Below are 56,852 nucleotides of genomic sequence, written 5' to 3'. Positions count from 1 at the left end.
CTTGAGCGCCTGAATGCCCAGGCCGAAATAATTCCGATGGTGATGGGTGAAGTCCCTCTGAAAAAAATCCTCAATACCGGCCGTTTTGACTTCGAGCGGGCAGCCCAGGCACCGGGCTGGTTACAAGAGTTACGCGGCGCGCATGTGCCGGAAACTGCGGAATACGGCATCGCTTCCACGGCTTATCGCGCGCGCCGGCCGTTTCACCCCGAGCGTTTTTTTAATTTTATTGATCGGCCCTGGACCAACGGCAAACTGCTGCGTTCAAAGGGCTTTTTCTGGCTGGCCAGCAAGTACCAGGAAGCAGGCAGCTGGTCCCAGGCCGGGGGCCTGATGCGCTATGGATTCGCCGGACGCTGGTGGCGTTTCGTGCCCCGCGATCAATGGCCAGAAGATGCACAAACCAGGGCTGAAATCCTGCAAAAGTGGTTGCCGGACACTGCAGACTGCCGTCAGGAGCTGGTGTTTATCGGTCAGCACATAGACTTTTTGCTGCTGACGGCGGAACTCGATGCCTGTTTGCTCTCGGATGCAGAAATGAGCTTGGGGGTCGAGGTGTGGAAGCAGCTGAACGATCCGTTTGGGCAATGGCACGGAGAGGTGGCCGGATGATGCAAACGCTCGCTCAAATTGCCCGCCCGGCGGTCGGTGACGTGCGGGGAACAAGCCCGGATGTGATGGCGAAAATTCTTCAGGATGACGTCAATATGACCATTTGGCAGCGTCAGTTGCCGGTCCAGATCACCGATTTTTCAGCTTTGTTACTTTCGCTGGATGAGCCTCTGGCGGACGCATTGGTGCTTGAAATGGCCGATGAAAAGGCCCGGCCGAACCTCAGCGGCCTTGCTTCAAGGTTTAACGATCTGGAGGGCTATGAGAGCTTTATTGCCGACATTTCCTGGCTCGTCAGTGCCTATGCCTGTTTGTTGGGCGCAAAACGCATTGGGCTGCGTCTGAGGGCTCTGGATAAAGCGATGTGCCCAAGATTTCATGTGGATCACGTGCCTGTACGACTTATTACCACTTACGCGGGGATAGGCAGCCAGTGGTTGAAGGAGGGCGTGATGGAGCGCTGTCAGCTAGGACAACCCCAGACCGAACCACTGGACTGTTGGTTAATTGAGCAAATAAATACCGGCGAGGTGGCATTGCTCAAGGGCGAAAAATGGCAGGGCAATGAGGGGGCTGGCCTGATCCATCGTTCGCCGGCATTGGCTCCGGGAGAGCGGCGGCTGATTTTGACCCTCGATTGGCTGGCCTGAGGCATATTGTTTACTTCGATCAATACAGAAGCCGGCAAAAATGTTGCACAACATTCCCACCCACCTGATTGCCGGTCCCCTGGGGGCCGGCAAAACCAGTCTGCTCCAGCACCTGATGACGCAAAAGCCTGAACACGAACGCTGGGCTGTACTGGTCAATGAGTTCGGTCAAATTGGCCTGGACGCGGCTTTAATGAGCCAGCAGGACGGTGCTGTCGCCATTGCCGAAGTGGCGGGTGGCTGCGTGTGTTGCGTCAATGGCGCGCCGTTTCAGATCGGTTTGAGCCGTCTTTTACGCAAGGCTCGTCCCGATCGATTGTTTATTGAGCCTTCCGGTCTGGGGCATCCGGCCCAAATCATCAAGCAACTCAGCGAGGCTCCGTGGCTGGGGGTTTTGGCGTTGCAGCCCTGTGTCATGGTGCTGGATGCACAAGCACTGGCCCAGGGAAAACCCCTGCCTCAAACCCAGAAAACGGCCCTGGAAATCGCCGGTTTAGTGGTCATGAATAAATCTAATAGTGTGCAAAACGAGCAACGTGAGCGAATTGCATATGACCTGCCAAAGTGCCCGATTGTATGGACCGAACATGGCCGAATCCCTTTAAATACGCTGCCTGCAGCCAATATGAATGTTATTCATGCTGTGGATAACTCGTTGATTTATAAGGATATTAATCAAATTGGCAGGGTGTTTTCCAGTCCCGATACCCCGGTTGTAATGACCCGGCTTGACCCTGAAGGGTGGAGTGCGGGGTGGTGCTGGCATCCGTCCCGGCAATTTGATCTGGGGCGGTTGCAGCAGTGGCTGGAAAGTCTGGATTGGCGTCGCGCCAAACTGGTTATCCATGGCTCTACGGGCTGGTTTTCAACAAATTCTGTGGATAACTGTGTTGCAGACTGGAAACCGAGTGAGTGGCGCAAGGATTCACGCATTGAACTCATTTTCGATCAGCCACAGGACGTGAATTCATTGCTGTACGGGCTGAAAAACTGCATCGAGTAGTCTTTTGCCCAGGCATGGTTGCCTGCTTGGGTCGATAACAGGGCGTTTCGGGCACATTTTGTGCTGGTAAAGTTGTCCTACAATCTTCGGCGCGAACATGAATTATTCCCGGCTAAAATCCGGATCAAGCGTCTATTTCGGGGGTTCAGGGCGGTTTCTTGAAAAGTTATCCACAGGCATTTTGCCTGCGATGTCTTGAAGGTATTGGCTAACCGCAGGAGCAGTTTTCGGCAGCTCTTGCGGGCGCTTCGTCAGCCATCCGGGGTCAGTGACGGGTCTTGCTGTGGTCCTGGCGCCATTGGCTGAGTTCAATCACCTGGGCGCTGGGGATTTCGCTCGGTTCAGGTTCAGTTTTGAAAGGGTAGGGCGGCAGTTCGATTTTTGCGCTATGGGCACCGAATTGCGTGATGGTCCCGGTGTGGCGTTGCTCGCCGGTTACCGTGAATTCAAAGTTATACACGCGCGCCAGGCGCTTGCGGCCGTTGGCATCGGCTACCAGACCGATTTTTTTAAGCGCGACGTTCTCATCCAGTAAATCGATATCAAGGTTTTTGCAGTGTTGTTTGACCCGCTCCAGCGCCCGTTCGCGCAGGCCGTGGTTGTGCCACAGCCAGGCAGCGCCAGTTGCCAGCAGCATCAGCACAAACATATTTCCAAGGGTCAGCATTAAGTGCGCTCCAACAGATTAGGTTCAGCTTAACTGCGTCTTCAGCCTGTCGTACAGGCTGCATTTAGCCGCATACTGCGTGGCTTGAATCCACCCGTAGTCTGGAATCCGGCATGAAACGTACACCTCATTTACTCGCCATCCAATCCCACGTGGTTTTCGGCCATGCCGGCAACAGCGCTGCTGTATTTCCCATGCAGCGCGTCGGGGTGAACGTATGGCCTTTGAACACGGTGCAGTTCTCCAATCACACCCAGTATGGTCAGTGGACGGGGGAAGTGCTGGCTCCTGAACAAATTCCTGCACTGGTCGAGGGTATTGCCGCAATCGGTGAGTTGGGCAATTGCGATGCGGTCCTGTCCGGCTATCTGGGCAGTGCCGCGCAAGGGAGGGCGATCCTCAGTGGTGTGGCGCGCATTAAAGCGGTTAACCCGAATGCGCTGTACCTCTGCGACCCGGTAATGGGGCACCCTGAAAAGGGCTGCATCGTGCCCGAGGAAGTCAGTAGCTTCCTGCTCGAAGAAGCTGCCGCGATGGCGGATTTTTTATGTCCGAACCAGTTGGAGCTCGACAGCTTCTGCGGTCGTCATCCGCAATCACTGCTCGACTGTCTGGCGATGGCGCGCAGTTTGCTGGCACGCGGCCCGAAGGCCGTGCTGGTCAAGCACTTGTCATATCCCGGCAAGCCGGCAGAGAGTTTCGAGATGCTGCTGGTGACCGCTGAGGGTAACTGGCACTTGCGCCGCCCGTTGCTGGCCTTCCCGCGTCAGCCTGTGGGGGTTGGCGACCTGACGTCCGGATTGTTCCTGGCGCGAGTGCTGCTGGGCGACAGCCTGGTGGCTGCGTTCGAGTTCACGGCAGCGGCAGTGCATGAGGTGTTGCTCGAAACCCAGGCGTGCACCAGCTATGAGCTGCAACTGGTCAGGGCCCAGGACCGCATAGCCCATCCGCGCGTGCGGTTTGAAGCTGTGCCGATCAATCTGTAGGCACATCACAGATAATTTGTGGGAGCTGGCAAGCCAGCCCCCACAGCGTCTGTAGCGCGTTATACCCCTTCGTGTTTCAACTCTCTGTAGCGCTGTTCCAGCTCCTGACGGATCTGGCGACGTTGCTTGCCCTGGATAAAACGGCGCCTGTCTTCGCTGTTCACCGGTTGCAAAGGCGGTACGGCCGCGGGTTTGCGGTCGTCGTCCACGGCTACCATGGTGAAGAAACAGCTGTTGGTATGGCGCACTGAGCGTTCACGGATATTTTCGGTGACCACCTTGATCCCGACTTCCATCGAGGTGTTGCCGGTGTAGTTGACCGATGCGAGGAAGGTGACCAACTCGCCGACGTGGATCGGCTCGCGAAAAATCACCTGATCCACCGACAGGGTGACTACATAACGACCCGCATAGCGGCTGGCGCACGCGTAAGCGACTTCATCGAGGTACTTGAGCAGGGTTCCGCCGTGAACATTGCCAGAAAAGTTGGCCATATCCGGGGTCATCAGGACCGTCATCGACAGTTGGGCGTTTCCGGGTTCCATAGCAGCAGGCTCGCGGTAGTGTTGCAGCAGTGAAATGGGTATCTCTGTGGATACTTGTCGATTTTTGAAACAGTAAATAACGGGACGCTACGGTTTTGGCTGCCGTCACGCTTATGTCCATCTGTTTCCATATATTGCACTGCCTTTCAGCTCGAAGTCGCAGTGTTAACCTGCAAAAACCCGTCAATCGGGAAATTCCTACATTTAAAACGGTGATTTGCACAGCTTAAGTAGCTGCGTCTGTCGTCTTGTTGCCTGGTGATAATTAAACAAGGAGCGTCAAGCCATGCATGCCATCAGTTTTATTCAGGATTTGGCAGTCATCATGCTGGTTGCAGGCGTGGTGACCATCCTTTTCCACCGCTTCAAGCAGCCCGTAGTTCTGGGGTACATCGTTGCAGGTTTTATTATCGGGCCGCACACCCCGCCATTTGGTTTGATCCACGACGAAGAGACGATCCGGATCCTGGCCGAACTGGGCGTGATTTTTTTGATGTTTTGTCTGGGGCTGGAATTTAGCCTGCGCAAACTGTTCAAGGTGGGGGCCACGGCTTTTATCGCAGCGTTTATGGAAATAACGCTGATGATCTGGATCGGTTACGAAATTGGTCGCTGGTTTGACTGGAGCACCATGGACTCGCTGTTTCTGGGGGCCATTCTGGCCATTTCCTCGACCACCATCATCGTTAAGGCGCTTAACGACCTGAAGATGAAAAATGAGCGCTTCGCGCAGCTTATTTTTGGCGTACTGATCGTTGAGGATATTTTAGGTATCGGGATTATCGCGCTGCTTTCCAGTATTGCGGTCAGCGGCAGCGTCAGCCCCGAAGAGGTGTTTTCGACCGTAGGCAAACTGTCGTTGTTTATGATCGTGGCCCTGGTCATCGGGATTTTGTTGGTGCCGCGAGTGCTGGCCTATGTCGCCAGGTTTGAAAGTAATGAGATGTTGCTGATCACTGTGCTCGGGCTGTGTTTTGGCTTCTGCCTGCTGGTGGTCAAGCTGGAATACAGCATGGTACTCGGGGCCTTCCTGATCGGCGCGATCATGGCCGAATCTCGTCAGTTGCTAAAAATCGAGCGCTTGATCGAACCCGTGCGTGATTTGTTCAGCGCCATCTTTTTCGTCGCCATAGGGCTGATGCTCGACCCGGCGATTCTTTTGGAATACGCACTGCCGATCGTGGTGATTACCATCGCGGTGGTACTGGGCAAGATGCTTTCTTGCGGCTTGGGCGCGTTTATCGCAGGTAACGACGGACGGACGTCATTGCGGGTCGGGATGGGGCTGTCGCAGATTGGGGAATTCTCTTTCATCATCGCGGCGCTGGGGATGACATTGCAGGTCACCAGCAGCTTCTTGTACCCCGTAGCGGTCGCTGTGTCGGTGCTCACTACCCTGATGACGCCTTACCTGATTCGCGCCGCAGATCCGCTCTCGCACAAGCTGGCGCAGGTCATGCCGAATCGCCTGTCCCGGGTTTTTGGGCTGTATGGCGAATGGCTGCGCAGTATTCAGCCACAGGGAGAGGGTGCGTTACTGGCGGCCATGATCCGGAAAATACTGCTTCAGGTGGGGGTGAATCTGGCTTTGGTCATTGCCATTTTCTTTGCTGGCGGATATTTCGCTCCGCGAATCGGGCGCTATCTACAGGGCTGGATCCTGGAGCCAAGCTGGCAAAAAGGCATGATCTGGGGGGCGGCCTTATTGCTCTCGCTGCCGTTTTTGATCGCGGCCTATCGCAAGCTTAAAGCGCTGTCGATGTTGCTGGCGGAGATGGGCGTCAAGCCTGAAATGGCCGGGCGGCACACCCAGCGCCTGCGTCGGGTGATCTCTGAAGTGATCCCGATTTTATCGTTGCTGGTGATTTTTCTGCTGCTGTCAGCACTGTCGGCGAGCATCTTGCCGACCAATGAATTGCTGATGGTGATTGCGGTAGTGGCGGCGGGGGTTGCAGCAGTATTGTGGCGCTGGTTTATCCGGATTCATACGCGCATGCAGGTGGCGCTGCTGGAAACTCTGGATAATCACAAGGAGGGGGGGCACTAGACAGTCGGTCTCTGCAGGAGCGAGCTTGCCTCGCGGTGCTGGCGACGCACTGAATTCAGTGCGGATGCCTTCGCGAGCAAGCCTGCTCCTGCAAAATAACCCGGGGCGGACAGCTATCAGCTTTCCAGCCAGACGTCCCGCGCCCAGTGCCAGACGGATTCCCACGTCTCTTCGGTAACCAGTTCTTCTTCGCCGGACCACAGCACCACGGTGCCGTCTTCCTCAACGCAGTAGTAGTCGTCACCGTCCTGACAAATCGGGATCAGGCTGCGATCTACACCGGCATCCCAAGCGGTCGCGGCTACATCAGGCAGATAGGTGTGGGACTGAGGATCGGTTACGGTGACCGGCTCCAGGCTGCCATACACCACGTCACTGACAGTCAGCAAAAACTCTCTGAATACGAACGGGATATCGATGAACAGTTGTTCTTCGATTTCCACCAATTGGTCTTCATCTGGCAGTTCCAGGGGCACTGGCACTGGCTCATTTTGTTCACGTAGTTGTTCGATGATCTCTTCCACGACCTCAATCCTCATGCTCTATGGCGCGGTTTATATGACGCGCTTTATACAGTAGCTCGTTATAAGTGCAATCGTGAAATGCAAAACCCCGGACAAGTCCGGGGTTTTGGTTACAGCGTGCAATGCCTGATGGATTAGCCGTTCTGGCGAATACCGGCAACCAGCCAAGGCTGGTTATCACCTTGCTGACGTTCCATGTTCCAGCTTTCGCTGAACGCTTCGCCCTGGTCAAAGCGCGAAGACTTCGACAGACCGCTGAAGGTCAGGGTCGCGATGGTTTTGTCAGCACGATCATCCAGGCCGTCCAGTTGAACGGTCAGGTTGTCGATGTAGGTCGACTGGAAGCCGTCACCCAGATCCGCACGTTCACGCTTGAGGAAGTCGAGCATTTGTGGGGTTACGAACTCGGCAATCTTGTCCATTTCGTTGGCATCCCAGTGCTGTTGCAGGGATTGGAAATGGTTGCGCGCAGCTTCCAGGAAGTTCTGTTCGTTGAACCAGGCCGGAGCGTTGATCACCGGACGTGCTGCAGGTGCAGCCGAGCCGCCACCGAAGATCGAGGCTGCAGGCTTGGCATCGAACGCTTCGCGTTGCATTGGCGCGTGGCCTGCCGGGGCCATCATTTCAGACTGTTGCTTGCGGCGACGGGCGGCAATAAAGCGGAAGATCAGGAAGGCGATGACCGCCATGATCAGAATGTCGAAGAATTGCATGCCCTGGAAGCCGCCGCCCATGAACATGGAGGCCAGCAGGCCGCCAGCAGCGAGGCCGGCCAGAGGGCCGAGCCAGCGCGAAGCACCGCCGGCTTTGGCAGCTGCGCCCGCAGCACCGGCAGCAGCAGGGGCTGCGGCGGCTGGAGCGGCCTGACGCGTTTGATGGCTAGGGGCCGAACCAAAGCTCTTGCCGCCGCCGAAGCGTTTGGCGTTTGCGTCGAGACTCATCGTCAAACCGATGCACAGCGCCATGGCGATGCTAAGAAAACGTTTCATAAGGGGTTCCCATTTGTGGATGACACGCGCGCCATGTTGCACAGGTGAGGTATGGCTGGCTAGCGGTGAAGTGTTTCGGGCTTTTGCCTGTTTGGATGTAAGAGTTGGATTTTTTCAAAGCAGGAAGGCGGGAAATATCTTGTGGGAGTTGGTTTGCCAGCGATTACATGAACGCGGTGCATCAGGTGACCGCATTCGTTGTATCGCTGGCAATTCAGCTCCCGCAAGCGTCCAGGGCCAACCTATCTTATTCCTGAATAGCTGTAGGCCAGCTGTCAGACGGCTTCAAGTTTGGCGTAGCCCATCATCAGCCACTTGCTGCCCTCGGAGAAGTTCACCTGCACCCGCGCCTGTGCGCCTGCGCCCTCGAAGTTGAGGATGACACCTTCGCCGAACACCGCATGCTTGACCAACTGGCCGAGTTTGAACTCGGTTTCCGGGATCTCCGAGCCACCGAACAGACTGCTGGCACTCTGCTTTTGACCGCCGCCGAAAGGACGACTGACACTGTTGGAAAGTCGAACTTCCTGAATCAGTCCTTTCGGCACCTCACGCACGAAACGTGAAACCTTGTTGTAGGTTTCGGCGCCGTACAGGCGACGGGTTTCGGCGTAGGTCATCACCAGGTTATGCATCGCCCGGGTGATGCCCACGTAGGCCAGACGACGTTCTTCTTCAAGGCGGCCGGGCTCCTCCAGGCTCATCTTGTGCGGGAACAGACCTTCTTCCATACCCACCAGGAAGACGTACGGGAACTCCAGGCCTTTGGCGCTGTGCAGCGTCATCAGCTGGATGCCGTCTTCGTGCTCTTCGGCCTGGGTGTCGCCCGCTTCCAGCGACGCGTGCCCGAGGAAGGCGGCCAATGGCGACAGTTCTTCATCTTCGTCATTGTTTTCGAAGTTGCGTGCCGCGCTCACCAGTTCCTCAAGGTTTTCTACCCGGGCCTGGCCTTTTTCGCCTTTCTCCGCCTGGTGGTAGGCAATCAGTCCGCTTTGCTCGATGACGGTCTGGGTCATCAGATGCAGCGGCATCTCCATGACTTTTGCCGAAAGATTTTCGATCAGCTCGATAAAGCCGGTGATGGCGCCAGAAGCGCGACCGGGCAAAGCCTTGTTGGCGATGAGCTGGCGCATGGCTTCCCACATCGACACATCGCTGTGGCGTGCGTGCTCACGAATGGCCTCGACGGTTTTTTCGCCAATGCCGCGAGCCGGGACGTTAATCACCCGCTCCAGCGCCGCATCATTGCCACGGCCTTCAAGCAGGCGCATGTAGGCCATGGCGTTTTTAATTTCGGCGCGTTCGAAGAAGCGCTGACCGCCATAAATACGGTAGGGAATACGCTCGCGCAGCAACGCTTCCTCAAGCACCCGGGACTGGGCGTTGGAGCGGTACAGAATGGCGATATCGCTGTGGGAAAGACCGGTTTTCAGGGCGCTTTCGATGGTTTCGACTACATACCGTGCTTCGTCGTGTTCATTGAAGGCTGCGTACAAATTGATCGCTTCGCCTTCGCCGCCATCGGTCCACAGTTCTTTGCCCATGCGCCCGGTGTTGTTGGCAATCAGGGCGTTGGCCGCTTTGAGGATGCCGGCACTGGAGCGATAGTTTTGTTCCAGACGAATGGTTTCGGCGTCCGGGAAGTCGGTTGAATACTGATAGATGTTTTCAATCTTGGCGCCGCGCCAGCCGTAAATCGACTGGTCGTCATCGCCCACCACCATCAAGCTGTCGCCGCCCTGGGCCAGGAGTCTGAGCCAGGCGTACTGAACGGCGTTGGTGTCCTGGAATTCGTCCACCAGAATGTGCCGGAAACGCTTCTGGTAATGCGCCAGCAGCCCCGGGTTGTCGCGCCACAGATCGAGGGCGCGCAACAGCAGCTCGGAGAAGTCGATCACACCGGCGCGCTGGCACGCGGCTTCATAGGCTTCGTAAATGTTGCGCATGGTGGCCAGGAACAAATCGCCGCTGGCCTGAATGTGTTTGGGGCGCAGGCCTTCATCTTTCTGGCCGTTGATAAACCATTGCGCCTGACGCACCGGCCAGCGCTGTTCATCGAGGCCCAGCTCGCGAATCACCCGTTTGACCAAGCGTTGCTGGTCATCGCTGTCGAGAATCTGGAAGGTCTGGCTCAGCCCGGCTTCTTGCCAGTGAGCACGCAACAGGCGGTGAGCCAGGCCGTGGAAGGTGCCTACCCACATGCCGGCCGGGTTGATACCCATCAACTGTTCGATGCGATGACGCATCTCGGCAGCGGCCTTGTTGGTGAACGTCACCGACAGTACGGAGTGGGGCGACGCATTTTCGACCTGGATCAACCAGGCGATACGGTGCACCAGCACACGGGTTTTGCCGGAACCTGCGCCGGCCAGAACCAACTGACGCCCGACACTGGCCGTGACGGCCTGACGTTGGGCATCGTTGAGAGAATTTAATAATAGAGAGAGATCATCGCGCATCGGGCCATTCTAGGGGGAGCAGGCAAACCGGGCAAACCCCAATCCGTGTCGGGCATTGCTTTGCCGGTTGTGATGAAAAGCAGGGCCGGCAGTGAACGGAGTGTGCGGATGAATTCGTGCCGCTGTTTTCGTCTATTTGGTAGCAGGCGTTGCTTGTGTATGCTCGGGAAACTTTTTGGCTCATCCACTAATTAAGAATTTTGCCAATGATTCAGGGTTTTAGCTCGCTGGGTGGTGTTATTGGCATAGGGTCCGGTATTTTTCTGGCGCTGGTGGGTGTGCTCGGCTGGAAAATCAATCAGGACCGACACATACGTCGTCGGCATCACCAGAAGGTGTTTGAAGACCTGCAGCAAGCCAACGTCCTGAGTAAACAGCTCAACATCGAACTGGCGCGTGAAGTGGAGCAGCGGCGATTGGCCGCAACCGTGTTTGAAGCGGCCGGCGAAGGTATCGTGATTCTCGACCCGGCTTACAAAATGCTGGCGGTCAATCAGGCGTTTAGTCATATCAGTGGCTATGCGGTTGCAGAGCTGACCGGGCGCCGGGTCGATGAGCTGGCCTGCAGCCGCGATGCCTGTCGTCATTTTCCAGCCATTCAGGCCTTGCTTGGCCTGCATGACAGCTGGCAAGGGGAGTTGGTTGAAACCCGCAAAAACGGCGAACTCTATCCTCAGTGGCTGCAACTCAAAGTGGTGCGCGACGGGGCCGGGAGTGTCAGTCATATCGTGGCCTTTATCAGCGACCTTTCAGCGCGCCGTATTTCTGAGGTGCGGGTGCGCCACCTGACCCATTTTGATGAGCTCACCGGTCTGGCCAATCGCCTTTTATTCAAGGAGCGTCTGGAGGAGGCCAGCCAGCGGGTGCGTCAAGGCTCGCGCAACCTGGCGCTGCTGCACATCGATCTCGACCGTTTCAAGCTGCTCAACGACAGTCTTGGGCATGAACTGGCAGACCAGGTGCTGCAGCAAGTGGCAGAGCGCCTCACCAAGGCCTTGCCCGAGGCCGACACCATTGCGCGCCTGTCGGGCGATGAGTTTGCTGTCCTGTTCGATACCTATGCCAGCCTGACCAGCCTGGCGCGGGTGGCCACCCGCTTGTTGAGCAAACTCAGCCGCCCGTTGCTGATTGATGGCCATGAACTGGTGATCAGTGCGTCGATGGGGATCAGCCTGTTGCCCGACAGCGCCCGAGACATTGCGACCCTGGTCAATCAGGCAAGCCAGGCCATGCAGCAAGCCAAGCACGTGGGCGGCGGTACTTTTCAGTTTTTTAGTCACAGTCTGCAACACAGTACCCTTGAGCGTTTTCAGCTGGAAAACCAACTGCGTAAAGCCATCGCCGAAGGCCAGCTCAACGTTTTCTATCAACCCAAGCTGTGCCTGCGTACGGGACGTCTGCATGCGGCCGAAGCGTTGGTGCGTTGGGACCATCCCCAGTTGGGCAGCGTGCCACCGAGCGACTTTATTGCCCTGGCTGAAGAGACCGGCCTGATCGGTGCCATCGGCGAGTTTGTGCTGCGCGAAGCCTGTCGTCAGGCCTGTGAGTGGCAACGTGCGGGGCTGGCTGCGATACGGGTTTCGGTCAACCTTTCGGGGCATCAGTTGCGCCAGGGCAAGCTGGTCAGCCTGGTGCGTCAGGTGCTCGAAGAAACCGGGCTGGCGCCGCACTGCCTGGAGCTCGAATTGACTGAAAGCCAGCTGCTGGACAATGTTGAACACGTCATCACGACCTTCCAGCTGCTCCATGAGTTGGGGGTGAAGCTGGCGATCGATGACTTCGGCACCGGTTATTCATCCCTCAGCTACCTCAAGCGGTTTGCCGTGGATTACGTGAAGATCGATCAAGTATTTATTCGCGGTGTCGGACGCTGCAGCGAAGACGATGCCATTACCATTGCGATTATTGCCATGGCCCACAGCCTGGAGCTCAAGGTGGTGGCTGAAGGTGTTGAAGATGAGGTGCAACTTGGGTTTCTCAGGAGCCAGGGATGCGACGAGGTTCAGGGTTACTTGATCAGTCGTCCGGTAAACGCCACGGCTTTAGGCGATTTGCTGCGCACCGGCGTCGTTGTTATGTAGTGCCAAAAAGAGCTACATGGCGGGAAGTACTGGAGCAGGACGATGTATTGGTTGGGCAGAAAGCGATTTCTTGTAGTATAACTACAAGATTGCTACATCCCCGGCGCCCGCCGCTTACAGACCGAGTCCTGCCCTTTGAACCTGCTGCAACATATCGCCCAGTCACGCCACCTGTTACGTAAATCGGAACTCAAGGTCGCCGATCACGTGCTGCTTGATCCTGCGGCTGTAATGCACAGTTCCATGGCTGATCTGGCTCACAGCGTCGGCATCAGTGAGCCCACGATCGTGCGTTTTTGCCGCGCGATTGGCTGCTCCGGGTTTCAGGACCTGAAACTCAAGCTGGCCCAAAGCCTGGCCGCTGGCGCCAGCTTTGGTCAGTTCGCGATTCATGAAGACGACTCGGTTGCCGATTACAGCCTGAAAATTTTCGACACCACACTGCACACCTTGATGGACGTGCGCGAAAAGCTCGACCCGGTAGCGTTGCAGCAAGCCGTGACGGCCATGTCCCAGGCCCAGCGGGTCGAGTTCTATGGTTTTGGTGCCTCTGGCGCTGTAGCGGCGGATGCCCAGCACAAGTTTTTCCGCCTGCTGCTGACCGCTGCTGCCTACTCTGACCCGCACATGCAGGCGATGTCGGCCGTAACCCTGAAGCCTACTGACGTGGCGATTTGCATCTCACAGTCCGGCCGCTCCAAAGACCTGCTGATCACTGCCAACCTGGTGCGCGAAAGTGGCGCCACCCTGATCACGTTGTGCCCAAGCCAAACGCCCCTGGCCGAGCTTTCGACCATCAACCTGGCGATCGATGTTCACGAAGACACCGAAATCTATACCCCGCTGACGTCGCGTATTGCCCACCTGGTGGTGATTGACGTGCTGGCGATGGGGGTTGCCATGGCCCGCGGTCCGAGCCTGGTCAACCACCTCAAAAGCGTTAAACGCAGCCTTCGCAGTCTGCGCCTGTCACCCAAGTCGCTGAAAAGCCACGACGACTAAGCGCCGCACAATCACTGCAGGAGCGAGCTTTTGATCTTTAAAAGATCGCGAGGCAAGCTCGCTCCTGCAGATAAGGCACTTTGTCAGCCTTCATTTTCCTGTCATCCCCCTTTCGCCAAGTCGTCATAAACAAAGTCCATCGTGAAACTCCCGTACACGCCTTGGGAGACTCGAAATGGCCCAGCCTTACGAAGAACGCAACAGCGCCGTCAAAACCCGTCGTCAGCAAGAAGACCAGCGGCGCATGGCCTTCCGTCGTGCGATTGAAGACCGTACGAATCAGCGTCAGTTGAGTATGGAAACTGCCGATTATCCCGACCTCAACTCGCTTAACTACTGGCAGGCTATTTCGGCAAGTGACCGTCGAAACGCTCAACCAGTGCGCTGATTTGCAGGCGTTCACTGCGAATAAAGTCCAGAAAAGCATGGGCCACCGGTGACAGGCGCTTGGCTTTGGCCTGCACCACGCACCAGCTGCGATACAGCGGCAACTCCTCGACCGGCAGCTCGCGCAGCAGTCCGGTCGCCAGCTCCAGGCTGACGGCGTGGCGCGTCAACAGCGCCACTCCCAGCCCGGCCACTGCGCATTCACGCTGGGATTCGTTCGATGCCACTTCCAGTGTGTGATTGAAGTGCACGCGCTTTTCCTTGAAATATTCTTCGCAGGCCATGCGCGTGCCCGATCCCTGCTCGCGCATCAGCAGGGTGTAAGGCTCCAGATCCTGTAAACGTAACGGGCCCAGAGCGCACAGCGGGTGATCCGCCGGGACCACGGCAACAATCGGATTATTCAAAAACGGTAAAAATTCCAGGCCCATGTCTTGCGGCACCATCGACATAATCACCAGGTCGTCGCGGTTGTCCGACAGCCTGCGCACGGCCTGTGCGCGATTGACCACGGTGAGCTGCAAATTGACTTCCGGATGCTGGCGCTTGAATGCGGCAAACAGGTGCGGGACGAAATACTTGGCGCTCGATTCGACCGCCAGTTTCAGCTGCCCCTGCAGTGACCCCAGCATGTCGGAAAGCTGCATATCGAGATTTTCCAGGCGCCCGAAAATATCTCGACTGGCCAGCTGAAGCGCTTCAGCGGCCTCGGTCATGTACAGCTTTTTACCGACGTAATCGAATAAAGGCTGCCCGATCAGCTCTTCCAGCTGCCGAATTTGCAGACTGACGGCGGGTTGAGTGAGAGACATTTCTTCAGCTGCACGGCTGTAAGAGCGCAGATCGCAGACTTCGTTAAAAACTTGAAGCTGCCTAAAAGTGATACGCATCAATGACTTACGCATTTTTTGTAAGTTATCCGGCTGAGCAAGTCATTCAACTATAAGTCTTTGCTTATGCATCACCCAAGAAATATTGATTTTTGTTTATCTCTGCGTGGGTCTAGTGTGAGCCCACAACGGTTCAGACACATTTGGACACGTGCCGACCTGGTCTAGCAGGTCGTTTGTTCCATAGGCTTTAGGAAAACTCCAAGTGATAAAAAAGATCCTGATCGCCAACCGCGGAGAAATTGCCGTCCGCATCGTGCGTGCCTGCGCCGAGATGGGTATCCGCTCTGTTGCGGTCTATTCCGAAGCTGACCGGCATGCCTTGCACGTCAAGCGCGCCGATGAAGCGCACAGCATTGGCGAAGACCCGCTGGCCGGCTATCTCAACCCGCGCAAGCTGGTGAACCTGGCCGTTGAAACCGGTTGTGATGCCTTGCATCCCGGTTACGGTTTTCTGTCAGAAAATGCCGAACTGGCTGACATTTGCGCCGAGCGCGGAATCAAGTTCATTGGTCCGTCCGCTGAAGTCATTCGCCGCATGGGCGACAAGACCGAAGCGCGCCGCAGCATGATCAAGGCCGGTGTGCCGGTTACTCCGGGCACTGAGGGCAACGTTGCCGATATCCACGAAGCGCTGATCGAAGGCGAGCGCATCGGTTACCCGGTGATGCTTAAAGCCACATCGGGTGGCGGCGGTCGCGGGATTCGTCGTTGCAACAGCCGCGAAGAGCTTGAACAGGCATTCCCCCGGGTTATTTCCGAAGCCACCAAAGCCTTTGGCTCGGCTGAAGTGTTTCTCGAAAAATGCATCGTTAACCCCAAGCACATCGAGGCGCAGATTCTCGGCGACAGTTTCGGCAACGTGGTGCATCTGTTCGAGCGTGATTGCTCGATCCAGCGCCGCAACCAGAAGCTGATCGAAATCGCCCCAAGCCCGCAGTTGACCCCGGAGCAGCGCGCCTACATCGGCGACCTGTCCGTGCGCGCAGCCAAGGCGGTGGGTTACGAGAACGCCGGTACCGTGGAGTTCCTGCTCGCCGAGGGCGAGGTGTACTTCATGGAGATGAATACCCGGGTGCAGGTCGAACACACCATCACCGAAGAAATCACCGGCATCGACATTGTTCGCGAACAAATTCGCATCGCCTCCGGCCTGGCCCTGTCGATCAAGCAGGAAGACATTCATCACCGCGGCTTTGCCCTGCAATTCCGGATCAATGCCGAAGATCCGAAAAACAATTTCCTGCCCAGCTTCGGCAAGATCACCCGTTACTACGCGCCCGGCGGGCCTGGCGTGCGTACTGACACGGCGATCTATACCGGTTACACCATTCCCCCGTATTACGACTCCATGTGTCTGAAACTGGTGGTGTGGGCGCTGACCTGGGAAGAAGCGATGGACCGTGGTTTGCGCGCCCTCGACGATATGCGTCTGCAGGGGGTCAAAACCACCGCCGCCTATTACCAGGAAATTCTGCGTAACCCGGAATTCCGTAGTGGCCAGTTCAATACCAGCTTCGTAGAAAGCCACCCTGAACTGACCAACTATTCGATCAAGCGCAAACCCGAAGAGCTGGCCCTGGCCATCGCCGCCGCCATTGCCGCCCACGCAGGCCTGTGAGGAATATTTTCATGTCCAATAAGATCTTTGTAACTGACACCATCCTGCGTGATGCTCACCAGTCGCTGCTGGCCACCCGCATGCGCACTGAAGACATGCTGCCGATTTGCGACAAGCTCGACAAAGTCGGCTACTGGTCGCTGGAAGTCTGGGGCGGCGCCACCTTTGATGCCTGCGTACGCTTCCTTAAAGAAGACCCGTGGGAGCGTCTGCGCCAGTTGCGCGCAGCCTTGCCTAACACGCGCCTGCAAATGCTGTTGCGTGGCCAGAACCTGCTCGGCTACCGCCACTACAGCGATGATGTGGTCAAAGCCTTCGTTGCCAAGGCGGCGGTTAACGGCATCGACGTATTCCGCATCTTTGACGCCATGAATGACGTGCGCAACCTGCGCGTCGCCATCGAGGCGGTCAAGGCGGCTGGCAAGCATGCCCAGGGCACCATCGCCTACACCACCAGCCCGGTGCACACCACCGAGGCCTTTGTGGCCCAGGCCAAACAGATGGAAGCCATGGGTTGCGACTCGGTGGCGATCAAGGACATGGCCGGCCTGCTGACCCCGTACGCCACGGGCGAGCTGGTTAAAGCGCTGAAGGCTGAAATCGGCCTGCCGATCTTTATCCACTCCCATGACACTGCCGGTCTGGCCGCCATGTGCCAGCTCAAGGCCATCGAAAACGGTGCCAGTCATATCGACACCGCGATCTCCAGCTTCGCATGGGGCACCAGCCACCCGGGTACCGAGTCGATGGTTGCCGCCCTTAAAGGCAGCGAATACGACACTGGCCTCGACCTGGCGCTGCTGCAGGAAATCGGTCTGTACTTCTACGCCGTGCGCAAAAAATACCACCAGTTTGAAAGCGAATTCACCGCGGTCGACACCCGGGTTCAGGTCAATCAGGTGCCGGGCGGGATGATCTCCAACCTCGCCAACCAGCTCAAAGAGCAGGGCGCGCTGAACCGCATGAGCGAAGTGCTGGCCGAAATCCCGCGTGTGCGTGAAGACCTGGGCTTCCCGCCGCTGGTCACCCCGACCTCGCAGATCGTCGGCACCCAGGCGTTTTTCAACGTACTGGCCGGCGAGCGCTACAAAACCATCACCAACGAAGTGAAGCTCTACCTGCAGGGCGGCTACGGCAAAGCGCCGGGCGTGGTCAACGAGCAGTTGCGTCGTCAGGCCATCGGCAACGAAGAGCTGATCGACGTGCGTCCAGCGGACCTGCTCAAGCCGGAAATGGTCAAGTTGCGTGGCGAAATCGGCGCGCTGGCCAAGTCCGAAGAGGACGTGCTGACCTACGCCATGTTCCCGGATATCGGTCGCAAGTTCCTCGAGGAGCGTGCTGCTGGCACCCTGGCGCCGGAAGTGCTGCTGCCTATTCCTGAGGCGGGCGGCGTGAGCAGCGCCGGTGGCGAAGGCGTACCGACCGAGTTCGTGATCGACGTCCACGGTGAAAGCTATCGCGTCGACATCACCGGTGTGGGCGTCAAGGCTGAGGGCAAGCGCCACTTCTACCTCTCCATCGACGGCATGCCCGAAGAAGTGGTGTTCGAGCCGCTCAACCAGTTCGTCGGCGGTGCATCCAGCAAACGCAAGCAGGCCAGCGAGCCGGGGCACGTCAGTACTGCCATGCCGGGCAATATTGTCGATGTACTGGTCAAGGTGGGCGACACCGTCAAGGCTGGCCAATCGGTACTGATTACCGAAGCGATGAAAATGGAGACCGAAGTACAGGCCGCCATCGCTGGCAAGATCCTCCTCATCCATGTGATCAAAGGCGATCGCGTCAACCCGGGCGAAATCCTGATCGAAATCGAAGCCTGATGCCGCCTTTGATCCAAACGCTTTAAACCTCGGGGGAGCATGTGCTCCCCTTTTTTTTGCCTGCAATTTGAGGTGTGTACAGACCTGCAGGGGCGAGATTGCTCGCGGGGTTTGTCAGCTCATCGCCCATAAGGGCTGAGTGACGGGTGCAGAAACGACCCGGTTAAACCCCCGTAAAGTTTTAACCCCTTCCAGACACAAAAACGCCCGACAGTCCTTGTCGGGCGCATTGATCAAATTTTATACAGTTGCTGCCCTGCATTCTTCCAGAGACTTGATCTGGCCACTTTCTGGTTGGTTATCCAGTGCCAGCCATTTTTCAAAGCCTGCCGCTATAGCGGGCCATTCCGTACCGATAATGCTGTACCACGTGGTATCACGATTTTTGCCTTTGACCACCATATGCTGGCGGAAAACGCCTTCGTATGTGTACCCAAGTCGTACTGCAGTACGTTTCGATCTGGCGTTGTCATTGTTGCACTTCCACTCCAGACGTCGATTGCCCAGGGCGAAAGCCTCCTTCGCCAGCAAGTAGACCGCCTCGGTACTTTTCGGCGAGCGCTGCATCGGCGCGCCGAACGTGACGTGGCCGATCTCTATGCGTCCGTGTTCGGCAACAATGCACATCAGGCTGATGGTGCCCTGGGCCTGGCCACTGGCCTGATCGACGACGGTATAGAAGTGCGGATCGCGGCTGGCCGCGTTGTTCTGCAGCCAGGCATCAAATGCCGGGCGTTCATTGAAAGGCCCGTACGGCAAGTAATCCCACAGCTTGGGATCGCCCTCGGGGCCTTGTAAGGCTAGCCATAATTCATCGCCATGACGGGCCGGGTCGAGCTTTTCCAGACGAATGAAGCGTCCTTCGAGTGTTCGCGTATCCGGGGTTCTGGCTGGCTGCCAATGTTGTAGATCTTCAGGCATTGCGCGTTCCTTTCATGACAAGGCTTTGCGAAATTGAATAAAGCCGGGGCGCTCGGCTATTCGCTCATAGAGCTGAATGGCGGTAGCGTTGGTCTCGTGGGTCAGCCAGTGCACCTTGGCGCACTGATTGTCTTTGGCGGTGGCGTATACATGCTCGATCAACAAGCGCCCGGCACCGGTGCCGCGCACCTGGGGGCTGACAAACAGGTCTTGAAGGTAGCAGGAGTTTCCAATGCTCCAGTTGGAGCGGTGATAAATGAACTGCACCATGCCTACAGCTTCGTTGCCCTTCCAGGCGAGCGCCAGGTGGGTCGGTTCGGCCGGGTCGAGAAAACGCTCCCAGGTCGACTGGCTGACTGCGGCGGGCAGTTCGGTTTTATAGAAACTCAAATACGCCTGCCAGAGCGGCAGCCATTGATCGTGATCGGCGGCGCTGGCGGGTTTGATCTGCAGTGGCTGAGCCATGTTGCTATTCCTTAGCAATTAATTGAGCGAGGGCGTGGTCTTGCGGGTTGTTGCTGGCCAGCAGTCCATTGCGCACACCGGTCTGGTCGGCGGCGCTGCGGTTCTGGCTGAGTTTGCGTTTACCGTTGAGGCGGGTGATCGGCAGGCTGAAACCCACAATCGCCTTGAGCATGCTGTCGATGTAATCCCGGGGGGCGTCGCTGACGGACCACGGCTCGGCGCGACCGGCTTCGTGCTTGTTGCTCAGGCGACTGACCAGGGCCAGCAGGCGCTCGGCATCATCGAACACCTGGGCCTGGCCGTAGGCGTGAACGGCAAGGTAGTTCCAGGTGGGTACGGATTTGCCGTCTTCAGCTTTGCTGGGGTAGAAGGACGGACTGACATAAGCCTGCTCCCCGGCAAAAATAACCAGCGCCTCGGCGCCTTGCGCAAGTGCCTGCCAATGCGGGTTGGCACGGGCAAGGTGGCCATACAGCGTGCCGTTGGGGCCTTCGTCCGGGTTCAGCAGCAGTGGTACATGGCTGGCGACCAGTCCCTGGCTGCCATGGGTCACAAGCACGGGCAACGGGGTGGCCTGCATCTGCTGATGCAAGAGGTGAATGTCACTTTCTGCGAAGGCGCGGGGCACGTACATAGAAATTTTCCTTGGCGAATGACTGCATCCTAGGCAGGCTATTGGCTCGTTGTAAGAGCCATTAATGGTCATTTTTATAGGTCCAATCCATGCCGGATTCAGCGCTGTCCATCGCCTTCAACCCTGCCGGTATCGAGCTTGATCCAAAAAAAGGCCTGACCCGCCAGCTCTATCAGGCATTGCGCCAGCGGGTACTGGATGGCCGCCTTGGCAGTGGCTCGCGGTTGCCGGCGAGTCGCGATCTGGCGCTGGCGCTCGGCATCTCCCGAAACAGCGTGGTGCGGGCCTATGACCAGTTGTATGCCGAGGGCTTTCTCGAGGGGCGAATCGGTGATGGCACTTATGTCGCGCAGTTGCCGGAAAAAGCCCTCCCGCGAAAAAAGTTGTCCACCAACTTGTCCACAGGGTTTTCAACAGGCTTATCCCCAGGGTTATCCACAAAAAAGACCGATTTACCTGTAATTACGTCCAGTAAAGTTATCCACAGCACTGCTTTGGACAGGGTTGGCCAGCACTCGCTTGACCTTCCTCCGAGCGGAGTTCCGCGGGCTTTCCGGGTGGGGGTGCCAGCCTTTGACTTATTCCCTTTCGAGGTCTGGAGCAAGCTGCAGGCGGCTTTTTGGCGTAAGCCGGACTTGCAGCAGCTGTGTTATGGCAATCCGGCAGGGGATGAGCGGCTGCGTGAATTAATTGCCGTCTATTTGCGCACTTCCCGTGGTTTATCGTGCTCGGCCGATCAAATTTTGATCACCAGTGGCGCGCAGCAAGGAATTAGCCTTTGTGCACAGCTGCTGGTTGAGCCTGGCGACGGGGTGGCGGTCGAGAATCCCGGCTACCGCGCAGCGGCCCATGCCTTTGCGATTGCAGGGGCAAAAATGCAGGGCATAGCGGTCGATCAGGAGGGTATGGATTGCTCGGCACTCAAGCAGTTGAATAACTGCCGGCTGGCCTATGTGACGCCATCCCACCAGTACCCGACGGGTGTCACCATGAGTCTGGCCAGGCGCCTTGAGTTGCTGGACTGGGCCGAGCGCAACCAGGGCTGGATCATCGAAGACGACTACGACGGCGAGTACCGTTACTGCGGGGCCCCGCTGGCCCCGTTGGCGGCACTGGACCGTCAGGGGCGGGTGATCTATGTCGGCACCTTCGGCAAAGTGGTGTTCCCGGCCTTGCGTCTGGGGTACCTGGTCTTGCCCAAGGGGTTGATTGAGCCTTTCGCCCGGCGGCGCTCCCTGGATATGCGGCATTCGGAGGTCAGTACCCAGGCCGTGATGGCCGAATTCATGGCTGCCGGGCACTTTCAGCGGCATATCCGGCGCATGCGGCGTGCGGCCTTGAGCCGGCGTAATGCATTGTTGGCAGATTGGCCCCAGGGAATAGCAGGGATGGGGCCGGTGCCGAGCATTGCAGCGGGGCTGCATGTGACGGTGCCGGTCATAAGTTTCGAGCGCGAACAGCAATTGCTGGCTCAGGCCAAAGCGGCCGAGGTGGAGATCAACGGTTTGAGTGGCTACTGGCTGCAAGACTCGAGCGTGCCTGTGGATAAACGTGCAGGGCTGGTGCTGGGTTTTGCCGCGGTGCCTGAGGCCGATATCAAGGCAGCGCTGGCCCGCCTGGGCAAGGTCTGGGTGTAGGAGCGAGCTGTTGGTTGCTGCGCGGTAAAGCTCGCTCCTGCAGGTTCGGGGGCTTATCGGGCGCTTTCGAACCCCTCGAGCACATTGACCGCATTGATCCCGATTTCTTCTACCGCGTAGCCACCCTCCATCACGAACAGCGTCGGTTTGCCCAGGCGTGCAATACGTTCGCCCATGCGCAGATAGTCCGGGCTATCGAGTTTGAACTGGGAGATAGGGTCGTTCTTGAAGGTGTCCACGCCCAGAGAAACCACCAGCACATCAGCGTCGTAACCTTCGATTTCGCCACAGGCCAGTTCCAGCGCCGCGCTCCAGCGCTCCCATGCCGACCCGGCCGCCAGCGGATAGTTGAAGTTGAAGCCTGCACCCGGACCTTCGCCCAGTTCGTCTTCATAGCCCAAAAAGAACGGGAATTCGGCTTCGGGATGGCCGTGGATCGAAGTGAACAGCACGTCGTTGCGTTCATAGAAAATCGACTGCGTACCGTTGCCGTGGTGATAGTCCACGTCGAGGATCGCCACTTTTTTACCACCCTGGTCCAGGAAGGCCTGAGCGGCAATCGCGGCATTGTTGAGGTAGCAATAACCGCCCATCAAATCGCCGGCGGCGTGGTGCCCCGGTGGACGGCACAGGGCGAAAGCACTGGGGGCGCCGTTCTGGATGGCGGCCTGGGCGGTGAGTGCAACCTGGGCTGCGCTATAGGCTGCGCGCCAGGTGCCCGCTGTAATCGGGGCGCCGCCATCGAAACTGTAATAGCCGAGTTGGCCGTGCAAGCTGGCAGGCACTATGGCGCGCAGGGTGCGGGCAGGCCAGGTGTAGGGCATCAAGTCGCCGTCAAGACCCTGCTCGGCCCAGCGCGCCCAGGCGCCCTCGAAAAAATCCAGATATGCCGCGCTGTGCACACGCAGGATCGGATCGCGTCCGAAGTCTTGCGGGGCTTGCACCGGCCCCAGCTCACGGGTTTGAACGCGCTGCAGAATATGGTCGGCGCGGGAGGGCATTTCAAAGCAGGGCATCAGTTGCCCGTCTATCAATTCACAACGGCCATGATGCAGATGGTGATCGTCCGAGTAGATAGTCAGCATTTTTCTTGTTCTCCGTAGGCTAGAGCGTTGGCCTACAGTCTTGCGGCAGCGGTGGTTTCAGAGAACGGCAGGAGCGGCCAAAAGGGGATAAATATGGCCGAAATCACTGACCGAAATTCGCCCCCTGAACCACTGAAACCTGTAGCAGCGAGCTCTTCCATGTCGCGATCAAGAGCTCGCGAGCAAGCTCGCCCCTACGGTTTTATTACGCGCGGAACTGGCTGGGTGCGACACCGCTCCAGCGTACAAACGCGTGGCGAAAACTCGCGGTTTCGCTAAAGCCCAGGGTTTCGGCAATCCGATAAATCGGCCATTCGGTTTCGTGGAGCAACAGCTTGGCGCGCTCGAAGCGCAATTCGTCGAGCAGCCCCTGATAGCTGCATCCGGCGTCACGCAGGTGCCGGCGCAAAGTACGTGGCGAGCAGGTCATCTGCTCGGCCAGGCCCTCCAGCCCCGGTGCCGCATGCAGTTGGCCGGCGAGCAGCTGGCGGATGCGTGACAGCCAGGTCTGACGGCCGGTGAACTCCAGGTTTTGTTTGCGGCAGCGCACGGCCATCGCCTGGTGGGTGATGGCATCGGCCAGCGGCAGAGGGTGATCGAGCCAGTGTCTGGCAAAGGCAAAGCCGTTGTCCTGAGCCTCGAACGTGCGTGTGCAGTCGAAGGTGCTGTCATAGCTTGCGTGATAGTCCGGCTTGCTATGGGCGAAGCGGGCGGCCAGCAGGGGTAACGGCTGCCCCAGCAGGTCCTGGCAAATAACGGTCAATGACACCAGGCAAAGTTGTGCATTGAACACGGCCAGCTGCGGATTTTCGTGATAGTGGTCAGCGCAGAACCACACGTGTTCGCCTTCGACCCTGAGGCTGAGCTCGAAAAGTGTTCCCAGTAGCGCCGGATAGCGCAAGGCCAGGCGTAAAGCGTCACCTAAGGTGGCACTGGTGAGCATGGCATAGCCGAGCATGCCGTAGGACGACACATGCATGCGTCGCCCCAGCTCAAGGCCTATTTCGCGGCGCAAGGCCACGGCGTTGGCGCACACCTGCATTTCCTGGCTGGCGGTAATGCGCGTGTCGGCGCGGCTCAGATCGGCGGCCCGAATGCCGCTGCCGGCCAGCAATGCTTCGCAGGACAGGCCTTCGGCCTCGAAGGTGCTGAGTACCAGCGATACAGCGTTGAGGGTAGTGAGGTGGGAGTGCAGCATGTTGGCTTCCTGCATGAGGGTGCAGGAAGCGAGCAAGTTGTGTGCCGGGGTGTGAAATAGATCCCGATGTAGCTCTGTACCCTGACGCTGTAGGAGCTAGCTTGTCTCGCGATCTTTTGATTTTTAAAAAGATCGCGAGGCAAGCTCGCTCCTACAGATGGAAGGGGAGCTGGTTACGCCAGCTCGCCGCACAGATCCAGCTCGACCAGCTGACGCACTTCTGCCAGGGGCAAATCGGCCCCCAGTAATGCGTGCAGTTTGCCGAACGCCGCTTCCCGGGTCATGCCGCCGCCCGAGAGCACGCCGGCTTCACGCAAGCGGCTGCCCGCTTCGTACACGTCCAGTTCCACGCCACCTTCATGGCATTGGGTAATGGCGACCACCACTATGCCGTTTTGCTGCGCCCGTTGCAGGCTGGCGAGGAAGGCCGGATTGTCGCTGGGGCCGGTGCCGCTGCCGAAGCACTCCAGCACCAGCGCCTCAATCCCGCTATTGAGCAGGGCATCCAGTTGCGCCGCGCCAATCCCCGGGACCAGTGGCAGTACGCCGACACTGGCTTCGTGCCGGGGCTGGCGATACATCAGCTCACCCGGCAAGGTATTGGCCTTGGGGGTACCGCCATTGCGCTTGAGCGCGACAAACGGGTTGCGTCCGAAGCTGCGCACTTTGGCGCAGCGTGTCGGTGCCAGCAACGCGCCGTGGAAGTACAGCTGCACGCCGTGGGGCTGGCCTTGCCCCAGTGCGCTCAATGCACCGCTGACGTTTTCCCAGGCATCGCTGTCGGGCACACCCGCAGGCAGCATGGAGCCGGTGAACACTACCGGCGCCGGCAACCCCAGCAGTTGAAAGCACATCGCCGCTGCGCTGTAGGCCAGGGTGTCGGTGCCATGCAGGACCAATACCGAATCGCAGTCATCCTGTTCAACGGCTTCGATGATCGCGGTGCGCAGGCGCAACCAGTAGGCGGGCGTCATGTTGGCGCTGTCGATCAGTGGGCTCATCTCGCGAAAGCGCCACTGCGGTACTTGCAGCTGTGGCTGGCTGGCGAGGTAATCAGCCATGCGCGCTTCAAAGCCCGATGCCGGGGCCAGGCCGTTGGCGCTGGCTTGCATGCCGATGGTGCCGCCGGTGTAGAGCACCATGACGCGCTGGGCTGGGTGATGGGTGGCTGCAGTCATTTATGAGTCTCCATAAGCAAAAACGCGGCGGTTCTGATTAGAACCGCCGCGTGAGTGTCAGCGTTTTGTTTCTTCGCTCGTGACGGCCGGTCGTGGCGGCCAGGCCTTGAGGTCCAGATCCAGATCCGGGAATTTACTGGAATCGAACACCGGTGTCTTGATCCCTGCGCGACGTTGGTCGTCGTAGTCCTTGAGCACGCGCATGCAGACCTTGAACAGCATCGCCAGGGCGACCAGGTTGACGAACGCCAGCATGGTCATGGCGATATCGGCGAAGGCGAAGACGGTTTGCAGGTTTTCAATCGAACCCCAAAAAATCAGCACCAGTACCAGCACGCGATAACCGATCAGTGCCTTGCGGCTCTCACCGACCAGGAAACGCAGGTTGTTTTCACCCAGATAGTAGTTGTAGAGCATCGAGGTGAAGACAAACAGCGCCAGGGCCACGCTGATAAACACACGGCCCCATTCGCCGACGACGGCCGCCAGGGAGTTCTGGGTCAGGGCGATGCCGTCCCCTTCGAAGCCCGGGGTGTAGAAGCCGGACAGCAGGATCAGCAGCGCGGTGCAGGTGCAGATCACAAAGGTGTCGAGGAATACGCTGAACGCCTGAACCACGCCCTGGGCGATAGGGTGCTCGACATCGGCCACGGCGGCTACGTTCGGAGCACTGCCCAGGCCGGCTTCGTTGGCAAATACGCCACGCTTGACGCCCATCACGATCGCGCTGCCGATCAGCCCGCCAAACACCGGATCGAGGCCGAAGGCGCTCTTGACGATGTGGCCCAGCATGGCCGGCACGTGGTCGAATTGCAGCACGATCACGTAGAGGGTGACTGCGATGTAGGCCAGGGTTTTGACCGGTACCAGCAGGTCGGCAACCGAAGCGATACGTTTGATGCCGCCGATAAACACCAGCCCCAGCAGGATGGCGATGGCCAGGCCGGAGTAATTGACCTCAAAGCCGAAGGCGTCTTGCAGCGAGTGGGTTACGGCGTGGGCTTGCAGGCCCATAAAGGCAAAACCGAAGGTGATCAGCAGCAGCACGGCCATCAGCTTGCCCATCCAGATTTTGCCCAGGCCGTACTTCATGTAGAAGGACGGGCCGCCGCGCAGTTGGCCTTCAGCGTCGCGACGCTTGTACAGCTGGCCCAGGGAACATTCGATCAGACTGCTGGACATGCCGACCAGTGCGGTCACCCACATCCAGAACACGGCACCGGGGCCGCCCAGGGTCACGGCAATGCCGACGCCGGCGATGTTGCCCGCACCCACACGGCCCGCCAGGCTCAGCATCAATGCCTGAAACGAGCTAAGTTCGCCGGCGCTGCTGCGCAGGCTGTCTTTGAAGACCGAAAACATGTGCAGGAAGTAGCGAAACTGTACGAAACGCGAGCGGATCGTGAAGTAGCCACCGAGCCCGACCATGAGCACGATTAGCACTTTCCCTGAGAGGAAGTCATTGATGACTTCAAGCATGGATTATTCCTCGCTGTTTTTATCTGATGGCAACACGGCCGAATCAGGATCGCTCATTACGCCCGGCAAGACAGGGCATAAAAGTAGGCGATCAAGGGAATCCCGGCCATGTTGCTGCTTGGTTTACGATGCTGTTTCCGCACTGTCGGTGGCCGCTGTTGCAGGGCCCACGCACGGGAAGAGGGCCGGCACTATACCTAGGAGTGTTGGAAGCGTCTGCATAAGTGATTGATTTTTCATGTGCGAGTCGTCTGAAAAGGCCTTGAATCCTGTCGTGTTTGCCCTCTTTGTTTGTCCTTTGTGGGAGCCGGTTCCCACAAAATTTGCGCAAAAAAAAGGGCCTGCAGACGTATCTGCAAGCCCTCAAAAGGTGAGAGGTGTCTAGTCCCTCGACCTGGTGAGCGTTGAGTTCTGTCGCAAAGTGCCTGGGCTTCGGTGATGCGGCGTTAAAAACACCCTCGGCAACTTTGCATTCAGAACTTTGTTACATGCATCAGGCCTTGAGAGGCACCAGACGCGGAGCAATCATGTTTTCCGGGCGCAGGATGTCGTCGAGCATGGCGTCGTCGAGCAAGCCTTCTTCGCGCACCAGTTCCAGCACGCCGCGGCCGCTTTCGAGGGCGATACGGGCGATGCGGGTGGCGTTTTCATAGCCGATGTAAGGGTTCAGCGCAGTCACCAGACCAATCGAATGTTCGACCAGTTCACGGCAACGTGCTTCGTTGGCGGTGATGCCAACGATGCAATGTTCGCGCAGCATGTCCATGGCGCGTTGCAGCAGGCGGATCGAGTCGAAGATCTTGAACGCGATCAGCGGCTCCATCACGTTCAGTTGCAGTTGGCCGCCTTCAGCCGCGATGGTCAGTGCCAGGTCGTTACCGATGATCTGGAATGCCACCTGGTTGACGGCTTCCGGGATTACCGGATTGACCTTGCCTGGCATGATCGAGCTGCCCGGCTGACGCGCTGGCAAGTTGATTTCGTTGATGCCGGTGCGTGGGCCGCTGGACAGCAGGCGCAGGTCGTTGCAAATCTTCGACAGTTTGACCGCGGTACGCTTGAGCATGCCGGAGAACAGGACGAAGGCGCCCATGTCTGAAGTGGCTTCGATCAAGTCGGCAGCAGGTACCAGCGGCTGGCCGCTGATGGTCGCCAGACGGGTCACGGCCAGGTGCTGGTAGCGCGGGTCGGCGTTGATGCCGGTACCAATCGCAGTACCGCCCAGGTTCACTTCGGTCAGCAACTCTGGCGCCAGAGTTTTCAGGCGGGCCAGATCTTCACCCAGAGTGGTGGCAAATGCGCGGAACTCTTGACCCAAAGTCATGGGTACCGCGTCTTGCAGCTGGGTCCGGCCCATCTTCAATACGTGGTTGAACTCGACGCCCTTGGCGGCGAATGCCTGAATCAGGCTATCGAGGCTGGCCAGCAGTGCATCGTGACCCAACAGCAGGCCCAGACGGATAGCCGTCGGGTAAGCGTCGTTGGTCGACTGAGCCATGTTCACGTCGTTGTTCGGGTGCAGGTACTGGTACTCGCCCTTCTGATGGCCCATGGCCTCCAGCGCGATGTTGGCGATGACTTCGTTGGCATTCATGTTGGTTGAAGTGCCAGCGCCGCCTTGAATCATGTCGACCACGAATTCATCGTGGAAATCACCGCGCACCAGACGTGCACAGGCTTCGCTGATGGCTGCGTGTTTGGCGTCGCTCAGATGGCCCAGCTCGCGGTTCGCGTCAGCTGCGGCTTGCTTGACCATGGCCAGGGCCACGACCAGCTTCGGGTAGTGCGAGATCGGAACGCCGGAGAGACGGAAGTTGTTCACCGCTCGCAGGGTCTGGATGCCGTAATACGCTTGAGCGGGTACTTCGAGTACGCCAAGCAGGTCTTTTTCAGTGCGGAAAGATGCAGCGGAGGACATGATAGAAATCATCTCGATAAGGACCCGGTCTGAGCCGGAACGCTGCGAATGCTAGGCCTGCAGACAAAATTGGGCCAATGCCTTTAAACACTATCCTATGCAGAAACGGCATAATGACGACGTGACGCGACGGCCGCGTCGAACGTGTGACCCAATTTGGTGCGCGTCCGGGAGGACTCGATGAATCTCGAAAGTAAATGGTTAGAGGACTTCAGTGCCCTGGCCGCTACTCGCAGTTTTTCCCAGGCGGCAGAGCGTCGCTTTGTGACTCAGCCGGCCTTCAGCCGACGTATTCGCAGCCTTGAAGCGGCGCTGGGGCTGACCCTGGTGAATCGTTCCCGCACCCCGGTGGAGTTGACCGCGGCCGGCCAGCTGTTTTTGGTCACGGCGCGCACCGTGGTCGAGCAGCTCGGCGAAGTCTTGCGTCACTTGCATCACCTGGAAGGCGGGCAGGGCGAGGTCATGCAAGTGGCTGCGGCACACTCCCTGGCGCTGGGTTTTTTCCCGCGCTGGATCGCTCAGTTGCGTAACGAAGGCCTGAACATCGCGACACGTCTTGTTGCGACTAACGTCGGAGACGCGGTGCATGCTTTGCGTGAGGGCGGCTGCGATTTGATGCTGGCCTTTTACGATCCGGATGCGGCATTGCAGATGGACCCGGAAATTTTCCCGTCCTTGCACCTGGGTAATACCGAAATGTTGCCGGTGTGTGCTGCCGACGCTGACGGCAATCCGCTGTTTGATCTGGAAGGCGATGCCAGTGTGCCGTTGCTGGCCTACAGCGCCGGGGCATTTTTGGGCCGTTCGGTGAATTTGTTGCTGCGCCAGCGCAGCCTGCGCTTCACCACTATTTATGAGACCGCCATGGCCGACAGCCTTAAAAGCATGGCGCTTGAAGGGCTGGGCATCGCCTGGGTGCCGCGGTTAAGCGTGCGGGCGGAGCTTGAGCGCGGTGAGTTGGTGATCTGTGGCGGGCCCCAATGGCACGTGCCGCTGGAAATTCGCTTGTACCGCTGCGCCCTGGTGCGCAAGGCCAACGTGCGCTTGCTGTGGCGCAAGCTGGAAAATCCTTCGGCACCAGCCCAGGCGCCTGTGTAGTCGCTGCCCGGAGGTTTTCTGGCCTGACCTTGAAGTCAATAAAACCGGGCGTCGAAGCAGATTTCAGGATCAAAGACAGATGGTCGGGGAATATGCGTTTTGTTTACCTTTTTGGGTATACTGCGCGGCCTTCGGCTGGCTTGACCGGCCTTAATTTCTATAACAAGCCACGTCGGTTTCCCCACGTGGCTTGTTGTTTTTTGACGCGCCTGCGGGCGCCCAAGAGAAGAGGCGCGACGATGAGTGCACTGGTAGGCGTGATCATGGGCTCCAAGTCCGATTGGTCCACCCTCAGCCACACCGCCGATATGCTGGAAAAACTCGGCATTCCTTACGAAGTTAAAGTGGTCTCTGCCCACCGCACTCCGGACTTGCTGTTCCAGTATGCCGAAGAGGCCGAAGGCCGCGGGATCGAGGTGATCATCGCAGGTGCCGGTGGCGCTGCTCACCTGCCAGGCATGTGTGCGGCCAAAACCCACTTGCCGGTACTGGGTGTACCGGTGCAGTCGGCGATGCTGTCGGGCGTTGATTCGCTGCTGTCGATCGTGCAAATGCCTGCAGGCATCCCGGTTGCCACCCTGGCCATCGGCAAGGCGGGTGCGATCAACGCAGCGCTATTGTCGGCCAGCATCCTGGGCGCCAAGCACCCGCAGTTCCATACCGTATTGAAAGCATTCCGTGCTGAGCAGACAGACAGCGTTCTGGACAATCCAGACCCGCGCGAAGCCTGAGGTTTTTGACGATGAAAATCGGTGTAATCGGTGGCGGCCAACTGGGCCGCATGCTGGCCCTGGCGGGCACTCCGCTGGGCATGAACTTCGCTTTCCTTGATCCGGCGCCTGATGCCTGCGCAGCTGCGCTGGGTGAACACCTGCGTGCGGACTACAGCGACCCGGATCATTTGCGCCAACTGGCCGATGAAGTCGATCTGGTGACGTTTGAGTTCGAAAGCGTTCCGGCTGAAACCGTGGCCTTCCTGTCGCAATTCGTACCGGTGTATCCGAGTGCCGAAGCGCTGCGTATCGCCCGTGATCGCTGGTTCGAAAAAAGCATGTTCAAGGACCTGGGGATTCCGACGCCGGACTTTGCCGACATCCAGTCCCAGGCGGATCTGGATGCAGCGGTAGCCAGCATCGGGTTGCCGGCCGTGCTCAAGACCCGCACCCTGGGTTATGACGGCAAGGGCCAGAAAGTGCTGCGCACTGCGGCCGATGTCGAAGGTACCTTTGCCGAGCTGGGTAGCGTCGCCTGCCTGCTGGAAGGTTTTGTACCCTTCACTGGTGAAGTGTCGCTGATCGCCGTGCGCGGTCGTGATGGCGAGACCCGATTCTACCCGCTGGTGCACAACACCCATGACCGCGGCATTCTCAAGCTGTCGGTTGCCAGCACCGATCACCCGTTGCAAGCGCTGGCCGAGGACTACTCGAGCCGTGTACTCAAGCAACTCGACTACGTCGGCGTGATGGCGTTCGAGTTCTTTGAAGTCGACGGTGGCCTCAAGGCCAATGAAATTGCCCCGCGTGTGCACAACTCCGGGCACTGGACCACTGAAGGCGCCGAGTGCAGCCAGTTCGAAAACCATTTGCGCGCCATTGCCGGTTTGCCGCTGGGTTCGACGGCCAAGGTCGGTGAGAGCGCAATGCTCAACTTCATTGGCAGCGTGCCGCCGGTAGAGCAGGTGATCGCGATTGCCGACTGCCATTTGCATCACTACGGCAAGGCCTTCAAGGTCGGCCGCAAAGTGGGTCATGCCAATCTGCGTTGTGCAGACCTGGCGACGCTCAAAGCGCAAATCCAGCGTGTTGAAGCGTTGATCGATCAAGCGTAAATCGTTAATTGGCGGGAACCATTCAGTGACCGCCACTCTCTGATGGCGTGATCCCAAAGTGCTGACTAGGCTTGGGTTTACGCCATCTACAGAGAGGAAGCGTCCATGGGCATCATCGGAACCATTTTTATCGGCTTGATCGTTGGCCTGCTGGCCCGTTTCCTGAAACCGGGCGACGACAGCATGGGCTGGATCATGACTATCCTGCTGGGTATCGGCGGTTCGCTGGCGGCAACATACGGCGGACAGGCACTGGGTATCTATAAGGCAGGCGAGGGTGCCGGCTTTATTGGTGCGGTGATCGGGGCGGTTATCCTGCTGGTGATCTACAACATGGTGTCGAAAAAGAGCTGATTGAATGGTCTGGCCCTCTCTGCGCTCGCCGCAGAGAAGGCTAGAATGCGCGGCGTCAGAAGCCCTCTTTGATTGAGACTGCCATGCGTCGTTTTGCTTTTATCTTTCTTTTACTGGGCTGTGGCCTGGTACACGCGGCGCAATTGCCCGAAACCGACTGGCTCGACCTGATGCCAAAGTCGGATCAAAAAGCCCTCGAACAAATGCCCGAAATCGACCATGACTCGCCCGAGGCCAATGGTACGTTTACTGCCAAGGGTGGTTTGAAGCAGAGCAAAGGCCTGCCGGCGGTCATGTATTCCAGTAAAACTGTGCCTGCCATGAACGGGAAAAATATCCGTTTGGGCGGCTATCCCGTGCCTTTGGAAACCGATGCCAAGGGGCGCAGTACCCTGTTTTTCCTGGTGCCGTACCCTGGCGCCTGCATCCACGTGCCGCCACCGCCGCCCAATCAATTGGTGCTGGTGCGCTACCCCAAAGGCTTGAAGCTGGACGACATCTACACGCCATTGTGGGTGGTGGGCACGCTGAAGGTTGAGACAGTCAGTAATGATCTGGCGGATGCGGCCTATGCGCTGGATGCGAGCAAGGTGCGGGTGGTGGTTGAGGCGGATTTGTAAGGGATACGCAACTTAACTACGCGCAATCTGACTGTAGGAGCGAGCTGTTTAAAAAGCTCGCTCCTACAGGTTCAGGGTTTCAGGCGTTTGCTCGCAATGCTCACACCCAGGGTATGGCTCGCACCCGGTTCCAGGGTGACCACGTCGTCCATCACGTTGGCGGTTTCGATGCAGAGCATGCGTTGCCAGCCATCATCGGCCATGTCGTCAAACTGTTCGGCCCGCTCGATCCACGGGTTCCAGATCACCGCCGTACGTGAGCCGCGGCTGGTGAGCTGAATGCTGCGGTGCCAGTCGTTATCGACAATGCTCAGCTGCTGCGGGGCGTCGAGGTAGATGCGGTCGGTTTCGCCGCTGAAGGTCAAATCGCCGGTCTGGTGGATCTGTTTCCAGTCTTGCAGCGTGTCGATATACGTCAGTGCGTCCAGCCCTTCGACATGCACCCTGCGTACATCGCTGACCGCAAAATAGCTGTGCAGCGCCTGGCTGATGGTGACCGGAATATCACTGCGGTTATGGCTGGTGAGACTGATGTGCAGCTGCGTGTCCAGGCGAATGCTCAGGGTCAGTGCGACATCGTGTGGCCACCCGGGCAGGCCGCCTTCGACGTGGGGCAGGCCCAGTTCGATGTGCAGTGCTTCACCGGCATCATCGAACTCAAGGAGCTCCCATTCGCGGGTGCGCACCAGCCCATGGGCCGTTGCCGGCTCGTCTGACTGACGCATGGCTTTTACGCTTTGCGGGTTGCGTTCAAAATTGCCAAACCACGGCCAGCAGACGGGGACGCCGGTGCGGATGCCTTTGCCTGCCTTGTACTGGGCCTTGTCGTTAAGCCAGATGATCGGCGGCTCATCGCCTACCTGATAACTGAGCACCTGGGCGCCCTGTTTGGCGACCAATAGTTGGGCCTGACCATGCTGGAAGTGCCAGCACTCCAGTTCGTCCAGGGTGACTGACTCAATGTGGTGCATGGCAGGCTCTCTATATCAGGGACTAGGACAGCAGTAGACAGGCAAAGCGCGGCGAGGTTTAACGGCGCGGCGGAACGGAGCGCGTGCGGCCGCTGCCATCGATGGCAACGAACACAAATACAGCTTCGGTGACTTTGCGCCATTCGCTGGACAGCGGGTCGTCGCTCCACACTTCGACCATCATCTGGATCGAGCTGCGGCCGATTTCCAGGGCCTGGGTGTAAAACGATAACTGGGCCCCGACTGCCACGGGCACCAGAAATGCCATGCGATCAATGGCAACCGTAGCCACACGGCCCCCGGCGACCTTGCTGGCCATTGCGGTGCCAGCGAGGTCCATTTGTGATACCAGCCAGCCGCCGAAAATATCGCCGAAACCGTTGGTTTCGCGCGGTAATGCGGTGATTTGCAAGGCCAGGTCACCTTGCGGGATTGGATCTTCTTGTTCGAGCTCTAGCATGCCTAAGGGCCTCTGACCCGTGATTCATCATGTGTATTGCGGGTGAATAAGCGTCATTAGAAAAACGATTCAGCCCGAACATACTACGTTCGTCACGTTCTTCATAAGCCGCACCAAGGGAAACTCTGCGGAATCAGCTGGTGAATGCCCTGCGAACGTTTCGCACAGCATTTTCAGAAGTCTCCAAATGTTTCTTACAGCCAACGAGTATATCGATCACTGGCTTGGCCGACGACCTTCGGATTCTGCTTTTTAAGCGAGGCGTGCGTCTAGCTCTGTGCTTTTGTAAACAATTTGTTATCTTTCAAAACCTGCCCAGCCCCTGCCGGCGTAGTTGCAGCTTTTTGCCGAGCCCAAATAAGAGAAGCAATACTCCATGATCACAGAGCCTTCCAGTGCTGCACCGCCGTCGCGGCCGTTAACCCGTAATGACTATAAAACCTTGTCGCTGTCTGCTTTGGGCGGTGCGCTGGAGTTTTACGATTTCATCATCTTTGTATTTTTTGCCACCGTGGTCGGCAAGCTGTTCTTCCCGGCGGACATGCCGGAGTGGCTGCGCCTGATGCAAACCTTCGGCATTTTTGCTGCGGGTTATCTGGCACGGCCGCTGGGTGGCATTGTCATGGCGCACTTCGGCGACCTGCTGGGGCGCAAGAAGATGTTCACTTTGAGCATCTTCATGATGGCGGTGCCGACCCTGATCATGGGCTTGCTGCCGACTTATGCACAGATCGGCATGTGGGCGCCGATTCTGTTGCTGCTGATGCGCGTGATTCAGGGCGCGGCGATTGGCGGTGAAGTGCCGGGCGCCTGGGTGTTTGTGGCCGAGCATGTTCCGCCGCGTCACGTGGGCTATGCCTGCGGCACCCTGACCTGCGGCCTGACGGCGGGCATTTTGCTCGGTTCGTTGATGGCCACTGCGATCAATACGATCTACACCCCGGCGGAAGTGGCCGATTACGCGTGGCGAATCCCTTTCCTCATGGGGGGTGTGTTCGGACTGTTTTCGGTGTATCTGCGGCGCTGGTTGCACGAAACCCCGGTGTTCGCCGAGTTGCAGCTGCGCAAGGCCCTGGCTGCAGAAGTGCCGCTCAAGACCGTGTTGCGTGATCATCGCGGCGCAATTGTGATTTCGATGCTGCTGACCTGGTTGCTGTCTGCCGGGATCATCGTGGTCATATTGATGACGCCGACCGTGCTGCAAACCGTGTACGGTTTTTCTGCCACCACCTCATTGCAAGCCAACAGTCTGGCCATCGTCTTTTTGAGCTTGGGCTGTATTGCTTCGGGGGCACTGGCTGACCGCTTTGGTGCCGGCAAAGTCTTCGTGCTGGGTTGCGCCGGACTGCTGATCACCTCGTGGACCTTCTACCACAGCCTGTTGCAGCACCCGGACTGGTTGTTTCCCCTGTACGCCTTGAGCGGATTGTTTGTAGGCACCATCGGCGCTGTGCCCTATGTGATGGTCAAAGCCTTTCCGGCGGTGGTGCGTTTCAGTGGCCTGTCTTTTTCCTACAACCTGGCCTACGCCATCTTTGGTGGTCTGACCCCGATGGCCGTAACCCTGCTGCTTAAAGAAAGCCCGATGGGCCCGGCGTACTACGTGGCAATCATCTGCACCATGGGCTTGCTGGTCGGTGCCTACTTGTGGAAAAAGGGCCGCTGATCGAGCCGGCCTCGTCGTCACACATAATTAGCCTCTCCAGAAAGGCCATCATTTGTAAACAATGATGGCCTTTCATCCAATTGTCACAATCGGTTCATAGAGTGGTCACATGGCCTGAAGATACTGGCCCCCGATTCATCTAACCCCGTTTGTTAGGAGTAAGGCATGAAACTGAAGCGTGTGATGGCGGCCCTGACTTTTGTTGCCGCTGGCGTTGCGACTGCCAATGCGGTTGCCGTTGGTGTTGACCCGGCTATTCAGCCCTACGTGAAGACCACCGGTGTGTCGGGGAATCTGTCCAGCGTTGGTTCCGATACCCTGGCGAACCTGATGACCCTGTGGGCTGAGGCTTACAAAAAAGAATACCCGAACGTGAACATCCAGATTCAGGCTGCCGGTTCTTCGACCGCGCCACCTGCGATTACTGAAGGCACCGCCAACCTGGGCCCGATGAGCCGCAAGATGAAGGACAACGAACTGGCTGCCTTCGAGCAGAAGTTCGGCTACAAGCCGACCGCCATCCCGGTGGCTGTTGATGCCCTGGCGGTATTTGTCCACAAGGACAACCCGATCAAGCACCTGACCATGGAGCAGGTTGACGCGATTTTCTCGTCGACCCGTTTGTGCGGCGCCAAAGCTGACGTTAAAACCTGGGGCGACCTGGGTGTGACCGGCGATCTGGCGAACAAGCCGGTTCAACTGTTTGGTCGTAACTCGGTATCCGGCACTTATGGCTACTTCAAGGAAGAAGCCCTGTGCAAAGGCGACTACAAGCCAAACGTGAACGAACAGCCGGGTTCCGCTTCGGTGGTTCAGTCCATCAGCAGCTCGCTGAACGGCGTGGGCTACTCGGGCATCGGTTACAAAACCGCCAGCGTGAAAACAGTGCCTCTGGCTAAAAAGGGCAGCACCGAGTTCATTGAAGACACCGAAGAAAACGCACTGAACGGCAAATACCCGTTGTCGCGTTTCCTCTACGTGTATGTGAACAAGGCACCGAACAAGCCGCTGAACCCGCTGGAAGCCGAGTTCATCAAGCTGGTGTTGTCCAAGCAGGGCCAGGAAGTGGTCGTGAAAGACGGCTATATCCCGCTGCCAGCCAAAGTCGCTGCCAAAGCACTGGCTGACCTGGGCTTGAAAGAAGGCGCATAAACGAGAGCTCTGTAGTCGCTGACGAAGGCTGCGGCAAGGTCCGAAGGACCTTCAAAAACGGGTCTGCTACGCAGCCCGTCGTAGCCTCCGGCAGCCGCTACAGGCGCTCCTGATTCACCTCATTTTTCGCTCCGCTGCCAGCACCACTGGGCGGCGGATTTTCTGCGTCACTGCTTTGTCATCTTTCTGTCATACAGGATCGCTAGGGTGTGCGCATGAATGATCTGGCCAATTCCCCAATGACTACGACATCCGCTCCCAAGCGCATTGATTTCAATACCCCTGAACTCAAGCGCAAGCGTCGCATCCGCGCGCTAAAAGACCACCTGACCCGCTGGTATGTATTTATCGGCGGTCTTGCCGTGCTCGGCGCGATCACCCTGATTTTCTTCTTCCTCGGCTATGTCGTGTTCCCGCTGTTTCAGGGCGCAGACCTCAATGCCAAGCAGGCGCTGACTCCGGTATGGATGCAGGATGCCGGCAAGCCGCTGATGATTTCCGTAGAGGAGCAGAATCAGGTCGGTATGCGTGTGTCCGACAAGGGCATGGTGCTGTTCTTTAACGCCAAAACGGGCGACGAGTTGTCGCGGGTCAACTTGCCGTTGCCTGCGGGCACACAAGTGACGTCGATCGGTGAAGACCAGCCGGGTAATCCGGTGGTGGTCCTGGGCCTGTCCAACGGTCAGGCCCTGGTGTTCCGTCACAGCTACCGTGTCAGCTACCCGGATAACAAAAAGACCATCACCCCGGCCATTGAATACCCCTATGGCGAAACGCCGATTGTGCTCGACCCCCAGGGCCGTGCGCTGGATCACGTGAACCTCAGCGTGAACGATTCGACGCTGGTGCTGGCGGGCTCGAGCGGTGCGCAGTTGAACGTGCTGTCGATGGTCAGCGAAGAAAACATGATGACCGGCGAGGTCACGAATTCCGAGACCCGCATCGACCTGCCGCAAATGACCGAACAGGTCAAAGCGCTCTACGTCGACCCGCGCCAGCAGTGGCTGTATGTGGTTAACGGGCGGGCGCAAGCCGATGTGTTCAGCCTGCGCGACAAGAGCCTCAACGGGCGCTACAAGCTGGCTGATGACGCCACGACCGAGATCACCGCCAGTACCCAGTTGGTGGGTGGTATCTCGCTGATTTTCGGCGACTCCAGGGGTGGTCTGAGCCAATGGTTCATGGCGCGCGATCCGGATGGCGAGCAACGCTTCAAGCACATCCGCAGTTTCCAGATGGGCAGCTCGCCGATTGTCGAGATCACCGCCGAACAACGTCGCAAAGGCTTCCTGGCCCTGGACGCTGCTGGTGAAATCGGTGTGTTCCACAGCACCGCGCATCGCACCCTGCTGGTCGAAAAAATTGCTGAAGGCCCCGGCATCATGGCGTTGTCGCCACGGGCCAACCGCATCATCGTGGAAGAGGGCGGCAAGCTGCTGCCACTGACCCTGAAAAACCCGCACCCGGAAGTGTCCTGGAGCGCGTTGTGGAGCAAGGTCTGGTACGAGAACTACGACGAACCTAAATACGTTTGGCAGTCGACGGCTGCCAACACCGACTTCGAACCGAAAATGAGCCTTGCGCCATTGACCTTCGGTACGTTGAAGGCGGCGTTCTACGCCATGTTGCTGGCCGCTCCGCTGGCTGTTGCTGCCGCGATCTACACCGCTTACTTCATGGCCCCGAGTCTGCGGCGCAAGGTCAAGCCGGTGATCGAGCTGATGGAAGCGATGCCCACGGTAATCCTGGGCTTCTTCGCCGGTCTGTTCCTGGCGCCTTATGTCGAGGGCCATCTCCCGGGGATTTTCAGCCTGCTGATGCTGATGCCCATCGGCATCCTGGTGGCGGGTTTCACCTGGAGCCGCCTGCCTGAGTCGATCCGCCTGCGGGTGCCGGACGGCTGGGAAAGCATGATCCTGATCCCGGTGATTCTGTTTGTGGGCTGGCTGTCGCTGTATATGAGCCCGTATATGGAAGCCTGGTTCTTCGGCGGCGACATGCGCCTGTGGATCTCCCACGACCTGGGCATCACTTACGACCAGCGCAATGCTCTGGTGGTGGGTCTGGCGATGGGCTTTGCGGTCATCCCGAACATCTACTCGATTGCCGAAGACGCCGTGTTCAGCGTGCCGCGTGGCCTGACCCTGGGCTCGCTGGCGCTGGGTGCCACACCGTGGCAGACCATGACCCGGGTGGTCATCCTGACCGCCAGCCCGGGGATTTTCTCGGCGCTGATGATCGGCATGGGCCGTGCGGTAGGCGAGACCATGATTGTGTTGATGGCCACCGGCAACACCCCGGTCATGGAAATGAACCTGTTCGAAGGCCTGCGCACATTGGCGGCGAACGTAGCGGTGGAAATGCCGGAGTCGGAAGTGGGCGGCAGTCATTACCGCGTGCTGTTCCTCTCGGCGCTGGTACTGCTGCTGTTCACCTTCGTCATGAACACCCTCGCCGAGCTGATTCGTCAGCGTCTGCGCAAGAAATATTCGTCGCTTTAAGGAAGGTAGAAGTCTGTGAAACAGAACTCCCTCAAAGGTTGGTTCAAGAGCGGCGCTCCCGGCGTCTGGATCAGCGGTGGTGCGGTTTCCATCGCGGTCATCATGACCATCGGTTTGCTGTCGGTCATCGCGGTGCGTGGTCTGGGTCACTTCTGGCCGGCAGACCTGGTGCACGCGCAGTACGACGTACCGGGTAATGCCAATCACGTGCTGATCGGCGAAGTGGTGCAAAAGGAAGAAGTACCGCGCGAGCGTCTGAAAAGCGCCGGCCTGCCGGTGCCCGATCAAGGCCCCGAGTTCATGACGCGGGAGCTGATCAAGGTCGGTAACCGTGACCTGAACGGCAACGACTTCACATGGGTGGTCGGCGAGTGGCTGACCAACCAGTCCACGCCGCCGGAGCTGATGGCCATCGAGCGCCGCGAATGGGGCAATTTTTACGGCTATCTGGTCAACGTTAAAGAAAACGGCAAAGTGATCGCCGAAGGTGCTGCGGCCTGGCCTGAACTGCAAGCCCGGGTCAAACGTATCAATGAGCTGGCGGCACAACTCAGCCAGCTGGAAAAGAAAGACATCGGTGCGATCAACTACGGGCTGGAGCGTATCCGCCTGCATGGACGCAAGCTGGAGCTGGACGGCAAGCTCACCCCGCAAGCGCAAGCTGACATGGAGTCGGAACGGGCCGAACTGAACGCCCGCTACAAAGCCATCGAAGAGCGTTTGGGGGACTTGCACGCGCAGTTCAATCGCGACAGCCTCACGGCCCGCGACGCCAACGGTAAAGAGCTGGAAATCAGCATCGGCAAGGTGGTCAAGGCCTACCAGCCGAACGCGATGAACAGCTGGCAGAAGCTGGGGATGTATTTCAGCAATATCTGGGAGTTCCTCACTCAGGACCCCCGTGAAGCCAACACTGAAGGCGGGATCTTCCCGGCGATTTTCGGCACCGTGATGATGACCCTGATCATGGCCGTGATCGTCACGCCGTTCGGGGTGCTGGCGGCGGTGTATCTGCGCGAATATGCCAAGCAAAACACCCTGACCCGGGTGATCCGCATTGCGGTCAACAACCTGGCCGGTGTCCCGGCCATTGTGTACGGCGTGTTTGGCCTGGGCTTCTTTGTGTATGTATTGGGCGGCTCGGTGGACCGGCTGTTCTTCGCCGAAGCACTGCCGGCGCCGACCTTTGGTACGCCGGGCCTGATGTGGGCCTCGCTGACCCTGGCGCTGCTGGCGGTGCCGGTGGTGATCGTGGCCACTGAAGAAGGGCTGGCGCGTATTCCGCGTACCGTTCGCGAAGGCTCGCTGGCGCTGGGTGCCACCAAATCCGAGACCTTGTGGAAGATCGTGCTGCCGATGGCCAGCCCGGCCATGATGACCGGCATGATCCTCGCGGTGGCCCGTGCGGCCGGTGAAGTGGCGCCGCTGATGCTGGTGGGCGTGGTCAAGCTGGCACCGTCGCTGCCGCTGGATGGCAACTACCCGTACCTGCACCTTGACCAGAAGATCATGCACCTGGGCTTCCATATTTATGACGTGGGCTTCCAGAGCCCCAACGTCGAAGCCGCACGCCCGCTGGTATACGCCACCGCGCTGCTGCTGGTACTGGTGATCGCAACGCTTAACTTGTCGGCGGTATGGATTCGTAACCACCTGCGCGAGAAGTACAAGGCGCTGGAAAGCTGATTGATACACGTAAGGGTCATGTGGGAGCTGGCTTGCCAGCGACGGTTCAGATGTACACCGCGTTGTCCGGATCGCCGGCAAGCCGGCTCCCACAATAATCATGTAAACCTCTGGCCCTGATAAGCGGCCAGAGGTAAGCGAAATGAATTTTTAGCGTATGGAGCAACCCATGCAGCATGAATCTCCCACCCACGGCATCAACATGTCAGCCCTGGGCCGCAGCAAACAGAGCCTGAGCCTGGCTGACGAAGCCGTCGCCATTGAAGTACCGGGCCTGAACCTTTACTACGGTGAAAAACAGGCGCTGTTCGACGTCAGTCTGAACATCCCCAAGCAACGGGTTACCGCGTTTATCGGCCCGTCGGGTTGCGGCAAGTCCACGTTGCTGCGCACCTTCAACCGGATGAACGATCTGGTGGACGGTTGCCGTGTCGAGGGCGAGATCAACCTGTACGGCAACAACATCTACCGCAAGGGCGAGGATGTGGCCGAGTTGCGTCGGCGCGTCGGCATGGTGTTCCAGAAACCCAACCCGTTCCCCAAGACCATCTACGAAAACGTGGTCTACGGTCTGCGGATCCAGGGCATCAACAAAAAGCGCGTGCTCGACGAAGCGGTAGAGTGGGCACTCAAGGGCGCGGCGCTGTGGGATGAGGTCAAGGACCGTCTGCACGAGTCGGCTCTGGGTCTGTCCGGCGGCCAGCAACAGCGTCTGGTGATTGCCCGTACCATCGCAGTTGAGCCTGAAGTACTGCTGCTCGATGAGCCGTGCTCGGCACTCGACCCGATCTCGACCCTGAAAGTCGAAGAGCTGATCTACGAGCTCAAGTCCAAGTTCACCATCGTGATCGTGACCCACAACATGCAGCAGGCAGCCCGGGTTTCGGACTACACCGCGTTCATGTACATGGGCAAGATGGTTGAGTACGGCGACACCGATACCTTGTTCACCAACCCGGCCAAGAAACAGACCGAAGACTACATCACCGGGCGCTATGGCTAGCAGCAGCTGCAGCCGTTGGCCTCAAGCGGCAAGTAAATGCAGTTTGGCGTAACGACACAATCAACTTGCAGCTTGAAGCTGGTCGCTTGAAGCTTTTGCGGAGCAAAACCATGATTTCAAAGGATGGCCTCACCCATCACATTTCCGCGCAGTTCAACGCGGAACTCGAAGACGTACGCAGTCACTTGCTGGCGATGGGCGGCCTGGTGGAGAAACAGGTCAACGATGCCGTCACGGCGTTGATCGAGGCCGACTCGGGCCTGGCGCAACAGGTGCGCGAGATAGACGATCAGATCAATCAGATGGAGCGCAACATCGACGAAGAATGCCTGCGCATTCTGGCCCGTCGCCAGCCGGCAGCCTCTGACCTGCGCCTGATCATCAGTATCTCCAAGTCAGTTATCGACCTGGAGCGCATCGGTGACGAAGCGACCAAGATCGCTCGCCGTGCCATTCAGCTGTGTGAAGAAGGCGAGGCGCCCCGGGGTTATGTCGAAGTGCGGCACATCGGCGATCAGGTACGCAATATGGTGCGTGATGCACTGGATGCGTTCGCCCGCTTCGATGCCGACCTCGCGCTGTCGGTAGCCCAGTACGACAAAATCATCGATCGCGAGTACAAGACCGCACTGCGCGAACTGGCCACTTACATGATGGAGGACCCGCGTTCGATCTCGCGTGTGTTGAGCATCATCTGGGTTCTGCGTTCGCTGGAGCGTATTGGCGACCATGCGCGCAATATCTCCGAGCTGGTGATTTATCTGGTGCGCGGCACGGACGTGCGGCACATGGGCCTCAAGCGCATGCGCGAAGAAGTTGAAGGCACAGGCGGTGATAAAGCTAATGTTGTGCAGTCTGCTGACGATAAATAAGACTGCCCGAGATAAAAAACGCCCGGCTCTAGCCGGGCGTTTTGGTTTTTGGCATTCATATTCAAGGCGCTCTGCGAACGTTAATGCCGTTGGGGTGCCTGTCGGTCTTGGCACATTGCTTTGAATGCGGGCAGGGTGGTCAGGATTTTAAAGGAGCAGTCGATGAGCAAGGTCAGTGTGCTGGTGGTGGATGACGCGTCGTTTATTCGCGATCTGGTTAAAAATTGCCTGCGTAACTATTTTCCGGGCATCAGGACCGAAGACGCAGTCAATGGCCGTAAAGCCCAGGCATTGCTGACCCGTGAGACTTTCGATCTGGTGCTGTGCGACTGGGAAATGCCGGAGATGTCCGGCCTTGAACTACTGACCTGGTGCCGTGAGCAGGATCATCTGAAAACCCTGCCGTTCATTATGGTGACCAGCCGCGGGGACAAGGAAAATGTGATTCAGGCGATTCAGGCCGGGGTCTCAGACTTTGTCAGCAAGCCCTTCACCAACGAGCAGTTGTTGACCAAGGTGAAGAAGGCTTTTGCCAAGGCGGGTTTGCTGGATGCCGTGATGAGCAGTGCACCTGCACGCTTGAGCAGCGCCTTCGGTAACGACTCGCTGAATGCACTGACCGGTGGCAAGGCCCAAGTAATCACCCCGGCTCCTGCTGCGGCTGCACGTCCGGTGGCGCCAGCCGCAAAACCAGTCGCTCAGGCGCCGGCTGGTCGGGGTCAAGGGCAGCTGCGCCTGGCCAGCGGCACCCAGGCGTGCGTGATCAAGGCTCTGAGCCTCAAGGAAGCGCTGCTGGTGGTGCGTCGCGGTGAAGTGCTGCCTCAGGTATTGGCCAGTGCGGTACTGGACCTTGAGCAGGGCGAGAACGCCGAGGTTGCGCGCCTCAATGGCTATCTGCATGCCATCGTGGCTTACGAGCCCAGGCCGGACAGTGACTGGTTGCAACTGACGTTCCGCTTTGTCGATCAGGATGCCGAGAAAATGAACTACCTCTCGCGGCTGATCGCCCACGGCACCGTGCAGAAGCACTTTGTGCCGGGAGCCTGAGATACGCCGGGCAAGTCCTGCAGGAGCGAGCTGTTTTCAGCCAGGCTAAAGAGCTCGATCCTGCAGGGGGGTTAGCAGAATCAGGGCAGTTGCAACCCGCCTGACGCTTTATGAATCGCCCGCAAGTGCTCGCCGATCTGTTTGACGTTGGCTTCGGTGGCAGCAATTTCCGCCGCCCGGGCCGGTTCAAGCAGGCCGCGCACTTCCTGGTCCAGGTCAGTGGTCAGGCGCAGCAGTTGCTGCTGGCGCTGGCTGCTTTCGGACTGGAGCACTTCCCACTCTTTGGCTTGCGGCAGGCCATAACCACTGCTGCCGAGCAACTCGGCCGGGCGGCTGAGAAAGCCGCTGGTGGCGAGAATCTGCTGCAGGGTTTTATTGGCTTTATCCATGCCGCCATCCTTGAGCCCGCGGGCGCCCAGGTACTTTTGCTTGACCTCGTCCTGGGCCAGCAGCAGTTGTCGACGAAAGCTGGCCTGCTCAAGCAATAACAGCGCAGCACTCGAGCGCAGGTCCGCCTTCTCGATCCACGGCCGGCGTTCGTCGGCATTCAGGGCCAGCCAGTCTTCAACCGTGGTCTGTTTGATTGGCAGGCGGGTTTTGAGCACGTCGAACATGGCTTGATAGCGGTCGCGGTAGGAGTCAAACCGGTAACCCAGGCGCAGGGCCTCTTTCGGATCCTCCAGCACGCTGGTGTCGGCCAGCCCGCGGCCCTCAAGCACTTCAAGCAGGCCATTGGGCACGATGCTGTCGAGCCCTTTGAGCTGGCTATTGTCGCTACCGCTGCGCAGCAGCTTCAGGGTTTCCACCGCGCAGTTGTTGGAGATGAAGTAATAGTTGCCGTCATAGCTCCAGTGCATCTCGGCAGCGTGCTCAACCACTTCTTCAATTTCGGGGCGGCTCAACTTGAGCGGCACCGAAGCCAGGCTGCGCAGTTCGGTCTTGGTGTATTCGTCGATAACCTGGGCCAGTGGCAACACAAACAAGCGTGACGGGTAAGCCCCGGTCAGGCCGTCCCAGCTTGAAAGCTGTACGTCATTGACGAATGCCCGGTAGGACAGAACCAGGTGTTCTTGCAGGTCGAGGCGACAGTCCGGGCCGCGCGGGCGTCCGGGGGCGCAGATCACCAGGCGCAGCATGCTGTGGCCCCAGCGGCTGGCCCACTCCTGGTTGGCCTCGGCCAGCAGGTAGTCGACGGCGTAGACCCGCTCCGGGTCGACGGTGCCCAGGGGCTGCAGGGCAAAGTCGTTACCGGCGTTGAGGAAGGCGAAGCCTTTGGGGCATTCGTCCCTGGCCGCCGGGGCCCAGCCGAAATGCGCCTTGTAGTAGCGGTAGAGGGCTGGGCGGCGACAGGCGTAGGCCGGGTCGAGGAGGAAGTACTCCATGTTGACCGCCACAAACTCTTTGGGGTTGGTGACTTCGTAAAGGTCCGGGCTGCGAACGATCTGGTGGTTGTCTTGCTCGCGCTCGCCACGGCGTCCGACATATTGCTGCCAGCCGGCCAGGTCGAGCAGCCGTGGATCATCGCTGAGGGTGAAGCGGCGTTCGGTCTGGCCGCGGCATTGATCGGGCAGGCCAATGATTCCGGAGCTGTTGCTTTGTCTGCTGCAGCGCAGGATCAGGCTGCGCTCTGCGGCGGGCCAGAGTCGGGCGCGGTCGTAGATGTGGGTCAGTTCGTGCAGCACAGTGGCGAGCATTTCCCGGCGCACGGTGCCGTGGGGACGGTTGGTCTGCAGGGTGGCGGCAGAACCGTCGGTCAGCCCGGCCAGCAGCTTGCGATTGAGGTCCAGCTCTGACACCAGCGACGCCTGGCCGTAGGCATTGCTTGGCATGTCATCGGTCCAGCCCACCAGAATCTGTCGGTCCAGCTGCTCGATAAAACGCGGTGGCAGGCTCTGCATGGCCTCGTCCAGCAGAGCCTGGCTGGCCTGTTGTTCAGCCGGGCTCAGGCCTTCGGTCTTGAGTTGCAGATGCAGAGCGGCCTGGGCACTGCCCGCAAGCAGCAGGCCACAAACGAAGAACCAGCGCGTTAACCGCCTCACAGTGCGAGTATGGCTTCGGCGAGGACCTGGTCGCTGGCGGTACGGGCTTCGGGGACACGCTCACGCAGGGTGCTGAAGGCTGATTCCAGCTGCACACCGCGAATGTCGCCCTGGCTGGCAACGAAAGTGGCGGCGTCATCCTGAGCCTCGCGCACGACTTTGGAGTCGCGGATCGAGGTGGTGGTGTCCGAGGTGAAGTCAATGGTGCGGCCAAAGGCCCGCACAATGATGTTGCTGGTCTGGACCAGGGTCTGTGCCTGTGCCACGTCGGCGAGCAGCAAAAGACCCAGGGTCGCGACAATTAAAGGGCTACGCATGAAACATCTCCAGAAAATGCGGGTATTTATTGGACGAGAATTGCTTGTGCCAGTTCAAGGTCGCTGACACTCAATTCTGGATGACTCCGGCGCAGGCAGCGCAAGGCAGATTCCAGCTGCGCTCCTCGCAGTTGGCCGTCACTGGCAATGAAGACGCCAGCATCATCCTGGGCGGCACGTATCAGTTTGTGATCAAAGGGCGCGGACGTCACTTTACTGGTGACGTAACCACTGAGCACCACATTCTGGGTGGTCAGATCGAAGGCATGGGCTGTGTGTGTCCAGCAGAGTGCAAGCAGAGCTAAAGAGGAAAAGCGCATGGGTCTCGAGGCAGTTGGAATGAGACTCAAGGCTAGCGTAATGGCCGGGGCAGAGCCAGCGCGAGGCGGGGTTCTTCATGAAGCGGCGCAGCGCAGTGTTTCTTCTGCGGGCAAGCCTGCCCCACAGGGGGCAGGCGTATCCGAAAATCAAATGGTCAGGATTGCCTGGGCCAGTTGAGCATCGGTGGCCTGCAACTGTGGTGCTTGCTGGCGGATGGCCTCGAATGCGCTTTCCAGTTTCACACCGCGAATGGTTCCTTCGCTGGCTACAAAGCTGGCGGCGTCGTCACGTGCAGCACGCACGATCTTGTTGTCGCGGAACGAACCGGTGGCGTCGGACGTCAGGTCGGAAGTGGCCTTGAGGGTGCCCACGATGCTATCGGTGGTGACGATAAAGCTTGAGGCATTGGCGCTTGCAGCAAGGGTCAGCAAGGCAGCGGCGCTAAACAGACGAAGGGTGGGCATGGTGAGACTCCAAAACATGAGCTTATTAAAATAGACGCTTATGGCTCGAATAGTAGGCGCAGGGCAGCGCTGAGCAAAGGATGTTTTGCCGATTGGAGTACGCAAAGTGCTTTGGATCAAGTATTTGTGTAACTGTACCTGTCTGTTTTAATGTTTTTAGAAACTGTATCTGTCTGGCTATAGCCTCTTAAAAATGCGCCCCATAAACGACAAAACCCGTCAGCGGTAATCCGCGACGGGTTCTGTTTTTTCAATTCAGGGTGCTGGCGATAGACCGGTGGTCAGGGCCAGCGAGCGCTCATTAGCGCCAGAACGGCTTGCTCAGCTCTTCGTAACGCTGTGCTTCGCTAATCCCGGCATCAGCCAGAAGACGCGAGTCCAGGCGAGCCAGTTGATGGCGGCTGGAGATTCGGCGCTGCCACAACATCAAGTTGGCAAGAACGCGCAAAGGCATGGAAGCCTGGTTGTTTACTGTGTTGCTTTCGTTGAACAGATCGGAACTGAGTGTACGTTCCATGACGGCATCCTTCCGCTTGTGGCGGCATTGGCTAGTGGTTTAACTGATGCCAATGATCCTCTTCTGTGTCCATACACAGTAGATACAGTTCAACTGTATTGCGATGGGCCAGTTAACTGTTTAGGGGTGCTGTACGGCCATAAATGAGCACAACTGTACCTGTCAGCACCAATGTGGTGCGAAACGGACTGTTTTGGCAGGGGGAAGGCGGGGAAGGGCCATGAATTGACCGGTACAGTAGTACAGTTTTTGAAATTTACGCCAAAAAAAGCCGCTGGCAAATAGTGTTTTTTGTCAGCGGCTGTCTAGAACGGGAGTTACGGCAGCATTTTCCCGGTTTCTTCGAGGTTGATATGCCAGCTCAGGGCTTCACGCAGTATGTGCGGCGTGTGGCCGCCAATAGCGCAGGCTTTGTTGAAGTAATCGTTCAGCGCTTCGCGGAAGTCCGGGTGCACGCAGTTGTCGATGATGACCCGTGCGCGCTCGCGTGGGGCCAGGCCACGCAGGTCGGCCAGGCCCTGCTCGGTGACCAGGATGTCGACGTCGTGCTCGGTGTGGTCGACGTGGCTGACCATGGGCACAACGCTGGAAATGGCTCCGGCTTTGGCAATCGACTTGGTAACGAAGATCGCCAGGTGTGCGTTGCGGGCGAAGTCACCCGAGCCACCGATGCCGTTCATCATCCGCGTGCCGCAAACGTGGGTGGAGTTGACGTTGCCGTAGATGTCGAACTCGAGTGCGGTGTTGATCCCGATGATGCCCAGGCGGCGAACCACTTCCGGGTGATTGGAGATCTCTTGCGGGCGCAGGACCAGTTTGTCCTTGTAGCGCTCGAGGTTGCCGAACACGTCGGCATTGCGACGGCTGGACAGGGTGATCGAGCTGCCCGAAGCAAAGCTCATCTTGCCGGCGTCGATCAGATCGAAGGTCGAGTCCTGCAGTACTTCGGAGTACATGGTCAGGTCTTCGAACGGCGAGTCGATCAGGCCGCACATTACCGCATTGGCAATGTTGCCGATGCCTGCCTGCAGCGGACCAAGCTTGTTGGTCATGCGCCCTTCTTCAACTTCCTGCTTGAGGAAATTGATCAGGTGGAAGGCGATACCGTCGGTTTCGCTGTCCGGCTCGGACACGGTGGACGGAGAGTCCGGCTTGTTGGTGATCACGATGGCGACGATTTTTTCCGCCGGGATCGGGATCGCGGTGCTACCGATGCGGTCGTCGACTTTGACCAGCGGGATCGGTGTACGCGTCGGACGGTAGGTCGGAATGTAGATGTCGTGCAGACCTTCCAGATTCGGGTTGTGCGCCATGTTGATTTCGACAATCACCTGTTTGGCGAAAATCGCGAAGCTGGCGGAATTGCCTACGGAGGTCGTTGGAACGATATGACCTTGCTCGGTAATTGCGACGGCCTCGATAACGGCGATGTCCGGCAGGGTCAGTTGCTTGTTGCGCAATTGCTCGACGGTTTCGGACAAATGCTGGTCGATAAACATCACTTCGCCGGCGTTAATGGCCTTGCGCAGGGTGCTGTCGACCTGGAACGGCATGCGCCGAGCCAGTACGCCGGCTTCAGTCAATTGCTTGTCGAGGTCGTTGCCCAGGCTGGCGCCGGTCATCAGGGTGATTTTCAACGGCGACAGCTTGGCGCGTTCGGCCAATGCCTGGGGGACGGCCTTGGCTTCGCCGGCACGGGTAAAACCGCTCATGCCGACGGTCATGCCGTCTTTGATAAGGTCGGCGGCTTCTGCGGCGCTCATGACCTTGTCGTGTAGGGAAGTTAGGCGAATACGTTCACGGTACATGGATTGTTATCTCGGGCAACGGAAGCAAGAGGCGCAGTCTATTCATTTTCAGAGCCTTTCGTCCCGCTACCATGGTCGAATGCCAGCGGCCGATTTAGAGCCTTTGGTCGGGTTCTTTATAAATAGAAAAACCCCGGCCAATTCAGCTCCGGGGTTCTCGGTGTTGCAGGGGCGGGGATGTTACTCGACCGCTTTAACCATATCTTCAATAACTTTCTTCGCGTCGCCGAAGACCATCATTGTTTTATCCAGATAAAACAATTCGTTATCCAGACCGGCATAGCCGCTGGCCATGGACCGTTTGTTAACGATGACGGTTTTGGCTTTATAGGCTTCGAGGATCGGCATGCCGGCAATCGGCGATTTAGGATCGTTCTTGGCCGCCGGGTTGACCACGTCGTTGGCGCCCAGTACCAGCACCACGTCGGCCTGGCCGAACTCGGAGTTGATGTCTTCCATCTCGAACACCTGGTCGTAAGGCACTTCTGCCTCGGCCAGCAGTACGTTCATGTGGCCGGGCATGCGGCCCGCTACCGGGTGAATGGCGTACTTCACGGTCACGCCGCGATGGGTCAGCTTCTCGGTCAGTTCTTTAAGTGCATGCTGGGCCCGTGCCACGGCCAGGCCATAGCCCGGAACGATGATCACGGTGTCGGCGTTCATCAGCAGGAACGTGGCGTCGTCAGCCGAGCCGGATTTCACCGGGCGCGCTTCTTTCGAGCCTGCCGGGCCTGCGGTATCGACTGCGCCACCGAAGCCGCCGAGGATCACGTTGAAGAACGAGCGGTTCATCGCCTTGCACATGATGTACGACAGGATCGCACCCGAAGAGCCGACCAGCGAGCCGGCAATGATCAGCATCGAGTTGTTCAGCGAGAAGCCGATGCCTGCCGCTGCCCAGCCGGAGTAGCTGTTAAGCATCGAGACCACGACCGGCATGTCGGCGCCGCCAATCGGGATGATGATCAGCACGCCCAGTACGAACGCCAATGCCAGCATCAGTGCGAAGGCATTGAGGTTGCCGGTCAGCATAAAGGTGATGCCCAGTGCCAGCGTGGCCAGGCCCAGTACCAGATTCAGTTTGTGTTGACCGTTGAACTGTACCGGTGCGCCCTGGAACAGGCGGAACTTGTATTTGCCCGAGAGCTTGCCGAAGGCGATGACCGAACCGGAGAAGGTAATGGCACCGATGGCCGCGCCGAGGAACAGTTCCAGACGGTTACCGGCAGGGATGGCGTCGCCCAGATGTTTGACGATGCCCAGCGATTGCGGCTCTACCACCGCAGCGATGGCAATGAAGACTGCCGCGAGGCCGATCATGCTGTGCATGAAAGCGACCAGCTCAGGCATTTTGGTCATTTCGACACGTTTGGCCATGATCGAGCCTGCGGTGCCGCCTACCAGCAGGCCGACAATCACGTAGCCGATGCCTGCGGTCGCAATTTCGCTGCCCAGTTTGTAGATCAGGCCGACGGTGGTGATTACCGCCAGACCCATGCCAAGCATGCCGAAGAAGTTGCCGCGGCGTGAGGTGGTCGGGTGCGACAGGCCTTTCAGCGCCTGAATAAAGCAGATCGATGCAACCAGATAAAGAACAGTGACCAGGTTCATGCTCATGGCTTGCGCACCTCTTCTTTGGCTTTAGGTGCTTTCTTCTTGAACATTTCCAGCATGCGCCGGGTGACCAAAAATCCACCGAATACGTTTACGGCTGCCAGTGCGACCGCCAGGGTGCCCATGGTTTTACCCAGTGGCGTGACCGTCAGTGCGGCGGCAAGCATGGCGCCCACGATCACAATGGCGGAGATGGCGTTGGTGACGGCCATCAGGGGCGTGTGCAATGCAGGGGTTACGTTCCAGACCACGTGATAACCGACATATATAGCCAGCACGAAGATGATCAGGTTGTAGATACCGGGGGAGATGAGCTCTTCCATGTTTTTATCCTCAGCCGTTTTTGCGCACGACTTGACCGTCGCGGCACATCAGGCACGCGGCGACGATGTCGTCTTCAAGGTTGATCTGGAACTGCCCTTCAGGGGTGAAGACCAGCTTGAGGAAGTCCAGCAGGTTGCGGGCGTACAGCGCGGAGGCGTCTGCGGCAACCATGGCAGGCAGGTTGGTGTAGCCGACGATGGTGACCCCGTGCTCGACCACGACCTGGTCGGCAACGGTCAGCGGGCAGTTGCCGCCCTGGGCCGCTGCCAGATCGATGACCACAGAACCGGGCTTCATTTGCGCGACGGTTTCTGCACTCAGCAACACAGGTGCCTTGCGTCCCGGAATCAGTGCGGTGGTGATAACAATGTCGGCCTGCTTGGCGCGTTCGTGAACGGCCAGAGCCTGGCGCTGCATCCAGCTGGCAGGCATTGGTCGGGCATAACCGCCGACGCCGACGGCGCATTCGCGTTCTTCGTCGGTTTCGTAGGGTACGTCGACAAATTTGGCGCCCAGGGATTCGATCTGCTCTTTAACCGCAGGTCGTACATCCGACGCTTCGATGACGGCACCCAGGCGCTTGGCGGTGGCAATCGCCTGCAGACCCGCAACACCGGCACCCAGGATCAGCACCCGTGCAGCTTTAACGGTTCCGGCGGCAGTCATCAGCATCGGCATGAAGCGCGGATAGTGGTGAGCGGCGACCAGAACTGCCTTGTAACCGGCAATGTTGGCCTGGGATGACAGCACATCAAGACTTTGCGCACGGGATGTACGGGGGGCGGCTTCAAGAGAGAAGGCGGTGATCCCGCGTTCGGCCAGTTTGGCAATGGTTTCATTGCTGAACGGGTTGAGCATGCCAATCAGTACGGTGCCGCTACTGATCAGGGCCAGTTCGCTGTCGCTCGGGGCGACGACTTTCAGAATCAGCTCGGCGCTGAATGCATCTGTGGCGCTGCCAATAGTCGCGCCTGCAGCTTCATAGGCGCTGTCAATAACGCTGGCATTAACACCGGCGCCACTTTGAACAGTCACCTTATGGCCTTGGCCGATCAGCTTCTTGATGGTTTCGGGGGTTGCAGCAACCCGCGTTTCACCCGGTTGGGTTTCGAGAGGAACACCAATGTGCACGTCATATCTCCTGCGTGATCTTTTATAAGAAAGCCAGCGCACTACGGGTGGTGCATCTGGGGCGGCCGATCAGCACGACCCCGCCTGAATGCAGGTGGGGCGGGGCATTCTGCCGTCGATTTTTTTGGCCTTCAAGAACTTATGGAGGGTGACGGGATATTAACTACAAGTCATGCAGTGACCGAATGTCGCAAGGGTCAGCTGCAGCCCTTTGAATACATGGCTTGTAATGATTTGAGGGGGTTTTTGAGTTTTTTTCAGATTTCTTTTGGTTATCGCAGCATAACTTTCGGAAATACCCTGCAGGCCGCGTGGTTACTGCCTTACAGGTTTGTCCAGTTAGACAAAAGTAACGAGTGTAAAATAGCGACATTTGCTTATATATGTAGTGCTTTTTTGTGCATCACTACATAGTTTGTCCGGACGATGCGGGGAGTCAGGTAAGGCTGTAGATCGCGGCCTGCTTGATCAGCCAGTCGCGAAAGGCCTGCAGAGAGGCCGATTCAATTTTGCGCTCGGGGATCATTAAGTAGTAAGCCTTGGTGCTGGAAAGCGGGCGTTCATTGGCAATCACCAGGCGCTTCTCGGCCAGTTCGCGCTGAATCAGAAAAGGCGGGATCAGGGCGACCCCCATGTCGTGCATGGCGGCTTGGGCCAGCATCGAAAACAGCTCATAACGTGCGCCGGTCATGTCGCGTGGCACGTTCATGTCCTGTGCGTTAAACCACTGTCGCCAGGCGTAGGGGCGAGTGGTTTGTTGCAGCAGGGGCAGTTCTGCGAGGGTTTCTGCGCTCAGGTGTTGGGCTGCACCCAGTAAAGAAGGGCTGCATACCGGTACCGGGTTTTCACCCATCAGGCGGTAGGACGATGTGCCGGACCAGTCGGCATCACCGAAGTAGATGGCCGCGTCAAAATCGGTGTCGGCGAACAGGAAGGGGCGTGTTCGGTTGGTCAGGTTGACCGTGACGTCCGGGTGTTGTTGCTGAAAGTCCTTCAGGCGGGGTAGCAGCCATTGCGTGCCGAAGGTAGGGACAAGGGCCAGTTCAATGGTGTTGGCGCCTTGTTGGCCCATGACGGACAGGGTGTCCCGTTCTACTGCATCCAGTTGAGTTGCAACCCGCCGACTGTAGGAAAGGCCAGCTTCGGTCAGCTTTACCCCGCGTTTGGAGCGTCTGAACAGTTCTACGCCAATGAACGATTCGAGGCTGGCTATCTGTCGGCAAATGGCCCCTTGGGTGAGAGATAGTTCTTGTGCGGCCTTGGTGAAGCTTTCGTGGCGCGCCGCTGCCTCAAAGCTGATCAGGGCTGTGGTGCTGGGGATTTTGCGGCGCATGTACGACATCCTCACTAAAGACGGCCATAAATGGCTTTTTCATTGGCTACAGAGTGAGAAATTATCACAACAGGGTGCGTAATCCTCGTTTGTCCTTCTATTAAGGGCGGCCTAGGATCGATCTACGACATTTGATCTATTTCACGAGGGTTCTCTGATGGCGGGTAAAGCAAGCTTCAACTGGATTGATCCACTGTTGCTGGATCAGCAACTGACTGAAGAGGAGCGCATGGTGCGCGACAGCGCTGAGCAATTTGCCCAGGACAAGCTGGCGCCGCGTGTTCTTGAAGCTTTCCGTAATGAGAAGACCGACCCGGCGATCTTTCGTGAGATGGGTGAGACAGGTTTGCTGGGGGCGATGATCCCTGAGCAGTACGGCGGCAGCGGTCTGAACTATGTCAGCTACGGTCTGATTGCCCGTGAAGTAGAGCGGGTCGACTCGGGTTATCGCTCAATGATGAGCGTGCAGTCGTCTCTGGTGATGGTTCCGATCAATGAGTTTGGTACTGAGGCGCAGAAGCAGAAGTATCTTCCCAAGCTGGCCTCGGGTGAATGGATTGGCTGCTTTGGTCTGACAGAGCCGAACCATGGTTCCGACCCGGGTGCGATGATTACCCGTGCTCGCTCTGTGGATGGCGGCTACAGCCTGACGGGCAGCAAGATGTGGATCACCAACAGCCCGATCGCGGATGTGTTTGTGGTTTGGGCCAAGGATGATGAAGGCGACATTCGTGGCTTTGTTCTGGAAAAAGGCTGGAAGGGTCTGAGCACGCCTGCGATTCACGGCAAGGTTGGTTTGCGTGCATCCATCACGGGCGAAATCGTTATGGATAACGTGTTTGTGCCTCAAGAGAATATCTTTCCGGATGTTCGCGGTCTGAAGGGGCCTTTTACTTGCCTCAACTCGGCGCGTTACGGGATCTCGTGGGGTGCATTGGGTGCTGCCGAGTTCTGCTGGCACACCGCGCGTCAGTACACCCTGGATCGCCATCAATTTGGGCGGCCTTTGGCAGCGACTCAGCTGATTCAGAAAAAGCTGGCTGACATGCAGACCGAGATTACCCTGGCGTTGCAAGGCTGCCTGCGTCTGGGGCGGATGAAGGATGAAGGCACTGCGGCGGTGGAGATTACATCGATCATGAAGCGCAACTCGTGCGGCAAGTCGCTGGATATCGCCCGTATGGCTCGCGACATGTTGGGCGGCAACGGTATTTCCGATGAGTTCGGCGTGGCGCGTCACCTGGTCAACCTGGAAGTAGTGAATACCTATGAAGGGACGCATGACGTGCATGCCTTGATTCTTGGGCGTGCGCAGACCGGTCTTCAGGCGTTCTATTAACAGGAGCTCGGCTCATGGGTGCTTTGTCGCATTTGCGGGTGCTGGATTTGTCGCGGGTTCTCGCCGGGCCGTGGGCGGGGCAGATACTTGCTGACCTCGGGGCTGAGGTCATCAAGGTCGAGCGCCCCGGCAATGGTGATGACACACGCGCCTGGGGGCCGCCGTTCCTGAAGGATGCGTATGGCGAGAGTACGGGGGAGGCTGCGTATTACCTGTCGGCCAATCGTAACAAGCAGTCAGTGACGATCGACTTCACCAAGCCGGAAGGTCAGCGACTGGTGCGAGAACTGGCTGCGAAGTCCGACATCTTGATCGAAAACTTCAAGGTTGGCGGGCTGGAGGCCTACGGGTTGGACTATGGGTCGCTCAAGGCGTTGAATCCAGAGTTGATCTACTGCTCGATTACCGGGTTTGGACAGACCGGGCCTTACGCCAAGCGGGCCGGGTATGACTTTATGATTCAGGGTCTGGGCGGCCTGATGAGTTTGACTGGTCGGCCTGAGGGCGACGAGGGGGCGGGGCCGGTAAAGGTTGGTGTGGCGCTGACGGATATATTGACTGGTCTTTACTCGACGGTGGCAATTCTGGCGGCCCTGGCCCATCGGCAGCAGGGTGGCCACGGTCAGCATATTGATATGGCGCTGCTGGATGTGCAGGTGGCTTGCCTGGCGAATCAGGCGATGAACTATCTGACTACAGGTGTCGCTGCGCAGCGTCTTGGCAATGCTCATCCGAATATCGTGCCGTATCAGGATTTTCCTACGGCCGATGGCGACTTCATCCTTACGGTTGGTAACGACAGTCAGTTTCGCAAGTTTGCTGAAGTGGCTGGTCGGCCCGAGTGGAGTGATGACCCGCGTTTTGCGAGTAACAAGCAGCGGGTCGCCAATCGCGCAGTGCTGGTGCCCCTTATAAGGCAGGCAACAGTTTTCAAGACTACGGCTGAGTGGGTGTCGCAGCTGGAGGCGGTTGGCGTGCCGTGTGGGCCAATCAATGATTTGGCGCAGGTCTTTGCAGATCCGCAGGTCCAGGCGCGTGGGCTGTCGATGCAGCTGCCCCATGCGCTGGCTGGCCTGGTGCCGCAGGTGGCGAGCCCGATCCGTTTGTCCGAGACGCCGGTGGAGTACCGTAATGCGCCTCCTTTGTTGGGGGAGCATACGCAACAGGTCCTGGAGCGAGTGTTGGGGCTGGACCATGGGATGGTGGAAGCCCTGCGTGAGGCGGGTGTGCTGTAGCTATATATAGAGGGGTGCGTCAGCACCCCTCTATATATGTGTGGCGGGTATGATTTTGGGTTAATTGATAGAGTCACTCAATTAGCCCTTGACTCAGAATTCCAACGGCCTATAATTCGCCCACTTCCGGCGCAGTCGAAACGGAAAACTCCTTGAGTTTCAATGAGTTGGACGGTTCTTCGGCAGTGTCAGCTTCAAGTCATCGAAGCAGGAAATGAGGTGTTGACAGCAGCGTGTAACGCTGTAGAATTCGCCTCCCGCTAACGAGAGATCGAAAGCGCAAGTGGTTGATGTTACAAAGGAAACTTTGAAAACATCTGAAAATAACCACTTGACAGCAACAGAGGCTGCTGT

At 58.2% G+C, this 56,852-nt stretch carries 51 protein-coding genes and 1 pseudogene (1 of these 52 running past the window's edge); 25 read left to right on the top strand and 27 right to left on the bottom strand.

The window, feature by feature from the left end; genetic code table 11:
• The 3 genes in view from zigA to FEZ21_RS03320 are tightly spaced (at most 40 nt apart) and all read left to right on the top strand, a layout consistent with a single transcriptional unit that may run on beyond the window.
• Positions 1–612: the 3' portion of a zinc metallochaperone GTPase ZigA gene (zigA, locus tag FEZ21_RS03330; RefSeq protein WP_160626444.1), read on the top strand. The gene continues 597 nt to the left of window position 1, outside the view; only the last 612 of its 1,209 coding nucleotides appear in the window; its start codon lies off the left edge, out of view; its stop codon occupies positions 610–612.
• Positions 609–1,262 carry a DUF1826 domain-containing protein gene (locus FEZ21_RS03325; protein WP_127196933.1) on the top strand — a complete coding sequence of 218 codons (654 nt, stop codon included), beginning with the start codon at positions 609–611 and terminating at the stop codon, positions 1,260–1,262. Before zigA ends, FEZ21_RS03325 begins: the two co-directional genes overlap by 4 nt.
• Positions 1,263–1,302: 40 nt before the next feature.
• Complete coding sequence (locus FEZ21_RS03320) at positions 1,303–2,265, top strand: GTP-binding protein (RefSeq protein ID WP_010657062.1); 963 nt, start codon at positions 1,303–1,305, stop codon at positions 2,263–2,265.
• A gap of 265 nt (positions 2,266–2,530) precedes the next feature.
• Here the strand turns inward: FEZ21_RS03320 and FEZ21_RS03315 are convergent, their stop codons facing one another.
• Positions 2,531–2,932 carry a DUF3301 domain-containing protein gene (locus FEZ21_RS03315; protein ID WP_003438076.1) on the bottom strand — a complete coding sequence of 134 codons (402 nt, stop codon included), beginning with the start codon at positions 2,930–2,932 and terminating at the stop codon, positions 2,531–2,533.
• 113 nt (positions 2,933–3,045) lie between these two features.
• On the opposite strand from FEZ21_RS03315, the gene pdxY reads away from it, so the two are divergent.
• Positions 3,046–3,918, top strand: coding sequence for a pyridoxal kinase PdxY (gene pdxY, locus FEZ21_RS03310; RefSeq protein WP_003438078.1), 873 nt, complete (start codon positions 3,046–3,048; stop codon positions 3,916–3,918).
• 59 nt (positions 3,919–3,977) lie between these two features.
• Here the strand turns inward: pdxY and FEZ21_RS03305 are convergent, their stop codons facing one another.
• Positions 3,978–4,463 carry an acyl-CoA thioesterase gene (locus tag FEZ21_RS03305; RefSeq protein WP_003438079.1) on the bottom strand — a complete coding sequence of 162 codons (486 nt, stop codon included), beginning with the start codon at positions 4,461–4,463 and terminating at the stop codon, positions 3,978–3,980.
• Between the two features lie 286 nt (positions 4,464–4,749).
• Here FEZ21_RS03305 and FEZ21_RS03300 point away from each other — a divergent pair, with 286 nt between their 5' ends.
• Entirely contained in the window at positions 4,750–6,510 is a 1,761-nt protein-coding gene (locus FEZ21_RS03300; RefSeq protein ID WP_160626442.1) for a cation:proton antiporter, read from the top strand.
• Between the two features lie 116 nt (positions 6,511–6,626).
• Here FEZ21_RS03300 and FEZ21_RS03295 read toward each other — a convergent pair whose 3' ends face one another.
• The 3 genes from FEZ21_RS03295 to uvrD form a co-directional block, all read right to left on the bottom strand.
• Positions 6,627–7,034, bottom strand: a complete 408-nt coding sequence (locus tag FEZ21_RS03295; RefSeq protein WP_003438083.1) for an SMI1/KNR4 family protein — start codon at positions 7,032–7,034, stop codon at positions 6,627–6,629.
• Positions 7,035–7,168: 134 nt separating this feature from the next.
• Positions 7,169–8,023: a Tim44 domain-containing protein gene (locus FEZ21_RS03290; RefSeq protein WP_003438085.1), complete on the bottom strand. Its 855-nt coding sequence runs from the start codon at positions 8,021–8,023 to the stop codon at positions 7,169–7,171.
• A 275-nt stretch (positions 8,024–8,298) separates the two neighbouring features.
• The gene (gene uvrD, locus FEZ21_RS03285; protein WP_003438087.1) at positions 8,299–10,482 is read right to left on the bottom strand and encodes a DNA helicase II; all 2,184 of its coding nucleotides are present in this window, start codon (positions 10,480–10,482) and stop codon (positions 8,299–8,301) included.
• 206 nt (positions 10,483–10,688) lie between these two features.
• Here uvrD and FEZ21_RS03280 point away from each other — a divergent pair, with 206 nt between their 5' ends.
• From FEZ21_RS03280 to FEZ21_RS03270, 3 genes are all read left to right on the top strand, one after another.
• The gene (locus FEZ21_RS03280) at positions 10,689–12,563 is read left to right on the top strand and encodes a bifunctional diguanylate cyclase/phosphodiesterase (protein ID WP_003438089.1); all 1,875 of its coding nucleotides are present in this window, start codon (positions 10,689–10,691) and stop codon (positions 12,561–12,563) included.
• Positions 12,564–12,698: 135 nt separating this feature from the next.
• On the top strand, positions 12,699–13,565 hold the full coding sequence (hexR, locus tag FEZ21_RS03275; protein ID WP_003438091.1) for a transcriptional regulator HexR: 867 nt from the start codon (positions 12,699–12,701) through the stop codon (positions 13,563–13,565).
• Between the two features lie 175 nt (positions 13,566–13,740).
• Positions 13,741–13,953, top strand: coding sequence for a PA3496 family putative envelope integrity protein (locus tag FEZ21_RS03270; RefSeq protein WP_003438094.1), 213 nt, complete (start codon positions 13,741–13,743; stop codon positions 13,951–13,953).
• Here the strand turns inward: FEZ21_RS03270 and FEZ21_RS03265 are convergent.
• Complete coding sequence (locus FEZ21_RS03265) at positions 13,910–14,857, bottom strand: LysR family transcriptional regulator (protein ID WP_003438097.1); 948 nt, start codon at positions 14,855–14,857, stop codon at positions 13,910–13,912. The two genes, FEZ21_RS03270 and FEZ21_RS03265, sit on opposite strands and share 44 nt — an antisense overlap.
• 190 nt (positions 14,858–15,047) lie before the next feature.
• Between FEZ21_RS03265 and FEZ21_RS03260 the strand changes: the two genes are divergently transcribed.
• Positions 15,048–16,463 (top strand): acetyl-CoA carboxylase biotin carboxylase subunit, encoded by a 1,416-nt coding sequence (locus FEZ21_RS03260; RefSeq protein WP_003438098.1) that lies wholly within the window; start codon positions 15,048–15,050, stop codon positions 16,461–16,463.
• An 11-nt stretch (positions 16,464–16,474) separates the two neighbouring features.
• The gene (gene oadA / locus FEZ21_RS03255; protein ID WP_003438100.1) at positions 16,475–18,283 is read left to right on the top strand and encodes a sodium-extruding oxaloacetate decarboxylase subunit alpha; all 1,809 of its coding nucleotides are present in this window, start codon (positions 16,475–16,477) and stop codon (positions 18,281–18,283) included.
• A 240-nt stretch (positions 18,284–18,523) separates the two neighbouring features.
• On the opposite strand, the gene FEZ21_RS03250 is transcribed toward oadA, so the two are convergent.
• The 3 genes from FEZ21_RS03250 to FEZ21_RS03240 are packed head-to-tail and all read right to left on the bottom strand — an operon-like array spanning position 18,524 to position 20,303.
• Positions 18,524–19,204 carry a GNAT family N-acetyltransferase gene (locus FEZ21_RS03250; protein WP_003438102.1) on the bottom strand — a complete coding sequence of 227 codons (681 nt, stop codon included), beginning with the start codon at positions 19,202–19,204 and terminating at the stop codon, positions 18,524–18,526.
• A 12-nt stretch (positions 19,205–19,216) separates the two neighbouring features.
• Positions 19,217–19,669, bottom strand: a complete 453-nt coding sequence (locus FEZ21_RS03245; RefSeq protein WP_010657064.1) for a GNAT family N-acetyltransferase — start codon at positions 19,667–19,669, stop codon at positions 19,217–19,219.
• 4 nt (positions 19,670–19,673) lie between these two features.
• On the bottom strand, positions 19,674–20,303 hold the full coding sequence (locus tag FEZ21_RS03240) for an FMN-binding negative transcriptional regulator (RefSeq protein WP_003438106.1): 630 nt from the start codon (positions 20,301–20,303) through the stop codon (positions 19,674–19,676).
• A gap of 89 nt (positions 20,304–20,392) precedes the next feature.
• Between FEZ21_RS03240 and FEZ21_RS03235 the strand changes: the two genes are divergently transcribed.
• Positions 20,393–21,940 (top strand): PLP-dependent aminotransferase family protein, encoded by a 1,548-nt coding sequence (locus FEZ21_RS03235; RefSeq protein WP_160626440.1) that lies wholly within the window; start codon positions 20,393–20,395, stop codon positions 21,938–21,940.
• Between the two features lie 53 nt (positions 21,941–21,993).
• Here the strand turns inward: FEZ21_RS03235 and FEZ21_RS03230 are convergent, their stop codons facing one another.
• The 5 genes from FEZ21_RS03230 to aspA form a co-directional block, all read right to left on the bottom strand.
• Complete coding sequence (locus tag FEZ21_RS03230) at positions 21,994–23,025, bottom strand: histone deacetylase family protein (protein ID WP_003438110.1); 1,032 nt, start codon at positions 23,023–23,025, stop codon at positions 21,994–21,996.
• A gap of 205 nt (positions 23,026–23,230) precedes the next feature.
• Positions 23,231–24,223, bottom strand: coding sequence for an AraC family transcriptional regulator (locus FEZ21_RS03225; RefSeq protein ID WP_003438112.1), 993 nt, complete (start codon positions 24,221–24,223; stop codon positions 23,231–23,233).
• 173 nt (positions 24,224–24,396) lie between these two features.
• Positions 24,397–25,401, bottom strand: a complete 1,005-nt coding sequence (locus FEZ21_RS03220) for an asparaginase (RefSeq protein ID WP_003438114.1) — start codon at positions 25,399–25,401, stop codon at positions 24,397–24,399.
• 57 nt (positions 25,402–25,458) lie between these two features.
• Positions 25,459–26,880, bottom strand: coding sequence for a sodium:alanine symporter family protein (locus tag FEZ21_RS03215; protein ID WP_003438116.1), 1,422 nt, complete (start codon positions 26,878–26,880; stop codon positions 25,459–25,461).
• A gap of 493 nt (positions 26,881–27,373) precedes the next feature.
• Positions 27,374–28,798, bottom strand: a complete 1,425-nt coding sequence (aspA, locus tag FEZ21_RS03210) for an aspartate ammonia-lyase (protein WP_003438118.1) — start codon at positions 28,796–28,798, stop codon at positions 27,374–27,376.
• A gap of 180 nt (positions 28,799–28,978) precedes the next feature.
• On the opposite strand from aspA, the gene FEZ21_RS03205 reads away from it, so the two are divergent.
• The 5 genes from FEZ21_RS03205 to FEZ21_RS03185 all read left to right on the top strand — a co-directional run bounded on the left by FEZ21_RS03205 (position 28,979) and on the right by FEZ21_RS03185 (position 32,698).
• Positions 28,979–29,896 carry a LysR substrate-binding domain-containing protein gene (locus FEZ21_RS03205; RefSeq protein ID WP_003438119.1) on the top strand — a complete coding sequence of 306 codons (918 nt, stop codon included), beginning with the start codon at positions 28,979–28,981 and terminating at the stop codon, positions 29,894–29,896.
• Positions 29,897–30,135: 239 nt separating this feature from the next.
• Positions 30,136–30,627: a 5-(carboxyamino)imidazole ribonucleotide mutase gene (purE, locus tag FEZ21_RS03200; protein WP_003438120.1), complete on the top strand. Its 492-nt coding sequence runs from the start codon at positions 30,136–30,138 to the stop codon at positions 30,625–30,627.
• An 11-nt stretch (positions 30,628–30,638) separates the two neighbouring features.
• Complete coding sequence (locus FEZ21_RS03195) at positions 30,639–31,724, top strand: 5-(carboxyamino)imidazole ribonucleotide synthase (RefSeq protein ID WP_003438122.1); 1,086 nt, start codon at positions 30,639–30,641, stop codon at positions 31,722–31,724.
• Positions 31,725–31,829: 105 nt separating this feature from the next.
• Entirely contained in the window at positions 31,830–32,078 is a 249-nt protein-coding gene (locus FEZ21_RS03190; RefSeq protein WP_003438124.1) for a GlsB/YeaQ/YmgE family stress response membrane protein, read from the top strand.
• Between the two features lie 83 nt (positions 32,079–32,161).
• Positions 32,162–32,698, top strand: a complete 537-nt coding sequence (locus tag FEZ21_RS03185; RefSeq protein WP_003438126.1) for a DUF3299 domain-containing protein — start codon at positions 32,162–32,164, stop codon at positions 32,696–32,698.
• A gap of 71 nt (positions 32,699–32,769) precedes the next feature.
• Here FEZ21_RS03185 and FEZ21_RS03180 read toward each other — a convergent pair whose 3' ends face one another.
• Together FEZ21_RS03180 and FEZ21_RS03175 are read right to left on the bottom strand one after the other, a co-directional pair.
• Positions 32,770–33,669: a D-hexose-6-phosphate mutarotase gene (locus FEZ21_RS03180; RefSeq protein WP_160626438.1), complete on the bottom strand. Its 900-nt coding sequence runs from the start codon at positions 33,667–33,669 to the stop codon at positions 32,770–32,772.
• 58 nt (positions 33,670–33,727) lie between these two features.
• Entirely contained in the window at positions 33,728–34,129 is a 402-nt protein-coding gene (locus FEZ21_RS03175; protein ID WP_003438129.1) for an acyl-CoA thioesterase, read from the bottom strand.
• A 376-nt stretch (positions 34,130–34,505) separates the two neighbouring features.
• On the opposite strand from FEZ21_RS03175, the gene FEZ21_RS03170 reads away from it, so the two are divergent.
• The 7 genes from FEZ21_RS03170 (at position 34,506) to FEZ21_RS03140 (ending at position 44,056) form a co-directional block, all read left to right on the top strand.
• Complete coding sequence (locus FEZ21_RS03170; RefSeq protein WP_003438131.1) at positions 34,506–35,795, top strand: MFS transporter; 1,290 nt, start codon at positions 34,506–34,508, stop codon at positions 35,793–35,795.
• A 165-nt stretch (positions 35,796–35,960) separates the two neighbouring features.
• Positions 35,961–36,947 carry a phosphate ABC transporter substrate-binding protein PstS gene (locus FEZ21_RS03165; RefSeq protein ID WP_003438133.1) on the top strand — a complete coding sequence of 329 codons (987 nt, stop codon included), beginning with the start codon at positions 35,961–35,963 and terminating at the stop codon, positions 36,945–36,947.
• Positions 36,948–37,162: 215 nt separating this feature from the next.
• Positions 37,163–39,448 carry an ABC transporter permease subunit gene (locus FEZ21_RS03160; protein WP_010657069.1) on the top strand — a complete coding sequence of 762 codons (2,286 nt, stop codon included), beginning with the start codon at positions 37,163–37,165 and terminating at the stop codon, positions 39,446–39,448.
• A gap of 15 nt (positions 39,449–39,463) precedes the next feature.
• The gene (gene pstA, locus FEZ21_RS03155) at positions 39,464–41,134 is read left to right on the top strand and encodes a phosphate ABC transporter permease PstA (protein WP_003438137.1); all 1,671 of its coding nucleotides are present in this window, start codon (positions 39,464–39,466) and stop codon (positions 41,132–41,134) included.
• 169 nt (positions 41,135–41,303) lie between these two features.
• Positions 41,304–42,137, top strand: a complete 834-nt coding sequence (pstB, locus tag FEZ21_RS03150) for a phosphate ABC transporter ATP-binding protein PstB (protein WP_003438139.1) — start codon at positions 41,304–41,306, stop codon at positions 42,135–42,137.
• 110 nt (positions 42,138–42,247) lie between these two features.
• Positions 42,248–43,009 (top strand): phosphate signaling complex protein PhoU, encoded by a 762-nt coding sequence (phoU, locus tag FEZ21_RS03145; RefSeq protein ID WP_003438141.1) that lies wholly within the window; start codon positions 42,248–42,250, stop codon positions 43,007–43,009.
• Positions 43,010–43,171: 162 nt separating this feature from the next.
• Positions 43,172–44,056, top strand: coding sequence for a response regulator (locus FEZ21_RS03140; RefSeq protein ID WP_003438143.1), 885 nt, complete (start codon positions 43,172–43,174; stop codon positions 44,054–44,056).
• 80 nt (positions 44,057–44,136) lie between these two features.
• On the opposite strand, the gene FEZ21_RS03135 is transcribed toward FEZ21_RS03140, so the two are convergent.
• The 10 genes from FEZ21_RS03135 to FEZ21_RS03090 form a co-directional block, all read right to left on the bottom strand.
• Positions 44,137–46,095 carry a DUF4105 domain-containing protein gene (locus FEZ21_RS03135; protein ID WP_003438146.1) on the bottom strand — a complete coding sequence of 653 codons (1,959 nt, stop codon included), beginning with the start codon at positions 46,093–46,095 and terminating at the stop codon, positions 44,137–44,139.
• Entirely contained in the window at positions 46,092–46,412 is a 321-nt protein-coding gene (locus tag FEZ21_RS03130; protein ID WP_010657071.1) for a DUF2388 domain-containing protein, read from the bottom strand. Before FEZ21_RS03130 ends, FEZ21_RS03135 begins: the two co-directional genes overlap by 4 nt.
• Positions 46,413–46,438: 26 nt before the next feature.
• Positions 46,439–46,732 (bottom strand): DUF2388 domain-containing protein, encoded by a 294-nt coding sequence (locus FEZ21_RS03125; protein WP_003438149.1) that lies wholly within the window; start codon positions 46,730–46,732, stop codon positions 46,439–46,441.
• A gap of 147 nt (positions 46,733–46,879) precedes the next feature.
• Positions 46,880–47,197, bottom strand: a complete 318-nt coding sequence (locus tag FEZ21_RS03120; RefSeq protein ID WP_003438151.1) for a DUF2388 domain-containing protein — start codon at positions 47,195–47,197, stop codon at positions 46,880–46,882.
• Between the two features lie 301 nt (positions 47,198–47,498).
• Entirely contained in the window at positions 47,499–47,714 is a 216-nt protein-coding gene (locus tag FEZ21_RS03115; RefSeq protein ID WP_003438153.1) for a DUF1127 domain-containing protein, read from the bottom strand.
• A gap of 317 nt (positions 47,715–48,031) precedes the next feature.
• A complete protein-coding gene (locus FEZ21_RS03110; protein WP_003438154.1) occupies positions 48,032–49,522 on the bottom strand; it encodes an acetyl-CoA hydrolase/transferase family protein in 1,491 nt (496 codons plus the stop codon).
• 180 nt (positions 49,523–49,702) lie between these two features.
• Complete coding sequence (locus tag FEZ21_RS03105; RefSeq protein WP_003438156.1) at positions 49,703–51,139, bottom strand: NAD(P)(+) transhydrogenase (Re/Si-specific) subunit beta; 1,437 nt, start codon at positions 51,137–51,139, stop codon at positions 49,703–49,705.
• Positions 51,136–51,459, bottom strand: coding sequence for an NAD(P) transhydrogenase subunit alpha (locus FEZ21_RS03100; protein ID WP_003438157.1), 324 nt, complete (start codon positions 51,457–51,459; stop codon positions 51,136–51,138). The genes FEZ21_RS03105 and FEZ21_RS03100 overlap by 4 nt, the downstream gene beginning before the upstream one ends.
• A 10-nt stretch (positions 51,460–51,469) precedes the next feature.
• The gene (locus tag FEZ21_RS03095; protein ID WP_127196922.1) at positions 51,470–52,591 is read right to left on the bottom strand and encodes a Re/Si-specific NAD(P)(+) transhydrogenase subunit alpha; all 1,122 of its coding nucleotides are present in this window, start codon (positions 52,589–52,591) and stop codon (positions 51,470–51,472) included.
• A gap of 436 nt (positions 52,592–53,027) precedes the next feature.
• Positions 53,028–53,924, bottom strand: coding sequence for a LysR family transcriptional regulator (locus tag FEZ21_RS03090; RefSeq protein ID WP_010657074.1), 897 nt, complete (start codon positions 53,922–53,924; stop codon positions 53,028–53,030).
• A gap of 157 nt (positions 53,925–54,081) precedes the next feature.
• Here FEZ21_RS03090 and FEZ21_RS03085 point away from each other — a divergent pair, with 157 nt between their 5' ends.
• On the top strand, positions 54,082–55,263 hold the full coding sequence (locus FEZ21_RS03085) for an acyl-CoA dehydrogenase (protein WP_003438163.1): 1,182 nt from the start codon (positions 54,082–54,084) through the stop codon (positions 55,261–55,263).
• Between the two features lie 14 nt (positions 55,264–55,277).
• Complete coding sequence (locus FEZ21_RS03080) at positions 55,278–56,498, top strand: CaiB/BaiF CoA-transferase family protein (protein ID WP_010657075.1); 1,221 nt, start codon at positions 55,278–55,280, stop codon at positions 56,496–56,498.
• Positions 56,499–56,657: 159 nt separating this feature from the next.
• Here FEZ21_RS03080 and FEZ21_RS22575 read toward each other — a convergent pair.
• Positions 56,658–56,852: pseudogene (locus FEZ21_RS22575) on the bottom strand (hypothetical protein); the annotation flags it as partial.

Origin of the sequence: Pseudomonas sp. 9.1(2019) (genome assembly GCF_009910445.1) — a bacterium.
GTDB classification, from domain to species: Bacteria; Pseudomonadota; Gammaproteobacteria; order Pseudomonadales; family Pseudomonadaceae; genus Aquipseudomonas; species Aquipseudomonas paraversuta.
Note: the sequence above shows the minus strand (reverse complement) of the source record. Positions and strands in the feature narration are given on the sequence as shown.

Excerpts from the sequence above, each read along its gene's own strand:
- FEZ21_RS03320 (WP_010657062.1), top strand. The coding sequence starts at position 1,303 with ATGTTGCACAACATTCCCACCCACCTGATTGCCGGTCCCCTGGGGGCC.
- FEZ21_RS03250 (WP_003438102.1), bottom strand. The coding sequence starts at position 19,204 with ATGCCTGAAGATCTACAACATTGGCAGCCAGCCAGAACCCCGGATACG.
- FEZ21_RS03080 (WP_010657075.1), top strand. The coding sequence starts at position 55,278 with ATGGGTGCTTTGTCGCATTTGCGGGTGCTGGATTTGTCGCGGGTTCTC.
- FEZ21_RS03130 (WP_010657071.1), bottom strand. The coding sequence starts at position 46,412 with ATGCGTAGCCCTTTAATTGTCGCGACCCTGGGTCTTTTGCTGCTCGCC.
- FEZ21_RS03240 (WP_003438106.1), bottom strand. The coding sequence starts at position 20,303 with ATGTACGTGCCCCGCGCCTTCGCAGAAAGTGACATTCACCTCTTGCAT.
- FEZ21_RS03280 (WP_003438089.1), top strand. The coding sequence starts at position 10,689 with ATGATTCAGGGTTTTAGCTCGCTGGGTGGTGTTATTGGCATAGGGTCC.
- FEZ21_RS03125 (WP_003438149.1), bottom strand. The coding sequence starts at position 46,732 with ATGCGCTTTTCCTCTTTAGCTCTGCTTGCACTCTGCTGGACACACACA.
- FEZ21_RS03220 (WP_003438114.1), bottom strand. The coding sequence starts at position 25,401 with ATGACTGCAGCCACCCATCACCCAGCCCAGCGCGTCATGGTGCTCTAC.
- FEZ21_RS03190 (WP_003438124.1), top strand. The coding sequence starts at position 31,830 with ATGGGCATCATCGGAACCATTTTTATCGGCTTGATCGTTGGCCTGCTG.
- FEZ21_RS03230 (WP_003438110.1), bottom strand. The coding sequence starts at position 23,025 with ATGCTGACTATCTACTCGGACGATCACCATCTGCATCATGGCCGTTGT.
- pstB (WP_003438139.1), top strand. The coding sequence starts at position 41,304 with ATGCAGCATGAATCTCCCACCCACGGCATCAACATGTCAGCCCTGGGC.
- FEZ21_RS03325 (WP_127196933.1), top strand. The coding sequence starts at position 609 with ATGATGCAAACGCTCGCTCAAATTGCCCGCCCGGCGGTCGGTGACGTG.
- FEZ21_RS03085 (WP_003438163.1), top strand. The coding sequence starts at position 54,082 with ATGGCGGGTAAAGCAAGCTTCAACTGGATTGATCCACTGTTGCTGGAT.
- FEZ21_RS03245 (WP_010657064.1), bottom strand. The coding sequence starts at position 19,669 with ATGGCTCAGCCACTGCAGATCAAACCCGCCAGCGCCGCCGATCACGAT.
- FEZ21_RS03140 (WP_003438143.1), top strand. The coding sequence starts at position 43,172 with ATGAGCAAGGTCAGTGTGCTGGTGGTGGATGACGCGTCGTTTATTCGC.
- FEZ21_RS03090 (WP_010657074.1), bottom strand. The coding sequence starts at position 53,924 with ATGCGCCGCAAAATCCCCAGCACCACAGCCCTGATCAGCTTTGAGGCA.
- phoU (WP_003438141.1), top strand. The coding sequence starts at position 42,248 with ATGATTTCAAAGGATGGCCTCACCCATCACATTTCCGCGCAGTTCAAC.
- FEZ21_RS03315 (WP_003438076.1), bottom strand. The coding sequence starts at position 2,932 with ATGCTGACCCTTGGAAATATGTTTGTGCTGATGCTGCTGGCAACTGGC.
- FEZ21_RS03160 (WP_010657069.1), top strand. The coding sequence starts at position 37,163 with ATGAATGATCTGGCCAATTCCCCAATGACTACGACATCCGCTCCCAAG.
- FEZ21_RS03120 (WP_003438151.1), bottom strand. The coding sequence starts at position 47,197 with ATGCCCACCCTTCGTCTGTTTAGCGCCGCTGCCTTGCTGACCCTTGCT.
- FEZ21_RS03305 (WP_003438079.1), bottom strand. The coding sequence starts at position 4,463 with ATGGAACCCGGAAACGCCCAACTGTCGATGACGGTCCTGATGACCCCG.
- FEZ21_RS03290 (WP_003438085.1), bottom strand. The coding sequence starts at position 8,023 with ATGAAACGTTTTCTTAGCATCGCCATGGCGCTGTGCATCGGTTTGACG.
- FEZ21_RS03300 (WP_160626442.1), top strand. The coding sequence starts at position 4,750 with ATGCATGCCATCAGTTTTATTCAGGATTTGGCAGTCATCATGCTGGTT.
- FEZ21_RS03235 (WP_160626440.1), top strand. The coding sequence starts at position 20,393 with ATGCCGGATTCAGCGCTGTCCATCGCCTTCAACCCTGCCGGTATCGAG.
- FEZ21_RS03110 (WP_003438154.1), bottom strand. The coding sequence starts at position 49,522 with ATGTACCGTGAACGTATTCGCCTAACTTCCCTACACGACAAGGTCATG.
- oadA (WP_003438100.1), top strand. The coding sequence starts at position 16,475 with ATGTCCAATAAGATCTTTGTAACTGACACCATCCTGCGTGATGCTCAC.
- purE (WP_003438120.1), top strand. The coding sequence starts at position 30,136 with ATGAGTGCACTGGTAGGCGTGATCATGGGCTCCAAGTCCGATTGGTCC.
- FEZ21_RS03265 (WP_003438097.1), bottom strand. The coding sequence starts at position 14,857 with ATGCGTAAGTCATTGATGCGTATCACTTTTAGGCAGCTTCAAGTTTTT.
- FEZ21_RS03225 (WP_003438112.1), bottom strand. The coding sequence starts at position 24,223 with ATGCTGCACTCCCACCTCACTACCCTCAACGCTGTATCGCTGGTACTC.
- uvrD (WP_003438087.1), bottom strand. The coding sequence starts at position 10,482 with ATGCGCGATGATCTCTCTCTATTATTAAATTCTCTCAACGATGCCCAA.
- FEZ21_RS03270 (WP_003438094.1), top strand. The coding sequence starts at position 13,741 with ATGGCCCAGCCTTACGAAGAACGCAACAGCGCCGTCAAAACCCGTCGT.
- FEZ21_RS03175 (WP_003438129.1), bottom strand. The coding sequence starts at position 34,129 with ATGCTAGAGCTCGAACAAGAAGATCCAATCCCGCAAGGTGACCTGGCC.
- FEZ21_RS03215 (WP_003438116.1), bottom strand. The coding sequence starts at position 26,880 with ATGCTTGAAGTCATCAATGACTTCCTCTCAGGGAAAGTGCTAATCGTG.
- FEZ21_RS03165 (WP_003438133.1), top strand. The coding sequence starts at position 35,961 with ATGAAACTGAAGCGTGTGATGGCGGCCCTGACTTTTGTTGCCGCTGGC.
- FEZ21_RS03170 (WP_003438131.1), top strand. The coding sequence starts at position 34,506 with ATGATCACAGAGCCTTCCAGTGCTGCACCGCCGTCGCGGCCGTTAACC.
- FEZ21_RS03195 (WP_003438122.1), top strand. The coding sequence starts at position 30,639 with ATGAAAATCGGTGTAATCGGTGGCGGCCAACTGGGCCGCATGCTGGCC.
- FEZ21_RS03100 (WP_003438157.1), bottom strand. The coding sequence starts at position 51,459 with ATGGAAGAGCTCATCTCCCCCGGTATCTACAACCTGATCATCTTCGTG.
- pdxY (WP_003438078.1), top strand. The coding sequence starts at position 3,046 with ATGAAACGTACACCTCATTTACTCGCCATCCAATCCCACGTGGTTTTC.
- FEZ21_RS03105 (WP_003438156.1), bottom strand. The coding sequence starts at position 51,139 with ATGAGCATGAACCTGGTCACTGTTCTTTATCTGGTTGCATCGATCTGC.
- FEZ21_RS03180 (WP_160626438.1), bottom strand. The coding sequence starts at position 33,669 with ATGCACCACATTGAGTCAGTCACCCTGGACGAACTGGAGTGCTGGCAC.
- aspA (WP_003438118.1), bottom strand. The coding sequence starts at position 28,798 with ATGTCCTCCGCTGCATCTTTCCGCACTGAAAAAGACCTGCTTGGCGTA.
- FEZ21_RS03205 (WP_003438119.1), top strand. The coding sequence starts at position 28,979 with ATGAATCTCGAAAGTAAATGGTTAGAGGACTTCAGTGCCCTGGCCGCT.
- FEZ21_RS03185 (WP_003438126.1), top strand. The coding sequence starts at position 32,162 with ATGCGTCGTTTTGCTTTTATCTTTCTTTTACTGGGCTGTGGCCTGGTA.
- FEZ21_RS03115 (WP_003438153.1), bottom strand. The coding sequence starts at position 47,714 with ATGGAACGTACACTCAGTTCCGATCTGTTCAACGAAAGCAACACAGTA.